Genomic DNA, 55,518 nt, shown 5'->3' with positions numbered 1-55,518 from the left:
AAGACGGCTCTGGCCTGAAGATGTGACGGGGGATAACTGGTTGTGCGGGCCACAGGGGGGGCTGCCAAGCTTCAGGTCGGCTTGAGCAAGCTATGGCCCGTCAGGGTGAGCTTCCATCAGGAAGCTTTCCGGATGCGTTAGGCTGACGGCAAAATCCGGGTCAGGTAACTGAAATCCAGTGATTCCGGTAGCCCTTCCGGTTTTGGAATGCGTACAAAGTGGCCGCTGCCTGGGGCGTATTCCATTGTCTCGCCTTTGCGGTTTTCCATGACGCTGGCAGAGAAGCGCAGGTTGCCATCCGGAGTAATCAGTTCGAGCTGATCTCCGGGGGCAAACTTGTTCTTCACATCAATGGTCAGCCATTGTTCATCGGTCTCGGCAATGGTGCCAACTACTTGCTGGGTGCCGAGGAAAGAGGAGCCTTGCTCGTAAGTTTGATATTCCTGAGGAACGTGACGGCGCAGGAAGCCTTCGGTGTACCCCCGGTTCGACAGGGCTTCGAGCTCATCCATCATTTTCATGTCAAAAGGTTTGCCTGCGACGGCGTCGTCAATGGCCCGGCGATAGGCCTGGGTTGTGCGGGCAACGTAATAGGTGCTCTTGGTTCGGCCTTCAATTTTCAGGGAGTGCACGCCCATTTTAACCAGCTCCGCTACATGCTGGATGGCTCTTAAGTCCTTTGAATTCATGATGTAGGTGCCGTGTTCGTCTTCGTAGGCAGGGATGTAGCCGCCAGGACGATTGGGTTCTTCCAACAGAATTTCCTTGGGCTCAAATGCCTGAACAGTTTGTTCTGGCATACTGGCTGAAGTGGCAATCAGGTCTCCGGTTTGATCGGTGGTATGGGCTACTTCTTTGTAGTTCCACCGGCAAGCGTTGGTGCAGGCGCCCTGATTGGCGTCCCGGTGGTTCATATAGCCTGACAGCAGGCACCGGCCAGAGTATGCCATGCACAAAGCACCGTGCACGAATACCTCCAGTTCCATGGAGGGCACTTTTTCACGAATTTCCCGGATTTCATTGAGGGCTAGTTCCCGGGACAGGATTACCCGGCTGATGCCCTGGCGGCGCCAGAATTCCACGGTAGCCCAGTTGACCGCATTGGCCTGCACCGAGAGGTGGATCGTTTGGTCTGGCCATGATTCCCGCACCAGCATGATCAGGCCGGGGTCAGACATGATGAGCGCGTCCGGCTTTTGCTCAAGTACCGGAGCGAGGTCTCTCAGGTAACTGCGAACTTTGTCGTTGTGGGGTGCGATGTTGGAAACCAGGTAGAATTGTTTGCCGAGTTCATGGGCTCTGGCAATGCCTGCACCCAGAGCTTCAACGTCTTTGAAACTGTTATTTCGTACCCGAAGAGAGTAACGGGGTTGGCCTGCGTAAACGGCATCGGCGCCGTAAGCGAAGGCGGTTTCCAGGTGGTCAGGGGTGCCGGCTGGCGCGAGCAGTTCCGGGGTGGTCATGGTGTCTCCGGGTTGTTCAGACGTCGATGGATGCAGGTAGGCTATCTTAGAGGAGGTGTATTCTGCAGGAAAGTACACGGCCGGCTATTGATCTTGCTCAAAGGACTTATTGATTGATTTCGGCTAACATGTGTACGCTGACAGACGGATCAATGAACATTGTAATGGAATTTGGCGTGGGAGGATTAAACATGGCATCAGAGAATCTGGCGCCTGAAGCTTCAATTCGGTCTTTGGGGGGGCGGGTCAGTTCCCTGATTAAGGCTCAGTTGGAGCGAGGTAAAGTTGGTGTGGAAACGGTAGCCGGGCAGTTGAATATGAGCCGTTACACGTTACATAAAAAACTTCGGCAGGAAGGGCTGACGTTTGCTTCGTTGCTGGAGCAGGTTCGTCGGGATCAGGCGATTGCTTATATGAAGGATAAATCCAAGCCACTGGTAGAAATTGCCGAGCAGCTTGGGTTCTCTGAGCTGAGTGCATTCAGCCGGGCGTTTAAGCGCTGGATGGGCACTCCGCCGGCTGAATACCGTTCTCTCAAGTTATCCTGATCAGACTTTTTTGAAGATCAGGGTGGCGTTAGTGCCGCCAAAGCCGAAGCTGTTGCTCATTACCAGGTCCAGGTTCTGGTTGTCCATGCGCTCACGGACAATCGGGAAACCTTCGGCGCCTTCGTCCAGGTTCTGGATGTTGGCAGATGGTGCAATAAAGCCCTCTCTTTGCATGATGATAGAGTAGATGGCTTCATGCACACCGGCGGCGCCCAAAGCGTGCCCACACAGAGGCTTAGTGGAGCTCAGTGGCGGAATCTTGTCGCCAAAGGTTTTCCTGAGCGCGTTCAGTTCTGTGATGTCGCCAGCCGGGGTGCTGGTGCCGTGAGTATTGATGTAGTTGATCTCGCCGTCGATATTGGCCATTGCCTGCTGCATGCAGCGAACGGCACCTTCACCGCTTGGTGCGACCATGTCGGCACCATCGGAAGTTGCGCCAAAACCAACCAGTTCGGCCAGAATGGTCGCGCCGCGTGCTTCTGCATGCTCCAGGGCTTCCAGTACCAGCGCGCCGCCGCCACCGGAAATCACAAAGCCATCGCGGTCTGCATCGTAGGTACGTGAGGCCAGTTCTGGCGTGTCGTTGTACTTGGTGGACAAGGCGCCCATGGCGTCGAACATCAGGCTAAGCGTCCAGTGGATGTCTTCGCCACCACCGGCGAGCATAACGTCCTGGCGACCCAGAGCAATCTGGTCAGCTGCGTGGCCGATACAGTGAGCACTGGTAGCGCAGGCCGATGTGATGCCGTAATTGATACCGGTAATACCAAAGGCTGTGGTAATCGATGCGTTGATCGCGCTACCCATAGTGCGGGGCACCCGGTATGGGCCCACCCGGCGAATGCCTTTGTTACGATGGGTATCGATGGCATCAAGCAGTTCAACCGTGGAAGCACCGCCGGTACCAAATACGGCGCCCGTGGTGTTGGCACGGATTTGCTCATCGGTCAGGCCAGCCTGCGCAATGGCTTCCTTGGTGGCCAGGTAGCTGTAGCCAGCCGCCGGGCACATAAAACGCCAGATTTTGCGATCAATCAGCTCTGACAGATTCAGGTCAATGCGGCCTGATACATGGCTGCGCAGCCCGCTGTCTCGTGCTTCTTCGCTAAGAGCGATACCTGAGCGGGACTCCCGCAGAGATTCGGTGACTTCTTTTTGATTGGTGCCAAGGCTGGAGACAATCCCCATGCCGGTAATTACAACACGACGCATCTTGCTAACTCCTAAAAGTCGTCAGTGGATGTGAACAGGCCAACCCGCAGGTCTTTGGCAGTGTAGATTTCACGACCGTCCACTTCCATACGGGCATCCGCGATCGCCATCGTCAGCTTGCGGCGAATCAGACGCTTGATATCGAGATAATAGGTGACTTTCTTGTTATCAGGCAGAACCTGGCCAAAGAATTTGACCTCGCCGGCACCCAGTGCCCGGCCTTTTCCTTCCCCGCCGCCCCAGGCCAGATAAAAGCCCACGAGCTGCCACATTGCATCAAGCCCCAGGCAGCCAGGCATAACCGGGTCGCCTTGAAAATGAACTTTGAAAAACCAGAGGTCCGGGTTGATATCCAGTTCGGCCACCAGACTACCTTTGCCGTACAGGCCATCATCAGCACCTACGTGGGTGATGCGGTCAATCATCAGCATTTCGTCGATGGGCAGACGCATGGCGCCGGGGAAAAGCTCGCCGTGTCCGCAGCGGATCAGGTCTTCTTTGTCAAAGTGATCAGGGTACATGTTGCCAATGTCTCTGTTGCATAGTTTTATCTTCTTACTTTAGCGCCTGATACGGAAACAGCTATTGACCTTTAGTGGATGATTGAACGTATATGACCGGTATTTTTGGTCTGTTGATGGTCATCAAGGCGCAGTCGCAGATGCTGTGGCATTTTCCCAAGTTGGTGTTTTTCGTGTCTGACGGAGGGTGCATGTCCGGAGAACAGGAAGTCATAGGCGGTGAGCTTTCGGCTGAGAATGGTCGGATCGTGGTAAAGCTGGAGAGGAACATAGGGCACTCCCCGGCAAAAGTGTGGGAAATGCTGACCGGCTCTGAAGAGCTTGCTCTCTGGTTAGCCCCCGGCAAGTTAGACGCTCGAATTGGAGGGCGAGTACAACTGGATTTTGGTAATAGTGGTACGCCGATTGATTGTCGTGTCACCCGGTGTGAACCGCACCGCATACTTGCTTATTCCTGGAGCTCCGGAGATGCACCGGAGCGACCGTTGGTCTGGGAACTCGAGCCAACGGACGAGGGCACTCGCCTGGTATTGACTCTGTCTCTTCCGGATAACGAATTGGTGCCTATCGCCTGCGCAGGGTGGGATTCGCATCTGGAGATGCTGATGGCGGCACTGGAAGGCATTAATATTCATTTCCCTGTGGAGCGTTTCCGGGTCGCGCGAAGCTGGTTTGAAACACAAGTGCGTTAGCAGCTGGTCGCTTGAGGAAAGTGTCCAGACTCACTGGTAAAAAGGCTGGCCCGGGAACGGGATTGCTTTTTTACCAGTGGCGGGTTCAGCCTTCGCGGCCATCAACTCTTGGGCTGGCCAAAACGCTGGTATAGCGAATGAGGAACATGCTGTAGGCAAACACCCAAAGCAGAGTGCTGGAGCCGATGCCCGGATGCCAGGGGATAACATTGAACGCAGTTAACACCCGGACCAGCGCCGCCAGTTGGATAGCTATGAACGCCAGCACCATGCCTTTGGGCAGCACCAGTGGCCGGCCAGTATGACCCAGCGAAACCCGTGCAATAACTCCCAGAATAAGGCAGCCCACAGCGCCCGTGCCTGCTGCGTGGCTCCATGCATTAGAGGGCCAGTTGGCCATCAGGGAGCCCGCCAGCAGAATCAGAGCAACCGGTACCCAAAGCATAGATAAATGCAGAATCCAGAGCAGTGGTTCTGAACGAGCAAGCCAGCCCTTCCAGTTGTAAAGACGAACAAGCATCAGAGTTGCAGCCACCACCGCAATAATTGCTGTTGTTGTTTGCCAGCCTGTCACCAAAGAAGCCAGCAGTAGAATCATGGAAAACAGGGCGGCCAGATCCAGCGCTGGATGCATTTTCACGCGAGAGGCATCTTCTCCATGCTGACGCAACCATCCAGCTGTAAAGGCTGGAGTAATTCGGCCGCCGATGATGCTGATAAGTGCCATTGCCATGATCAGTGCGCCGTGACTGAAGGACATGTTCAGCCGGGTGACAAAGCCGATCTGCATAAGCCAGAGCAAGCCCAGAACCACCAGGATCATTGCCTGGCGTTTCTGTCTGGCATGCCATACGCGCCAGCCAGCATCAATCATCACTAAAGGCAGGAACGCAAGATTGACGCCTTGTACCAGCATGTCGGGTAAGCCGCCGCCAAAAGCGAGTAACAGACGACCCAGAACCCATACTCCCCATAGCAACAGCAGGGAGGCTCCGTGGGTGCGTTCGGTTTTTGTCCATACGCAGACAGCGGTCAGAAGAAAACCGGCAATAGCCGCAGTCAAAAAGCCAAACAGCATTTCGTGCTGATGCCAGAACAGTGCAGGCATGGCCAGAGGAAGGTTAATAACACCTGACACTTCCAATACCCAGAGCGGAATACCGACAACCGTTAGGATGGTCATTGACAGGAAGAAAATCCTGAACGGGTAGGCAAACAATTGGTTGAAGCTCGCACCGCTGTCTTCAGCTGATCCTGGATGCGCCTGCATAGATATCTCCCGCATACATGTATTCTGGGTATATGTTAATGTCTGGGCCGTTTAATCACCATACCTGCTTGGGGGTATTTTGCGTACAATGGCGCCAATAATTTGATGGAAAAGGGAAGTTTGAATGACTACCTACATGATTCTGAAGCTTCTGCACATGACCGCAGCGTATCTGACGATTACCTTATTTGCGCTGAGGCTGTTACTGGATGCGGTTGGCCGGCCAGGCTGGAGGCAAACTCCGTTGCGCTGGATACCTCACGCTAACGACACCATTTTGCTGGTTGCAGCTATTTCGCTGTTGTTTGTGGCTGGCTACGCCTCAGACATGCCCGGCTGGCTGATGGCCAAAATTGTTCTGTTGATTGGCTACATTGTGGCTGGAGTCTTTGCCATGAAACCAGCCTTTTCAACCCCGGTTCGCACGGTGGCTGCGATTGTGGCTTTGGTGCAGGTGAGCGCTATTTTCCACCTGGCGATGGCTAAGCCTGTCCTTGGCTGATGTTGCTGCCCGTTATTCGGTTCATATCTGGAATCGGGCAATCAAGGCTCGTAGTGATTCTGACTGTTCACGTAATGCTTCGCTCACGGTCTTGGTATTACCAATATGTTGTTCCAGAGACTGCGAGCTTTCGCCCAGTGCACGCACGCGTTTCCCGACATGACCAACCTCATTGCGCTGAACACTGATGGCGTCGTCTACTTCATTGGTAAAATGACTGAGATCATCAAAGGTCCGTTTGAGTGCCACCAGGTGGGTTTTGAGGGTTTCCAGTGTCTCCCGGTTGGTATCACCGGCTGCCCGGGTTTCGTTGAGAAGCTCGTGGGTGCTATCAACTTTGGTGACCAATTCACCAACCCACTGACGAATTTGCTTGGTGGACTCGCCGGTGCGGCGGGATAGATTTCGCACTTCATCGGCGACGACGGCAAACCCTCGTCCCTGCTCACCCGCGCGGGCCGCTTCTATGGCGGCATTTAACGCCAGCAAGTTCGTTTGTTCAGCAATGTCGGCGATCACACTAATGACCTGTTCGATCTTTTCGCTGGAGCAACGAAGAGCTTCAATTGAACCTGCCACCCGGTTGATCACCATAACGGCATGTTCTGCAGCCTGCTCACTTTCGCGTAGCTGATTCTGAACGTCACTGTTACCTATTACGGCATCGGTAACCTGAATTCGGGAAGCCTTTGCCGACTGTTCAATCTGGCTGGCACTTATGGTGATAGCGTTCATTGATGAGGCGACATCGTGGATCTGCCGATTGTTATGCTGAGATGAGATCTGTGCCGTATCGGCCTGAGCGTCCAGGTTGGCTGCACGCTGTTGCAGAACTGTAGCCGAATCTGTGACATCTTCGATGAAGAGTCTGAACTTTGCGATCAGGCCGTTAATGGCTACGGCCACTGCGGCCACTTCGTCGCGCCCTGATATTGATAGTGGTGTGGATAGGTCTGAAGCGGCTTCCATTGAGCGGAGGCGTTCAGCAATCTGTTGTAGCCTTGTGGTTACGGTGCGCCGTAGCCAGTATGTGAGCAGCAAAATACCGAATAAAACGAAAAGAGAGCCCCCGAGTAAAAAATGCTGTTGCTGTTCGAGGAATTCTATCAGGGCGTCTGATCCAGCATTGGCTACTTGGCTGCGAACTGATCGTTGAGCATCGATCTCGTTAAGCATAGGGTCAAGTGCTTGATAAAGCTGAAAGTCTACAACTTTACCTGCTGCATAATAGCTTGCTTGATCGATAGGCTTTTTCAGTGCGGCAAGTAGGTCCAGAACGGCCTTGTGAGCCTCAATATTCTTCTCCGCCCAACCTTGCAGGCGCGGGTTGTCGTTTGCTGCCTGCCATAGTTCTTTTATTGCTGTGGTCGTGTCCAGGAACTGTGTATTGATCTCATCCCACAGTAATAGCTGGGCTTTAATCTTGTAGGAAAGGTCCTTGAGTTGACGATGACTGCGGTCAAGATCGGTGAGAAGCCAGACATCTGAAATCTGTTGTTGTACGAGCCGATCTGTCGCTTCTTCAGCCTCCTTCACCACGGACATGGAGAGCCATGCCAGCCCAACCAGAGCACTTATACATAAACCGGAAAACAGCATCAACCGTTGATGCACCGTTAGGCTCATAATGCGAACTTCCCCTTAAGATGTTCGCGATGAGGATAAGTCTCGGTTGTGACAGTTTTGTTACACCGTTACAGATGAGGTGGCTCAGCGCTCTAACTTCTCTGTCAGTTCGTCCAGCTTGCGCTGAACGGCCTGAAGCTGTTGAACAATTTGGTCTCGTTCATCATGAGCTTTCTGGGCTGCCTCGGCGTTCTGCTCTTCTCCCATAACTTCCAGAATCGCACCGATCATCATGTTCAGAAATACGAATGCGGTGAGGAATATAAACGTCAGGTAAAAGACCCAGCTTAGTGGGTACTGTTCCATGGTTGCATACATTACGTCGGTCCAGTCTTCGAACGTAGCGACCCTGAATAGTGTGAGCATGGAGATTGCCACATCTCCCCAGAGTACTTCGTCTACGCTGGCAAAGAACATCGAGCCGATGGCGGCATAGATATAAAAAATGATGAACATCAACAGGGCAATGTAGCCCATGCGGGGAATGGCCTTGAGCAGCGAGTTGATAAGGAACCGCAACTCGGGGACCACAGAGACCAGTCGCAGTACCCGGAATACCCGAAGTAGCCGACCGAGGAGCACGGCTTCCGAGTTGTCGAGCGGGATCAGGCTGCCGATGACAACTAAGGTATCGAACAGATTCCAGCCGTCCGCCAGGAAGCGTTTTTTTGTGGGACAGGCGGCAAAGCGGAAGAGTATTTCAACCATAAAGAACAGCGTGATGGCGTTATCGAGTACCGTCAAAGCGTGCTCTGCCAGCGGTGGCAAATCATAAGTTTTTGCGCCAATGGTCAGGGCCGAAAGAATGATGATGGCAATGACCGCACCCTGAAAGACCTTGCTGGATTCAATTTGTTTCAGTTTGTTCAAACTGTTGGTGGGGGACAGTTCAACAGACATTCACGTTACTCCGGAGAAGAAGAATCGGGGAATTCTAATGATCCGGCAGCCATTGGGCCAGAGCCTCTGGCTCAAAGAGTATGGCCCTGCGGCCAACATCCGGACATTCAGGGAGGGCATAGCCTGCCTTTGGGTTGGTTTTCTTGTATTCTGAAGTCAGTGAATAACGGAGGGCGTATGACTCTTCTTGAGCGTTGGTCAGGACTGCTGGGTGGCCTTGTTGCAGTATTGGTGCTGGTTGTGGTGTGGCAACTGGCAAAAGAGGGCGAGGACCTGGAGGCGCGCGATGCCCGGGGTAGAACGGCTTTGCTTGTTGCTGCTGAAGAGGGGCGGGCCGATCGCGTGCGTGATCTGGTGGAGAAAGGAGCGAGTATCGATGCCGGTGACGATTGTGACTGGACGGCGATGATGCGAGCGGCCTCCCGTGGGCATGTTGATATTCTTGTTTACCTGCTTGATCAGGGGGCGAATATCAACCATACAGAAAAAACCGGATATACCGCCTTGATGGGTGCCGTTATCGCCAACCGGCCGGAGGCGGTGCAAGTGTTGCTGGAAAGAGGCGCGGACCCGGATATTCAGGAGCAGGAGCAATATCAGACGGCTCTGATGATGGCCGTTCGGAACCGCAGCCCGAAGTTGGTGCGGTTGCTGAGAGATTTCGGTGCCGATACAGAATTGGTCAATAAAGATGGCAAGCGTGCAAAAGACCTGGCTCTTGAGGCAACAGCAGAAACCGGAAGCCCGGTAGAAAAGGTGCTCAAAGAGTTGGGTTGCGAGCCGGGAGGCGGGTGACCGAGCGGCGATATAGAAGGAGTACCTGTACCGCCACCCCGGTATAAGAAAGGCTCCAGCTCGCGGCCGAAATCCAGAGCATCTCGGGTTGTCCGTAGGGCGTTGCGCCTGCCATATACCGGCTAATGACTGCAACCGTCATGGCTATAGCGATAGTGAGTACTTGCCAGCGGGGAGGGAAGCTTCTGTGAGCTCTTTGCCAGGCTAATCTGAGCATCACGCTGGATGACAGCGTGCCCAAAGCCCCGATGGTAATGATGTGCAGCGCCGGCAGTGGAGGGCTGAACGTCAGCAGGTGTAACCCGGTGACACCAGCACCCGCAGCCAGCCAAAGATAACCGATGGCTAACACTAATAAATCTGGGCGATCCGGGCAGTGCCAGAGTTTCCAGCGGAGAGCTCGGATCAGTATCAGGACGGCGCACACCACCAGTAGCAGGCCGGAAATCCGGGCGGTTAATGGCGTGAACATGCATAGCAAGGCAACCGGCAACAGAATCAGCAAAGTCCCTTCAATTCTGGGCTGAACTCTGGCTTCCAGGGGAACTCCCTGTTTCTCAAGTGTTCCTGCGACGGCCGGGGCAATGATGCGGCCACCAATGAAGGTCATCAATAGTAGTAAGCCAAGAATCGCCGCCTGCATGATGCTACGGGTATCTGGTAGCGGAAAGCCGTAATGAGATAAGGCGTAGGCCAGTGCTGCCAGGCAAATAGTCAGGATTAACGGACCTGCAATTTTATTGCGCCACTTTTTCGCGGCCTGAAAGCGAGGCACAACATGGCGGGCTAGTAGCAGGGCAAAGGCTACGCTGAGCGCCTGGCTGATCAGTAGGCTTGGGGCCATTAACCAGAACAGTCTCGCGGTAATCCAGAGTAGGAAAAGAGGGGCAAGAACCCTCCAGGGTTGAAGGCCAAGGGTGTAGCCGGCAACGAGAGCCAAAGCAAACCCGAAGATAAGCTCATGGCCGTGGCCAGCTCCCAGAAGTCCGGGCGGCCAACCTGTTCCTGACGTTACTGCAAAGATGGACAAGGGGACAGCCAGAGCAGCCCAGAGCGAGGCAGCAGGGAAGAATAGCCAGAATGCATAAAAAGGCTTGCCTGCCACGTTGCGTTAACCTCGAGTATCCGGGTGGTTCAGGGGCGCGCACCCTGACATGAGTCCGGGCGATAACTGCAGTTTATACCGAGTGGGGCAGTACACCAACATAGATAGCACCGAAGTGGCAGGCGCTGCCAGCGATGACAAACAGGTGCCAGATGGCGTGCATATAGGGTATGCGGTCTGCCAGATAAAACGCGACACCTGCAGTGTACACAATGCCTCCGGCAATGGTCAGGTAGAGCGCGGTGTCACTCAAGCTGGCGGCTAAGTCAGGCGACACAATGGTAATCAGCCAGCCCATGGCTACGTAAATGGCTACCCGAACCAGTTTAAAGCGGTTTTTGAACATAACCTTCAGCACGACGCCGGTTAAGGCCAGCGACCAGATAACGGCAAACAGTATCCAGCCGGTTGTGCCCCTCATATTAACCAGTAGAAATGGAGTGTAGGTGCCGGCGATCAGCAGGAAGATGGCGCAGTGATCTAGGGTTTTGAAAACGGATTTAAGTTGAGGGCTGCGGGCACCATGATAAAGCGCAGAAGCCATATACAGCAGAATCAATGACAGACCAAATACGCTGAAGCTGACAATTTTCCAGACGTCACCCATCTGGCTGGCACCGGCAATCAGTGCGGTTGTGCCTATCACGCTGAGAATGGCTCCCAGGCCGTGCGTAGCGCTGTTGATCCATTCTTCTATACGGTTGTGAGCCGTTGCCCTTATCTCTTCCGGGTGATTTGTGGCAGATGTCATTCGTGATTGCCTGTATTAGCTGAAAGTCTAAAGCGTTCAGCGTACAGCTGTGCATAAAAATTTACTATGAACATCTCGTGATATTGTTCAAAAAAACGGCATGAGCCACAGCCAGCCAGATTCAGAGTCGCTTTGAGCGTTTGGCGTTGGCGGTTTTAAGGCGAGAGAAAGTGGCGGGTACTACGCCAAGCCAGGCAGCTAATTGGTTGTCTGGCACTCGCCTGACCAGTTCCGGGTACTCGTCTAGCAAGAGTTCAAAGCGTTCTTTAGCGGGCATAGTGTGTTTGCGGAATTCTTGCATACTGGTGAGTTCTGCCAATTCTTCAGTGAGTACCAGAGCAAATTTGTGCCAGAGTCCCTCGCCGTGGCTTTGAATGGCAGAACGAAAGACGGAGAAATCTGCTACCCAAACCGTGGTTGGCAAGACGCTGGTCAAGCACAGGGTGTTACGAACGGTTCTGGCCCGGCCAAAAACGGGCCAGATAAGGTCGCCTTCGGTGAAAAAGTGGTGAATGGCAACCTTGCCGAGTGACGATTCTCTGAATAAACGTACTATCCCGTACTGGATAAGATAAACATTCGCCCAAGGGCGATCGTGTTTTTCCAGTGGGGTTTCTGCATCTATGCGGCGCTGGTGAAACAGGCGGGCGATATCGCTGAGAAATAGTGCTTCGGGTGTATTTTGTTTTTCATTTAAACAAATACCGAAGGCTCGGCTAAGGCCGTTCAATAACGCGACTTCGACGGGCGCCACCTCGTGTTGAATAATCTCCGGATTACCTTCGCCCAACAGGCAGGGTGCGGATGCTGGTGGGGCCGTGAAACTGCTGTTCATAATCTAACCCTTGCTGCGTTAGCATAGGTCAATTATTTTACCACTAAACGAATATTTCAAATGAATTAAATGATTAAAGCTATTTCATTCAACCGATAAATGGGGTGATGAGGGGTGTCAGAGGTAGGGAGCCGTGGTGACAACAAGGGGCCAATGCTCCCGGTCTGTAGTTGGGAGCATTAGCCGAAAAGGCGTCAGTGACTGGTACCTTCTTCGTAATTAATCTTGTTCCAGACGTTGTACTTCCCAGAAGGCTTGTTCATTGGAATCCGTTTCTCTTCCTCCAGCGTATCGCCGTTATAAACAATGATGGCACCGTCGTTATCCCAAATGCTCAGCAGAAGCTTTTTCCCATAGCGGTCGAATTCCACATGGGCAGCAACTTTGCCAGGCTCTGGTTGTAGGGTCTTGACGATTTCCAGCGTTTGTTTATCGATGATGTGTACCTTGTCGGCGTTTGGGCCGAAGAATACATCTGCCCACGCATAGCGGGAGTTTTCATGGCTGCGCATGAAGAAACCGGGGCCTTCGGTTTTCAGGGTTTTGACCACCTCCCAGGTGTCCATGTCGATGACAGAAATGGCGCCGGTACGGAAGTGCGGGGTGGCCATTACGCGGCGCCCCTTGTACTCCCAGGTGATGCCAGAACCCAGGTGCGGCATGCCGGGCAGCGGAAGCTCAGCGGTGGTCTGGCCGGTGTCCAGGTTGATCACTACGCCGTGTTTACCATCCCGTGCTGCGCCGATCAGATGCTGGTACCCGGGATCAAAGAAGAAGTCATCCAGCAGGGTCTCGGTGGTCATGCGGCGTAATTTGGCTTTGTTGTCTTCCACGGTGACTTCCCAGGCTTCGGGGATGTCTTTCAGGGCGGCGATGAAGCTACCTCTGGGGGGGGCTGTGTAAACAGCACTGACTCGGGAGCTTTCGCCTTTGTCGTTCTCTACTGGAATGAAGTCCAGCAGTTCCAGATTGTCGGCATCGAACAGTACCAGAGTGTGGGGGAGGTAGTTGGCGGCCAGCACGTAGTTGCCATCGGCGGAGACGGCGATGTTACGCATGTTGATGCCTGCTCGAACTTCTGCCACAACTTTCAGGTTGTAAATGTCGTACTTGGTAATCCAGCCATCCCGGGAACCAAAATAAACATAGCGGCCATCCGGGCTGTATTTGGGCCCACCGTGCAGAGCGAAGCGGCTGGGAAAACGGTGGATAGGTTCCATTTTGTCACCGTCCAGCAGTGTGACGTGGTGGTCGCCAATTTCCACCACCAGGAACAGGTTCATCATGTCGGCTTCAAAAACCGGTTCATCCGGCAGCGTGCCGGCTGCGTGGACCACGTCCTGGCTGTTTCGGATTTCGGTTTCACCCCATTTGAGTTTATGACTGGGGGATTGATAGATGTATTGGGTCAGGTCAGCGATCTGCTGCTTGTTGAGAATGTTTTTATAGCCGGTCATCTGAGTCGCAGGACGGCCTTCGCGAATGACCTTTTCTGCTTCCGTTTGCTTCAGGCGCCCCAGGTTTTCCGGCAGTAAGGCCGGCCCCATTCCGCCTAAACGGTCGGTGCCATGACAGGCTGCGCACTGTTGTATGTAGAGCGCGTTTATGTCGTTTTTGTCAGCATCTGCGGCGTGCAGAGGGCTTGCAATGAAACTGCCTGCGAGCAGCAGAGTTTTAATCAGGTTTGCTCGGGCTTGGTAGTGGTTCACCAGCAACTGCTCCCGGTTGGTCTAAATGGTTTCGGTTTCAGGCTGGCCTGCGGCCTGCCGTCGCCGCAGCGGGCCCTGCCAGAGCACTGTTCCATCCGGCCTGAGCCGGCCGGGCAAGTTTTTCTGCCAGTTGCACTACTTCACCCACAATAATGAGGGTTGGCGGCTGGAAGTCTTCTCGATCGATGGTCTCCACCAGATCGTTCAGGGTGGTGACAGTCATGTGCTGAAGCGGTGTAGTGCCTCGCTCTACCAAAGCAACCGGGCAACGACCATCAAGACCATGAGCTGTCAGTTGGTGAACAATGGTGGGGGCATTGTGCAGGCCCATGTAGAACACGCGTGTTTGCCCTGGCGCTGCCAGTACCTGCCAGTTCAGTTCCAGTTCCTGATCCGCTTTACGGTGGCCGGTGACAAACGTAACACTTTGCGCATAATCCCGGTGAGTCAGCGGGATGCCGCAGTAAGAAGAGCAGCCTGCGGCTGAAGTGATTCCGGGTACAACCTGGAAGTCGACGTTGTTATCAACCAGGAATTCAGCTTCTTCGCCGCCCCGGCCAAAAATGTATGGGTCTCCACCTTTCAGGCGCACGACTCTGCGCTGCTGAATTGCAAGTTTGACCAGCAATTCATTGGTTTCTTCCTGCGGGACATAGTGGCAGCCGCTGGCTTTGCCTACGTGAATACGCTCGGCTCTGGGGTTGACCAGTTCCATTATTTGAGGGGACACCAATCGATCATAAACAATGGCGTCGGCTTGCTGAATCAGCATCAGAGCCCGGAGAGTGAGCAAACCCGGATCACCAGGTCCAGCACCGACAATGGCAACTTCGCCGGGCCGTAAGGGTTGTTCCGCCAGTTGGAACTCCACCAGGCACTTTTTGCGCGGAATTGTGGTCATGGTGTACTTCCTTACAGGTTATTGACCGGGATTTCGATAGCGGCAGCCGCAACGCGCCGAGGCATGGTCTCAATGACGCCAATTTCCTCATTGGTCAGGTAGCAGCCGGGGTCTTCTTCCCAGAAATCGCGAGAGATGTTGTAAGCCCGAACCCGGGTATTGCCGTTACAGATTTTCAGAAACTTGCACTCTGCACAGCGCCCTTTCACCGGGCGTGGATACTGTCGGAAACCCTGCATTAGTGGGTCCTGGGTTTCAGACCAGATCTTGGAAAATGGTGTTTCCCGTACATTGCCGAGGTTGTAATCCCACCAGAAGGTATCCGGATGAACGACACCAAGATTATCGATGTTGGAAATGTTCACGCCAGAGGAGTTGCCTCCCCAGTTGGTCAGGCGCTGGGTGAGGGCTTCGACCTGATCAGGGTAATGCTCTTTGGCCCATTCGATCAGGAAGGGGCCGTCGGCATCGTTGTTGCCGGTGACGTATTCCCGTTCAATGCCGCGCTGGAGCTCGTTGTGGCAGTGGTTGAACAGCAACGTCATAGCTTCGCGGGTCATGTCGTACCAGGCATCACGCTTGCGGTTACGACCGCCACGGCCGGAATAGTTCAGATGGGAGAGGTAGAACTTGTCAATGTCATGCTTGTCGAGCATCTCCAGCATCGCGGGTAGTTCCGGATAGTTATCCTGAGTGAGCGTAAAGCGAAGGCCAACTTTGATACCCGCTTGTTTACATAGGGCAACGGCGTGCATGGATTCCCGGAAAGCACCCTTCTTCTGGCGGAATTCATCGTGGGTTTTTTCCAGTCCGTCGATGCTGATGCCTACATAGTCGTAGCCCACGTCTTTGATCTTGCCGATGTTCTCTTCGGTGATCAGGGTTCCGTTGGTGGACAGGCCTACGTAAAAGCCCATTTTCTTGGCTCGGTGGGAAATTTCAAAAATGTCCGGGCGCATCAGAGGTTCGCCACCAGAGAGGATCAGAACCGGCACGCCATAGGCCTTGAGGTCGTCCATCACTGTGTAGACTTCCTGTGTACTCAGTTCGCCTTTGAAGTCGATGTCGGCAGAGATAGAGTAACAATGCTTGCAGGTCAGGTTGCAGCGGCGGATCAGATTCCAGATAACAACAGGGCCGCTGGGCTTAGGCACTGCGCGCACCGGAGTCGGGTTCATCAGGCTTTTGATGTAGCGGGTCATACGGAACATAAAATTCTCTCTCTCATCAGGAGTGGCGTTGCGGGCCCTCCGGGCTGGCCGTTAGAGGCTCTCTATACTGTTCACTATCCCCTCTGGTACGTGCGGTATCTATACCTTTGATGGAGTACTTCAGGGGGTAGGTTTCTGTTTTCTTAGCCGTAATCCGGTTTTTTTCAGAATGGCTGAGCTGTAGAGAATGGTGTTGTTGGCACAGGTATCGCCCAGTAAGGCCTGTATCTGTTGCGCCTTGTACTCCACTTCTGACCGGCTGGTGCCATGTACCATGGCAAACAGGTTGAAACTCCAGTAGGGCAAATGCCTTGGGCGGCGATAGCAATGGCTGACGAAAGGCAGATCGCCCACCCGCTGGCCCATCTCGTCGATGGCGTCATCTTTCACATCCCAAACCGTCATGCCGTTGTAGCGGTACCCCAGCTTGTAGTGGTCGGGTACGGCGGCTACGCGACGGATAACGCCGGTATCCTGCATGTGCCGGAAGCGTGAAAGCACCTCTTCCGCTGGCATGTTGAGCTGGCGGCCGAGCTCACCCCAAGGGTCGGAAACCAGTGGCAGGCCTTCCTGAGTGGCCATGATCAGGTCTCTGTCTTGTTGTGTGAGTTTTGTCTGCTCAGACTTCAAAGTGGAGGTTGACATGGAATTCCTGCTCCTTGGGCATGTTGTAGACCGGATGGCCCGTGAGCGCTTCTATTCGGTGGATGGTGTCAGCAATGTCTTCCGGGGTTTCTGTGGCCAGTACAAACCACATGTTCAGGTCGTGCTCTCGTCGATAGTTGTGGGCCACTTCGGGAAAGCTGTTCACTTGTTCGGTGACTCGTTCAAACTCCTCTGCGGGGATGCGCATGGCGGCCAAGGTCAGGCCACCACCCATTTCGCCGGCATGAAACATCGGGCCGAAACGGGTCAGGGTGCCATTGGCCAGCAGAGATTTCAGGGTGTCCAGAAGCGTCTGTTCTGTTATGCCCAGTTCGTCAGCCGCGTCTTTGTATGGTGTGGCTGTTAGTGGCAGGCCATATTGCAAGCGGTTGATGATGGCTCTTTCGATGTCGGTGAACACGGGCTTGTCGGCAGATGATTGTCGGCAGTTTGCAGGTTCAGCTATTGCTGACATAGCGCCCTCCACGTTGCAGGTAAGCTTTATTGCTGAACAGCACGGAGTGAGGGATGCCACCCAGATTGTGGTCGGCAATCATTTGGTCGAGCTGGTTAAGTACGCGTTCACGGTTGACGCCATGGATCATGCAGAAAAGATTGTACGGCCAGTCGGGCAGTCTCCTCGGGCGTTGGTAGCAAAGGGTAACGAAGGATACTGCGGCCAGAGTTCTGCCTAGCTGGCTGACCTGGATGTCCGGCACGTCCCAAACCACCATGGCATTAGCGTTGTAGCCCAGAGTACGATGTTTCACGATCAGGCCTGAGCGTTTGATCAGCCCCTGATGTTGCCAGTGCTGTATCGCACCCATGACCTGTTGCTCAGTCAGACCGGTACGTTCGGCCAGCTCAAGGTAGGGACGGGGGGTGAGAGGGAGGCCTCCTTCAAGATGCTGGCGGAGTCGTAAAAGTCCCCAGGCGCTGAAGGCTTCCGTATCAAACAGAAAGTTGCTGGTTTGTGGAGTTGTCTGTGCTGCTTGGTTGTTCATGGCAGGGCTTCCCAGTCGATGTCGAAGCCCAGGTCGATGTGGTAACCCTCAACCATGGGAAGTCTGAGTATGGGCAGATTTAAACGCTGCTCGAGTTCGTCCAGCCGCTCAGTCAGAGCGTGCTCATCTGGGGCCGTCATCACGAACCAGAGGTTAAACTGGTGCTCCCGCGCGTAATTATGATTTACACCGGGAGCCTCGTTAATCCGGGCGGCTACCGAATCTATGTGTTCGGGTGGGGCTGCCACGGCAGCCAGCAGGCTTGCGCCTGCCCGGCTGTGTTCAAACACCGGGCCAACCCGGCTGAGTACCTGATGCTCCTGGAGCGCAGTTAACCGGCTGATCACTTCATCCTCGGAAATGCCCAGGTTGTTGGCCATTTCCAGGTAAGGACGTTCACATACTGGCAAGTCGCGCTGGTAGTGATTGATCAGCTGTTTATCTACGGTGTCCAGTCTCATCAGGCTGTCTCCTCCGGGTCAGGGGCCGGATCAGTACACGTCGTGCTGAGTGTTGTAGGTGTTGAACTTACCGGTCGGGGTGACCATGAAGTCGCCTTTGATCACCTTCTTCAGCTTACGTGTCTTGTCGTCGACCACAACAATGGCGGAGTTCTTGTCCTGAGTGTTCCAGACAGAGAACCAGACTTCGTCGCCCGCTTTGTTGTATTCCGGCTGAACCACACGCTTGGGACCTTCGCCCAGTTCGGCCCACTCAGCGATTGGCAGCACTTCGTAACCTGCGTCGAAATTATTGATATCGAACACAGCCACGCTTTGGCTTACGGCTTCAGCCGGGTTCAGGGCGGTGTCTACCCACAGGTTGGTGGACTTCGGATGGGTTTTCACAAACAGTGAGCCACCACCTTGACCGTTAACGGTGCGCACGACTTTCCATGCTTTGTCAGGATGGCCCTCAGGGTCGGTACCGATCATCTGGATAGTTTGGTCGCCCAGGTGAGAGGTTGCCCAGACAGGGCCATGCTCTGGGTCAATAAAGTTGGCGCCACGACCCGGGTGCGGGATTTTGCCAACTTCAACCAGGGCTTCCAGGTTTCGGTCTTTGGCGTCAACAACCGCAATCTTGTTGGAGTTGTTGGCTGCAGACATGAAGTAACGCATGCTGCCATCCCAGCCACCATCGTGCAGGAACTCTGCGGCATCAATGGATGCGATATTCATGTTGCTCAGATCTTCGTAGTTAGCCAGCAGAATTTTACCGGTTTCTTTTACGTTGATGATGAATTCGGGATGCTCGTGGGAAGATACGATAGCGGCAACACGAGGCTCAGGATGATATTCCTGATTGCTCACGGTCATGCCCCGGGTGCTTACGATCTTCAGCGGCTCCAAAGTATCTCCGTCCATGATCACAAACTGTGGTGGCCAGTAGGTACCGGCAATGGCGTACTTGTCTTCCCAGCCTTTAAACTTGGAGGTTTCAACAGAACGCGCTTCCATTCCCACTTTGATCTTGGCGACTGTTTGTGGTTCTTCCATCCACAGGTCGATCATGTTGATCAGAGCGTCTCGGCCGATAACCATTACGTAACGGCCTGAAGCAGACATCCGGGAGATGTGCACCGCGTAGCCAGTTTCGATAATTTTCACGACTTCTTTGGAATCGCCATCAATCAGGGCAATCTTGCCAGCGTCACGCAGGGTGACACTGAAGATGTTTTCCAGATCCAGATCGTTCATCTGTTTGGTCGGGCGGTCTTCCGGCGCAACGATCACCTCCCAGGTGTTCTTCATGTCAGTCAGACCGAACTCGGGAGGCTGTGGCGGCTCGTGCATAACGTACTTGGCCATCAATTCCACGGTTGCTTCATCGAAGTCGCCGGATGTCAGCCAGTTTGGCATGCCGCCGGGGGAGCCGTAGCTGATAAAGGCTTTCAGGTAATCGATACCACGTTGTTGAGTAATATCCGGGGTCAGCGGCTTGCCGGTGGCACCTTTACGCAGTACACCGTGACAACCGGCGCAGCGCTGGAAATAAATCTCTTTGGCTTGTTCGAACTCGGCGTCGGTCAGATCGGGTGCGCCCGGACTGCGGACAATTTTGGCCGATGCTGCGTCGACGGCACTTGCAGTACCTTCGTAAGCCATGGAGGAACCATCAGCATGCTGTTGCTGGGCGTGGGCAGTCATTACGCCCAGAGACGTAAAGGCCACTGCCAGGGCCAGGGGTTTCATAATCATTTTAGTCACTCTCATGAGGTGCTCTCCTTGGGATTCAAGAGTACTGCTAGGGTTCTCTTCTTAAGGCCTATAGGCATTGATTAATGTCACAAATTGCGCGTAATACAAGAGAGTACCTCCCCATGGGTATACCCAAAGATCTCTGGCTACCCATGGTGAATTTAAGCAATATCAAGGTTCTGGTTTCTCAGGCGTTTCAGCATGCCGGTACAGGTTCGGGAGAGTTGGAAATGAATCGCTTTTGTTTTAACGCGCTCAGGTATTGGTGGTTACTGGCAGTGCTGGTGATGTCGCCGGGGAGTGCATTCTCGGGTGAGGCAAAAACGGAAGCAGAGCTGAAAAACTTTGTCGTGCAGGATTGTGGTTCTTGCCACGGGTTGACATTCAAGGGCGGTCTGGGGCCACCCCTTCGGCCGTCGGATATAGAGTTGCTCTCCGAAGCCGCGATTGAGGCTGTTATTCGTGAAGGTGTTCCGGGTACGGCTATGCCTCCGTGGAAGGCTTTGCTGACCAATGAGGAAATGGCCTGGATCAGCAGGCAACTGAAGTCTGGTGCATTGCTGGATGATGCTGGAAATTCTCCCTGATTTTTTGATGACCAAGGATTTACCATGAAAAAGCTGACTTCCCTGTTTGTTGCGATGATCGCTGCGGCCCTGTTGTCCGGTTGTCAGGCGTTACTGTCACAAGGGCCGGAGCTACGGGGTACCGGTGATCTTGGGCTGATTATCGAACGGGCCACTGGTTCTGTACTGGTGATTGATCATTCCGGGCGCGAAGTCCTGGGTCGGGTGGAAGGCCTTGGTGACTTGTCCCATGCCTCTGTGGTTTATTCCCGGGATGCCCGTTATGGCTACGTGTTCGGACGAGATGGTGGCCTGACCAAGGTGGACTTACTGACCCGGAGTATTGTGAACCGGGTGATTCAGTCTGGTAATAGCATTGGCGGAGCTATCTCTCAGGACGGCCGTTATGTCGCAGTGTCTAACTATGAGCCCGGTGGCGTGAACGTATTCGACAGTGACACTCTTGAACCTGTACTGACGTTGCCGGCAACTTATGTGAATGATATCGGTGAGCCTGACCAGTCAAAAACCGTTGGCCTTGTGGATGCTCCTGGTAACCAGTTTGTGTTCAGCCTGTTTGATGCCGGCGAAATCTGGACGGTGGACATGATAACTACTCCGCCTGAAGTGGCGCGTTTTGATGCTGGCAAAGAGCCATATGATGCACTGATTACTCCGGATGGCCGCTACTACATTGCGGGCCTGTTTGGTGAAGATGGCCTTTCAATGATGGACCTGTGGCATCCGGGAAAGGGCGTCAGGACGATTCTTCCAGACTACGGTAAAGGCGAACAACGTCTGCCGGTATATAAAATGCCGCACCTGGAAGGCTGGGCGATTGCTGATGGCTACGCCTTTGTACCTGCCGTTGGCCGTCATGAAGTATTGGTCGCGAATATGGACGATTGGACCATGGAGCAGCGGATTCCGGTTCAGGGGCAGCCTGTTTTTGTTATGGCGAGCCCGGACAATCGCCAGATATGGGTCAGCTTTGCCCATCCAAAGAATAATGTTGTTCAGGTGATTGACTCCCAGACCCGTGAAATTATTCGAACTCTGGAGCCTGGTAAATCCGTGTTGCACATGGAATTTACGCCTCGCGGAGAGGAGGTTTGGGTGTCGTCTCGGGACAGCAACAGGATTACCGTATACAGCACTCGTACTCTGGAAGAGGTTGCTACGCTGTCAGCCCAGAAGCCTTCCGGCATATTCTTTACCAGCCGGGCCCATGAGTTGGGGCTTTAACCGATCACTTGCACCTGAATCCAGTCAACAGAAGGAAGCAAATCAATGACGTTTTACCAGCCAGCAGGCAACGAAGTAGAGCTGTTCCGTGCTGCGTCCGATAACGGTCTTCCCGTTCTGATCAAAGGCCCGACAGGATGCGGTAAAACCCGTTTTGTGCGGTACATGGCTGAACAGCTGGGGCGCCCGGTTTATACCGTTGCCTGCCATGATGATCTTACGGCTTCCGACCTTGTAGGGCGCCACCTGATCGGCCCGGAAGGCACGTACTGGCAAGACGGACCTCTGACCCGGGCCGTCAGAGAGGGCGCAATCTGCTATCTTGATGAGGTGGTAGAAGCCCGAAAAGATACCACCGTTGTATTGCACCCATTGGCGGACGACCGCCGTGAGTTGCCGGTCGAACGCACGGGCGAACTGCTGAAGGCCGCCCCCGGTTTTATGTTGGTGGTGTCTTATAACCCGGGTTATCAGAGCTTGCTGAAAGGCATGAAACCCAGCACCCGGCAGCGGTTTGTTTCCATGAGCTTTGACTATCCGGAGCCTGAAGTGGAGCAAGTGATTGTTCAGAAAGAATCCGGTTGCGATGAATCCTTGGCTAGGCAACTAGTCGACCTGGCTACATCCTTGCGGAAACTCAAGGATCACGATTTAGAAGAAGCTGCATCAACGCGGTTGCTGATTCATGCGGCCTACCTGATGCAATCGGGTATGTCGCCTGTCGAGGCCTGCAGAGCCGGAATGATCGAGCCGCTGTCCGATGATGCGGTGACTATTGATGCGTTAATGGAGGTGGTGTATGCCTTATTCGGGCAGCCGGAAGCGTGAGGCCCCGGGGCCGATAACCCCGGTTATCTGGTATCTGCTCAATTTACTGGCATTACCTGTTATCGGTTTTGTGGTACTTCTCACCCTTGCCATGAAATCTGGCGATGCCAGTCCGTTAAGGCGAGCCCATAGCAAGGCCGCGGTTTATATGTCCATTCTCGGAGCTCTTTTGATTGGTTCGGGCGTGGGAATTTCGTGGTTTATGTTCGGCAATACCGGTAACTTCTGGACGTTCGCGATTGTGTGGGCCATCGTTCTGCACACATCGTTCGTGCTGTGGGGCATGATCGCCCTTGCTCAGGCTATTGGCAATAAACCGCCGTATTTCCCTCGGCGGCTATTGTGATTTTGCTGATCCCAACTTAAAGGCCCAGAGGGCGGGAGTGGGGTAGTCGATCCAAAAATGTGCGCAGCCATGGATGGCGGAGCAGAAGCGTCACAAGGACGTGCCGAAGGAGCGGTTTTTGGATCGACTACCCCGCTCCTGCCTAACTCCAAAAGATCAACTCGCTAGATGAATCCCAGCCAGCACCGCAACCATAACAATAGCCCACCCCTGAGAAGCCAGCCTCCAGCCCCAAGGAGAATGCTTCATCTCCATAAAGTGATCCACCAACAGCACCGCCTTCACCAACACTAAACCAAACACCATCCAAACCAAAATCCCGGGATCAACACCCGCCTGCATAGCCACAACCGGCCCCATAGTGCAAAGCATTAACGTGATATAAACCGCTAACATCAACCTGCCTCCTTAAGCCAGAACGTAGAGCATCGGGAACAACACCAGCCACACCAGATCAACCATATGCCAGTACGAGGCTCCGGATTCCATGCCGTTCATGTCTTTTCCGGTGTATTCGCCTTTCTTCACTTTCACTGCCAACACGGCGAGAACAACCTGACCGAGTACCACGTGCATAAAGTGGAAGAACGTTAGAAAGAAATAGAACATGAAGAACGTGTCGGTACCGAGGTTGTAGCCTTCGGAATATAACTGAGCGTATTCCCAGATCTTACCGAAGGTGTAGATGGACGAGGCTGCTATGGCACCCCACAAAAGCCCGGAGGTGCCTGCCCTGTAATCACGAAGGCGGTGTACTGCCAGCGCGACCAGATAGCTGGCGGTAATCAAGCCGATGGTGTTAATCAGACCGGTCCAGGGGTGAAGTGCTGCGCGCCCGGCAGTGAAGGTAGCTGGGTCCATGCTTCGGGCAACGCCGAAACCGATGAACATTATGCCGAACACGGCCAGTTCCGCGAAAATAAAGAACCAGACGGCGATATCGCCCGGTAAGTGCCGCATACGTCCGGTCAGAACATCTGCCATGGTTATATACTCCGTTAACGTGTCAGATTCAGATAAAGCTTGGGTAGCTGGGCAGGTAGTTGCGTGGGGTCTTTGATTACCACGAAGCTGGAACTGCCGAAGACATACGGCAGGTATTCATTGGCTTCTTCGTCGATGGTCACGCAAAACGGCGTCAGGCCGGCTTTGTGAGCTTCCAGTACGGCCATGCGGGTGTCTTCCACCCCGTACCTGCCTTCATACAGGTCCAGATCATTGGGCTTGCCATCGGTCAGCAACAGCAGGATTTTCTGGTGCTCGGGCCGGCCTTGGAGCAGCTTGATTGACTGCCGGATGGCGGCTCCCATGCGGGTGTAGTAGCCCGGCTCCAGCGCCTGGATACGACCTCTGGTCGTGTCGTTGTATGGTTCGTCGAAAGCCTTGATGTGATGAAAGCGTATATGGTCCCGGCGCCGGGATGAAAAGGCAAAGATGGCAAAGGGGTCCCGGCTGGCAGTCAGAGCTTCGCTCAGAAGTTGCAGGCCATCTCTGGCAACGTCGATGACCCGCAGGTTGTTGTTGATATAGGTGTCGGTAGACAGCGAAATGTCGGTTAACACCAGGCAGGCCAGATCTCGTTGGTTCTTCTTGCATTGGCGGAATAGCTTCTGATCCACCTCGCCAATACCTCGACGGTACTGAACCGTGCGTTCCAGGCAGGCATCAAGATCCAGCTCTTCGCCCTCCAGCTGCCGGCGCTCCCATTGTCGTAATGGCTTGAGGGCACTGAATTGTCGGCGCAGGGTATGGGCCGAGCGTTGTAAGTGTTCTGGCAGCGGTGATGGTATGGCTTCTTTGCTGAGCATAGGCTGCAGGCAACAGAACTTTTCCCGAAAAGCCTGGCGTCGCCAGTCCCATTCCGGGAGATGAATGCCCGGGCCAAGATACAGGTCGTCGTTTTCCTCTGAGGGTAAATCCAGGTCAAATTTGATCGCAGACGAAGCTTCACGGCGATCTTTGGACACAGAGATCATATCCATATCTTCAGCCACGGCATCGGCGTCATCTTCGTCGCTGTCGTCACCAGCCCTGTCGACAGGGATAAATTCCGACCAGGTAAACAGGTTTTCCAGCCGGAACAGCATGATTCCCTGATCTTTGTCGAAGGCATCCACTCTCTCAGCGCGGCGGCGTTTGCGCTTTTTGGCCAGACCGCCAGATTTGGACTGAGTGTTGTCGTCGCCCAGAATTTCCCCGGCTACTTTGCCCCGGCCCAGAACAGGGTAGAGCCAAAGCACCACGGGCCAGGGGTCGGTGAGTGCTTCGGGAAGGTCATCAACACTCCCCGGGTGAATCAGGGCCTGGCGAATGGCGGCTTCACGCTTGCCTTCCTTGCCGGGCAGGCTTTCAGGTGTCGGGCGCCACTGCAGGGTATGTTTGACCAATCGCTGGTACATGGGCTCAAGACCGGGCCAGCGGGCCAGTAGCTTTTGCACCATAGCCTGATTGCCTTTGAGCCAACTGTAGTTGCTGATTTCGCCCAGAGACGCCAGAGCCGCGAGCCAAAGATAAAGCTCACGGTTTAATTTTTTTGATGGGAAAAGGGCCAGCTGGTCCGGTAATCGAAGGCTTTCGTCATCACGCCATGCCAGTTCGAACTTGCGGTGTGTGCCCGCGAGTTTTTGCAGGAATTTGCGGCGAATCTGAAAGTGCCTGGGTTCGGCTGTTACCAGGCTCAAGGCCGGGTCACCGCCCATGGCTCGAAACAGCACGCCCAGAGTGCGGGCTTCGTCCTTCAGGTGTACGGCGTATTCCGGGAATTCGCCCATGGCCTGGCGGGTGACGTAGTCGTGCCACTTTAATCCGACCCACTCTTCCATATCGACTCCTTAATTCAGGTGCGGTGTTGGCGGGATTTGGCCTTAACCTGTCGCACCGGGATCAATACCGTTTGTTTTCCGGGTATTCCGGGCTCCCAGGTTAAGAGGGAGCCTTCCGGGTTGTCTTTTTGCACTTCTCGACAAGCGCTGATGCACTGCAGGCATTGAGTGCAGGAGAATTTGGCTCGTTTGTGGCTGCGGGTGGGCAGCCGCATGGGGCAGGCTTCGTCACAGGCTTTGGTGCAGTCACGGCATGCAGCTGCGCGACGGGTATCGAATGTCACTACACGGCCTTTGCCATTGGCCATCCAGGCAATACTCTGAACCAGCCCAACGGCGCAGCCATACTTGCAGAACAAGTGCCGGGCGAATAGAAAATCAAGCGTGAAGGCGGCGGTGGCCACGGTAAGAAAAATCGCGGGGTACAGGCTGATCTGGCCTCTGATCAGGTCGGTATACAGAGGAATGGGGGGTAACAGATAAGACAGCAGTGCCAGTGCCCATGAAAAACCGATAAGTACACAAATCAGTGCCAGGCCTGCCCAGTGAATGGCTCTGCCAGTGTTGCCTTTATTCAGGGCTTCCCACAGGGTAGGACGGCCGGTGACTCTGGTCATCAGGCTGTTGATGGTTTCCACAACAGAAAAATGCGGGCACAGCCAACCGCAGTACAGCCGGCCCCATTTAAATGCGATCCATAGGACTAAAGGCACCAGAACCATAATCGGCAGAATGAACCAGAAGAGAACCTGTCCGGCGACTTCGGTTGGTGTACTTTGGGCCACCCAGTCCAGGTGCAGATTGAAGGAAAGCGGGAACCCAAACAGTACAAAGTGGGTTTCAGTCAGGTCGTAACGGAAAATATTGAGTACAGGCGCAAGCAGAAAGAGCAGAAAAAAGGCGGCCCGGGTAATCAGACGCTTCTGCTGGAGTGTGTCTTTCGGGTTGACGGTCTGCGCATGCACGGAGGTTGTCCAGGGTTGAAGTAAGTGCCGGGGCCCAAAAGCCCCGGCGGTTATGTCTTATCAGGACTCGGCGTTAGCGGGACCACGGACTTCTTCGGCAGGGCCTGCCTGGCCCTTGATGAAGAAGCTGCCGAAGTACACCGCCAGGCCCGCCATGAAGAAGCAGCCAGCGACGAGCCGCATCCAGTAGAAGATGGCGATCTGATCCTGGCCAGCCATGAACGACATCGCACTACCGCTTTCCGGTATACGTTGCAGCCAAACCTGCAGTACGCCTGCACCGGTCAGGAACAGTGTGATGAACACCATGGAAATGGTCATCAGCCAGAAACCCCACATTTCTACAATTTGCGCAGTATTGCTGTTGCCGTAAGGACGGCCACGCATGATCGGCATAGCGTAGGAAATGATGGTCAGCACGATCATTACATAGGCTCCGTAGAACGCCATGTGTCCGTGAGCTGCTGTGATCTGGCTACCGTGGGTGTAGTAGTTCACCGGAGCCAGAGTATGCAGGAAACCCCACACGCCAGCACCCAGGAACGCCATTACGGTAGTGCCCATGGCCCACAGAGTGGCAGCCTTATTCGGGTGGTTTCGACGCCGACGGTTGATCATGTTGAAGGCGAATACCACCATCATGAAGAACGGCAGAGGCTCGATTGCAGAGAACACCGAACCCAGCCACAGCCAGTACTCAGGCGGCCCAATGAAGAAAAAGTGGTGACCGGTACCGATGATGCCGGAGATCAGCGCCATGGCGATGATCAGGTACAGCCATTTCTCGATCACTTCGCGGTCTACACCGGTGAGTTTAATCAGAACATAGGCCAGGATGGCCCCCATAATCAGTTCCCAGACGCCTTCAACCCACAGATGTACGACAAACCACCAGAAGTACTTGTCAGTCGTCAGGTTGCTGGGGTTGTAGAAGGAGAACAGCCACAGTACTGCCAGGCCAACAAGACCGGTGATCAGCACAATATTGACCACGGTCTTGCGGCCTTTCAGGGCTGTCATGGCAATGTTGTACAGGAACGCGACGACCACAACGGCTATGCCGATCTTGGTAATTGTGGGTTGTTCAAGGAACTCCCGCCCCATGGTGGGTAATAGTCTGTTCAGCGTGACGTCCGCCAGGGTCGCGTAGTCAACGAACAGGTAACCCAGAATGGTCAGGGTGCCTGCAGCAGCGAAGACCCAGAAAAGAATCCAGGCCAGCAAGGGGCTGTGAAGTTCAGTTTGAGACTCCTCAGGAACCATGTAGTAGGTTGCGCCCATAAAACCGAACAGCAGCCAGACAATCAGCAGATTGGTGTGAACCATCCGCGCAACGTTGAAAGGAATTTCCGGAAACAGGAAATCACCCACCACGTATTGGAGGCCCAGAATCAGGCCGAACAGAATCTGGCCGGCAAACAGGATCAGGGCAAAGATGAAGTAGGGCATTGCTACCCGTTGAGATTCGTATTTCATATCTGCTCCCTCAGCCTTCGATGTTGGGCGGCCAGTTGTTGTCGTCTATCTTAGACGTCCATTCCAGGAACGCAGATAGTGCCTCTATGTCTTCATCGCTAAGGTTGAAGTCTGGCATTTGACGACGGCCGGGAATGTTTGTTGGCATAGCGTTCATCCAGGCTTTCATATAGGCCTTGAAGACTTCTGTGTCACTCGCGCCTCGGCGGTTAAACACGTTGGCCAGTTCCGGAGCGAAGTAGGCTCCCTCACCCATCAGGGAGTGGCAACCTACACAGTTGTTGGTCTCCCAGATGTGTTTGCCATGAATCACCTGTTCGGTGATCTGGTCGCGGTTATCCCGTTCGGGCATAGCCCGAAGCTGTGTGTCAAAAGTCAGGGCCAGGAACAGCAGGATGAAGAATGCACTTCCTCCCAGATATATGTTCCTGGCCATGCTTTTGGTAAAGCGCTCGGCCATTGGTCTCTCTCCTTGGTTATTTCAAATACCTGACTGCGGCACTAGGATATAAAGATGTATTCATAATGCTATTGATCATTATCAAAGAAGCCCCGGGGTTTCTCTATTGCGCCGGGGAGTTACCTCTTGATAGGTAGGTGGTAGACTGCCTCGCCTGTAGTATTCGCCTGTATTGACCTACGGAGACACCATGGCCGCTGCGTTGGCTCTGTTTATAAAGCTTCTACCCCTTTATGTGACGGTCGTTCTTGGATGGCTCGCAGGGCGTTACCTGGAGGTTAGCGGAAAGCATATTGCGGGCATGATGTTGTACATCGTGACGCCGTCTGTGGTGTTTTCGGGGGTGATGTCGGCACCTCTGTCTACGGAGGTGATTCTCCTGCCATTTCTGGTATTGGGTTTTTGCTCCCTCATTGCCTTACTGCATATGCTCTTGGCGCGAAAGCTATTGTCCGATGGCAGTGAGGCGGTCATCCCTTTGACGGTGGGTACAGGGAATACCGGATATTTTGGTATTCCTGTGGCGTTGCTGCTGTTCGGAGAGCAGGGACTGGCGATCTACATTGTTTGTATGTTGGGCACCACTTTGTTTGAAAACTCGGTTGGTTTTTATCTGGCGGCGCGAGGGAAATACAGCGTTCGGGATGCGCTGATTCGGGTAGCCAGACTGCCCTCGGTGTACGCCTTCCTGCTGGCGGTGGTGCTGAACCTGTCTGATGTTGGCATTCCTGAGCCGTTCTTACCTCTGTTTGAAAACCTGCGAGGTGCATACAGCATTCTGGGCATGATGATTATCGGGATGAGTATTCTGAGTTTCAGGGGCCTCGCCGGAAACCCGGTGTTCACCGGGCTGGCATTTTTCGGAAAGTTTGTGTCCTGGCCCCTGTTGGCTCTGGGGGTCTGGTGGCTCGACGCCAACGTACTGGGGATCTATGATCTGGCGGTTCACCAGGCTATTTTCCTGATTTCGATCACCCCGATTGCAGCCAATACCGTGGTGATCGCCACCCTGCTGGATGCGTCACCCCGGCAGGCTGCGGGCACAACCTTACTGAGTACACTGTTTGCGCTTGGCTTCATTCCGGTAATGGTTTCGCTGGTTCTTTAGTGGCCGCGTGACATCGTGATTTCAGGTTTCAACGCGCAGGCGTGAGCCTCTGCAATGTCTTTACGGGCATGACGCACAATGCTGATACCTGCGGTAATGGCGAGCGTTCCCATAATGGCTGCAACGATCAGATCCGGCCAGGCCGTCCCAGTGCCAAATACCCCTAAGGCCGCCACCATAACGGCCATGTTGCTGATGGCATCGTTACGGCTACATAACCACACGGAGCGCATGTCGGAGTCCCCTTCGCGAAATCTGAACAGAGTCATGGCAACGCCGACATTGGCTACCAGCGCCAACAGCCCGACGGAGCCCATGGTCAGAGGTTCCGGGGTGATACCGGCCTCCAGTACCCAGACAGCCCGCGCCCATACCACCAAGCCAAAAATGGCCATGGTGATACCTTTGACCAGAGCAGCACGGCCGCGCCAGAGCATCCCCATGGATAGAACGGTGAGGGACAGAATATAGTTGGCACTGTCGCCAAAGAAGTCGATGGCATCAGCCATCAGCGACACAGAGCCAGATTGCAGACTGGCGATGCCCTCCACGAAAAACATGGCCAGGTTTACCCACAATGCTATCCAGAGTGCGCGACGAAAACCCGGAGCCGGGGATTGCGGCTCGGGGCCAGAGCAACTGCATGCCATAAACACCTCCAATACGAGTCTGTCTGTATTAGAAACCCTCTAGTTACTACAGGGTCAACACTCGATGAGAGGTTTTAGTGGTACCTCAGGTTTTACCTGGCCGGTGGGTGCCCGGAACGTGATTTTCCTGGCTGCTGTTCCTGGATTTCAGATCCTTTATTTCTGTGTTGAGTCCGTCAAGAATGCCGCACTCCTGTACCGTGCCGGCATCTGAACAGGCTTTTTGCAGTTGTTGCAGGTTCTCCTCGAGAACAGTCAGCTCTTTCAGGCGCTCACGCACGTGGTTCAGGTGGCGGGCCAGAAGGACATTTACTTCCTGACAATCAGCTTCCGGAGTTTCTGAAAGCCGGATCAGTTCGCGTATTTCATCCTGAGCCATATCAAGGCTGCGGCAGCGTTTGATGAACAAAAGGCGGTTCAGGTGCGAGTTACGATAAGTCCGGTAACCGTTGGTGCTACGATCCGGGGCAGTGAGTAAGCCGATTTTTTCGTAGTACCGAATGGTTTCCACGGGAATGTCCGTGATGTTTGCCAGTTCTCCGATTTTCACGTTCAGTTGCCTCTGTAGCTGCCCGGGTAATGTTCTGGTTCGTCTCACAACGGATCGGTGCATGTGGTAGCGTAAGGCCTTTCGGAGATTTTTTCACAAGAAACGGAGGTTCATGTGCTGGAGCGGCTGCAACGTCGGTTGGGATTGCAGACCATACCGGGAGTGTTTTTCACGTCGGCCGGGGTCGCAGCCTTGTTTGTTGCCCTGGCGGTTCCGTTTGATGAAGCTGTTGCAAACAGCTTTGGGCTGCTGACTGGCTGGGTAGCCAGCAACCTTGGGTGGTTCTATATACTTGCGGTCAGCGCCCTGCTGGTCTTCCTGCTTGGGCTGGCTGTGAGCCGCTATGGCAATATTCGTCTGGGGGCTGACGATAGCCGGCCCGATTATTCCAACCTTACCTGGTTTACTATGCTGTTCGCTGCAGGCATCGGCACCATTCTGATGTTCTGGGGGGTGGCGGAACCCATATCGCATTTTTCCAACCCGCCCTTTGACGGTGTTCAGGCTGGCTCTGAACAGGCCGCCAGCGATGCTATGACCATCGCGCTCTATCATTTTGGCCTGCACACCTGGACCATTTTTGCCTTACCGGGCCTGGCCATTGGTTACTTCGCCTATCGGCATAACTTGCCCATGCGCATCAGTAGCCTGTTCTATCCGATCCTTGGGGACCGCGTGTTCGGGCCCTGGGGCTGGGCGGTGGATGTTATTGCCGTGCTTGGTACTCTGTTCGGTGTGGCGACCTCCCTTGGACTGGGGACGCTGCAGCTGAACAGTGGTCTGAATTATCTGTTTGGCACGCCGTCCTCTGGTCTGGTTCAGGTGGTGTTGATTGCAATCATTACCAGCATCGCCGCGACATCGGTGGCCCTGGGGCTGGACAAGGGTGTGCGCCGGCTGTCTCAGCTCAATATCCTGTTAGCCATGGCTCTGCTTGTATTCGTACTCATTGCGGGCCCCACGGTGTTTATTGCTGAGGGGATGGTGCAGAGCGTGGGGGACTATCTCGATGCCTTGCCGTGGCTGGCATTCTGGACTGAAACCTACAAGGATACGGACTGGCAGCGCCAGTGGACCCTGTTCTATTGGGCGTGGACAATTTCCTGGGCACCATACGTGGGGATCTTCATCGCCCGGATTTCCCGGGGGCGAACCATTCGTGAATTTGTTGCCGGTGTTCTGTTTGCCCCTACGGCCTTCACTCTGGTGTGGTTCGGAGTCTTCGGCTTATCCGCTATTAATGTCGAGATGAGTGGTGAAATCGCGCTGGCGGAGCAGGTGCGACAGGATCCTTCGGTGGCTATTTTCGCCTTTCTGGAGGCTTTGCCTTTTTCCGGCGTGGCATCCGCGTTGAGTGTGGCCATTATCGTGGTTTTTTTTACCACTTCCTCTGATTCAGCCTCCCTGGTAATCGATATGCTGACCCGGCGGGACGATCAACCGTCTCTGGTACGTCAGCGTATCTTCTGGGCAGTAGCGCAAGGTGTTATAGCAGCTACCCTTCTGTTAGCGGGCGGGCTGGATGCTCTGCAGAACGTCATTACATCCCTGGGTCTGCCGTTTTGCATTCTGCTGATTTTCATGGCCGTGGCGCTGTTCAGGGCTTTAAGAGCCGACCGTCAGGGGTATACCGTTAATGAACTTGTTCAGGGGCGCGCCTTCCCACAGGTAGAAGCCGTTACCGTACAGAAGCCGGAGGGACAGAATGTTCAATAAAATATTGTTAGCCATAGATTGCGAAGACGATGGCGAAGGCAAACGGGCCCTGGAAGAGGGGGTCCGGTTGTTAAGCGACGGCGGTGAACTGCACCTGGCTACCGTCTACAATCCAGGTGATGCAGGATTCTTCCCTCATGTAACTGCAGAAGCTCCTGATGACCGGGAAAGTGAAGTGCGAGACCGGCTGAGCTTGCTGGTGCGTAAATATCTACCCATGCAGTATAGCGCCAGTCTGCATGTGGTGGCGGGAACGCCGGGTGAAAGATTGGTGGCATTAGCGGCCAATCTTGGTGCGGATCTGATTATTCTGGTCTCTAAAGGCTCGGGTAGCCACTGGCCGATGCGTCGGGCTACGGTTGAATATGTGGCTGTTAACGCATGTTGCGCTGTTCTGATCTTACCGGGGCTTGAACAGGTGACGGAAGACGAGGATAAAAATTTATCCCTAAGAGGTATTCAGGCTACACCATGAGCACAAGGGTGGCCGGGAGATTGAGGTGATACACTCTGATGATCCGTATCAATAGATGCGCGGGGCTGGTGGGGCATAATAACCACCTTCCAGTTTTTTCCTGACGTTAGAGTTTCAACTATGGCTTCAAATACCTCCGCAGAAAGTAACCTCCCCGCTTTTATCTGGGATGAGGCTCTTATTCGCCGCTATGACCTGAGTGGCCCACGGTACACGTCTTATCCGACAGCGGTGGAGTTTACTCCGGACTATTCCACTGAAGACATGGTGAAAGCCGCTGGCCGCAGCAAAGCTGCCGGTGGGCCGGTTTCTCTCTATACGCACCTGCCGTTCTGCGCGCACCTTTGTTATTACTGCGCCTGTAACAAGGTGATTACCAAAAAGCGTGACAAGGCTATGCCCTATGTGGAGAGGCTATTAAAGGAAGCGGCCATGCAGTCGAATCTGTTTGGTGCGGACCGGCCGGTAAAACAGTTGCACTGGGGTGGAGGCACTCCAACCTTCCTGCCGAAAGATGTGATGAAGCATCTGATGGATGGCTATGGTGATCTGTTCAACCTGCAGACTGGAGAAGACCGGGACTACAGTGTAGAGATCGATCCCCGGGAAGTGGACGAGGATACTCTGTCTACTCTCTGGGACCTCGGTTTTAACCGAATCAGTCTGGGCGTTCAGGACGTCAATCCAGAAGTGCAGAAAGCGGTAAACCGTATACAACCCCGCGAGATGACCGAAAGCGTGTTAAATGAGGCTCGTCACCTTGGCTTCCGCTCCATCAACCTGGATTTGATTTACGGCTTGCCGCACCAGACTCCGGAAAGCTTTGCGGAGACTTTGGAATCGGTTATCGAACTGTCTCCAGACAGGCTGTCGGTGTTTAGTTATGCACACCTTCCTGATCGCTTCTATCCGCAAACCCGGATTCTGGCTGAGACTTTACCGACGCCCCAGCAGAAGCTGACAATCCTGCACAATACCATCAATCGCCTGCTGGAAGCCGGTTACGAGTATATCGGCATGGATCATTTCGCCAAGCCGGATGACAGTTTGGCAGTAGCGCAGCGCGAGGGCCGCCTGCACCGGAACTTCCAGGGCTATACCACTCACGCTGATTGTGACCTGGTGTCGCTGGGCGTGTCGGCGATTGGTCAGACCGATGATGCCTACTTCCAGAACAACCATGACCTACCGTCCTGGGAAGCCTCGATTGATGCTGGCCAGCTGGCGATTATTCGTGGTGTGGGATTGAGTCAGGACGACCGCATCCGCCGCTGGGTGATTGGTCAGTTGATCTGCCAGTTTCGGCTTGATCGTAAGCAGTTTGCAGATCTGTGGAATGAAGACTTTGATCGTTATTTTGCTGACGAGCTGGGGCGCCTCAAGCCGATGATAAAAGATGAGCTGATCGCTGATTCGAACGCTGTTCTGCAGGTGCAGCCCGCCGGGCGGTTGTTGATTCGCGCTATTTGCCAGATCTTCGACTTGTATCGCAAAGAAGGCGCTAGTCAGCGGTTTTCCCGGATCATCTGACGTTGCCGGCTAATGGGGCCTTCCCGGGCCCCGTTGGCTGTTACGCCAGCTTTCCGGCGGCTGCCAGCTCGCCAACCATTCTCCAACCTGCTCTGCCGGCATGGGACGGCCAATACCAAAGCCCTGAGCGTTGACGCAGCCCAGGTTGATCAGCTCTCGCCCTTGCTCTTCTGTTTCCACGCCTTCAGCAATTACGCCGAAATCGAATGCACTCGCAAGCCCGATGATGCCCTTTACAATAGCTTTATCGCCGGAGTCATCAAGCATGTCTCGAACAAAGGACTGGTCAATTTTCAGGGTTTCAGCCGGGAGGCGTTTCAGATAATCCAGTGATGCGTAACCAGTTCCGAAATCATCCAGTGATGAACGAATACCCAGCGTTCTGCATTTACAAAGGATATCGCCAGCAAGTTGGATGTCGTTAATGGCTGCACTTTCGAGAATCTCGAAATCCAGATGTTGAGGGTTGAAGCCTGGGTGGCGCTGAATCTGTTTCTCCAGTTGGTCTGTGAAGCTGTTGGCCAGCAATTGGAGGGAGCTGATGTTGATGCTCACGGTGGTGTGGATGCCTTGCTCTTTCCAGCGCTCAATCTGAGAGATGGCAGACTCAATCACCCAGTTGCCAACACTGATTGAGATTGGGTGCTGCTCAATACTGGGCAGAAATTCTCCGGGTGGAATCAGCCCTCGTACGGGGTCTTGCCAGCGTAGCAACGCCTCAAAGCCCAGCACTTCACCTGTTACCATATTTACTTTGGGTTGGAAATACAGAACTAGTTCGTTCTTGGAGATGGCATTCTCAATTTGTTTCAGCAAAAGCGAAAGGGCGCTTTGGCTGCGGTTGTTTTCCGGATCAAACCAGGTCAGGCGGCCACGCCCGCTTAACTTGGCTTCATGCAACGCCTGTGTGGCGTGGCGGATGAGTGCATCCGCATCGCAATTGTCTTCTGGAAAGTGAGTGGCTCCGATACTGCTGCCAGTAGAAATGGCTTGTCCGGCGAGAACTATGGGTTTGGACAGTTCCTGCTGCAGCCGTTCAAAAATCGGTTTTACCTGTGCCAGGTCGTTAATCGATTCGAGCACCATGAGGAATTCATCGCCACCCGTGCGGGCGAGAGAATCGCCATCACGCAAGACACTGTGTAAGCGCTTTGAAATGAGTGCCAGCACTTGGTCGCCAACAGTATGGCCATGTTTGTCGTTTATTTTCTTGAAATTATCAATATCCAGCGCGGCTACTACGACACCTCGTCCTCTTTTCGATGATTGGCTCAGAGTGTGTTCCAGGCGGTCACGGAGCAGGGTCTGGTTAGGCAATCCTGTAAGGAGGTCGTGATAAGCCCTGAATTCAAGTTGCTCTTGATGCTCTAGGGCTCTGTCCGTGATGTCGGAGGCAACTGCAATATAGTACTTGGTTGTTCCTTTACGGTTTTTTACGGCGCTGATGGTGGACAGTTCCGCGTATAACTCGCCGTTTTTTCTCCGGTTCCAGATTTCACCCTGCCAGGAGCCCTTGGTTTTCAGTTGATGCCATAGCTTCTCGTAAAAAGCGGCATCTTGTTTGCCAGAGTGCAATATCCGAGAGTTCTGGCCCAGCGCTTCACGCCGGGAGTAGCCCGTGATATCGGTGAATGCCTGATTGACTTCGATAATCTGCGCTTTGCTGTTAGTAACGGTTACCCGGTCATGGGTATGCTCAAAAACAGCTTCGGTTAACTGGAGTCGTGTTCTGATGTGCCTGAAAATCATGTGTGCAAAGAGCAGGCTGCCGAGCAATACCAGCGGTGTAATAATGAGATAGCGTAAAAGCTGGGTGTTAGCCTTAGCTCGTAAGGTCGATGTGGCGTGGATAATGTCTCTTGCCAACTGGGCTTCAATGGCCCGTACGGAGTTGATCCTCTCCGACTGAAGCGCGACCCAGTTTTCCAGTGACATGCTTTGAAGTAATGGCTCTTTGTTTTTTGCCTGAATCAGTTGATTGCGAAAATTGGTGGCCTTGGACTCAACTGGGAGCGAGTGGAAGTCTGCGCTCAGATTGGTCTGGGTTTTGAGTATGATCTGGGCGCTGAGCTGGCGGCCAGAACTGAGCATGAGTTCATACTCCTGCACTTCTGTCAGCTGCTGTTTGATTAATGCGTTTGAAACGATGACCCGTTCACGCCCGATCAGTTCTTTCAGGCGGTTGAGGAGGAAGTAGATGCTCAGTTGCCGACCGATCTGGTTCAGATCTGTATGCTCAGCCAGGTGGCTGATCTGAGCATTAAAAGCATTGACATGTCGGGTGAAGTAAATCCGTGTCTGAGCCCCCGAAATATTCTGCGAGTCTATGCGCTGGCGAATGGCGGGCAGGTCGGCCAGGGCTTCTGCCCTGCGATTAAGGTTCCGGCCAAAATCAGATAGTTGTGCGGAGCTTGATAGTTGCGAGAGCTCTGTTTTCAGTGTGGCTAGCGTTTGGTCAGTGGTTTTTCTGGCCTCTTTAAGTTCTGGCTCATATAAAGTGCCATGACTTTCAAGATAAATACTGCTGAACCCCCGTTCGTCCTGAATCGCGCCGACCAGGAGCCCGGAATCAACTGCCAGATGGGTGTGTTTTTCCAGTTGCTCAAGATTCTGGGCTGTCTGGTAGAGCTCTAACCCATTGAGCACAGACATCCATACCACCGCAAGAACAGGTAGCGAGAAAGCCAGCAGGAAGCGGACACCCAGAGGAAGACTGTCAAATCTCTTGAGTGTTTTGTCGAAGTGTCGTTTTAATTGTTTCAAGCTTGGCACATCAGCATCGAGTTAGGTCGCTTTGAGTTTTTGGCCAGAAAGCAGGCCGTTGGAAACGTGCAAAATATGTGAGCTGTGGCCAGCACAATAGTAACGGTTTCGTTGTCGCTGGTCACTGGAATTCGGGGATTACCTCATCATAAATACATGAGGTACGTATCTTTACTGACGCCTGTTTACCCGCTGATATAGGTCAAGGTGATCATGTTGGGGCGGCGGTATCGTGCTGGCAAGTTTTTCAGTGGAGATAACCATGGAACTTGTCTGCCCTGCCGGTAGCCTGCCTGCTCTCAAAACCGCTGTGGATAACGGTGCGGATGCAGTGTATTTCGGCTTTCGGGATAGCACCAACGCCCGGCAGTTCGCCGGTTTGAACTTCAACGACAAGCGTGCCGGCGAAGGTATTGAATACGCTCACTCAAAAAATAGCAGGGTGTTTTGCGCCATCAATACTTACCCGCAACCTGACGGCTGGGAACAGTGGAAGACGGCGGTTGACCGCGCTGCAGGCCTGGGTGTCGACGCCATTATCCTCGCTGATATGGGATTGCTGGATTACGCTGCTAACAAGTATCCGGATATCCCTCGGCATCTCTCTGTTCAGGGCTCTGCCACCAGTTATGAAGCGCTTTCTTTTTATAAGGACAATTTTGATATCCGTCGTGCCGTTCTTCCTCGTGTGTTGTCGTTGGATCAGGTGCGTGGCGTAGCCAGGCACAGTCCTGTGGAGCTGGAAGTATTTGCATTTGGCAGTCTGTGTATCATGGCCGAAGGCCGGTGCTATTTGTCGTCTTACCTGACTGATGAGTCCCCTAACACTCGCGGTGCCTGTTCCCCGGCGAAAGCGGTGCGCTGGCAGGAAACACCGCAAGGACTCGAGTCTCGATTGAACGATGTGTTAATTGACAGGTATGGCCCCGGCGAGTCTGCAGGTTACCCTACGTTGTGTAAGGGGCGCTTCGAGGTAGGCGGCAGTGTGTACCACGCCATCGAAGAACCCGTTAGCCTCAATACCATGGATTTGTTGCCGGAACTGCAGGAGTTGGGTATCAGTGCGGTGAAAATAGAAGGTCGCCAGCGCAGCCCGGCTTATATTGCTGATGTTGCCCGTACCTGGCGTCAGGCGCTGGATGGTCTGAAGGCCCGCCCAGGACTGTTCACGGTTGAACCTGAGTGGCGCAACACGCTGTCAGGCCTGTCCGAAGGCGGCTTGACCACGATCGGCGCCTACCATCGCAAGTGGAAATAAGAGGCTTCAGCCATGATGAAATTATCTCTGGGGCCCATCCTGTGGTTCTGGTCTAAACAAAGCGTTTTTGATTTTTACGCCAAGGCCGCGGAATGGCCGGTGGACACGATTTATCTGGGGGAGGTAGTGTGTTCCCGCCGGCGTGAGTTGAAACCGGATGACTGGCTGGAGCTGGCCCGGGATTTGAAAGCTTGTGGCAAGAATGTCGTTCTTTCCACTCTCACGTTGATTGAATCTGAAGCAGACTTACGGCGCCTGCGCAGATTCTGTGAGCAGGATGAATTTCTGGTTGAAGCCAACGACCAGAGCGCTCTGCAGGTTGCCATCCGCAACAATATCCCGTTTATCACGGGGCCATCCATGAATATCTACAACGTGGCTACCCTGAAAATCCTGGCAAAGCAGGGGTTACAGGGGTGGAATCTGCCGGTGGAACTGGGTAAGGCAACTCTGGAGCAGCTGATCGGGGAGTTGAACGCTGAAGGGCTGGATTTGCCTGCAGAGGTGTTTTCCTGGGGATTTCTGCCACTGGCGTGGTCCTCACGCTGTTTTACTGCCCGTCATTACAACCTGCCCAAGGACAACTGCGAATTTCGCTGTCTCGAACACCCCGATGGTATGGAGCTACGTTCCCGGGAAAGCCAGGAACTCTTCCGTATCAATGGTATTTCTACTCTGTCTGGCTCCCGTTATGACCTGATGCGTGAATTGCCTGATATGGAACGAATGGGGGTGAATACCGTGCGCCTGAGTCCGGAACATCAGGGTATGGATGAAATCGTCAAACGCTTTGATCAGGTGCGGCGGGGTGAACTACCAGCCACAGACCCGCTGCGATTGGTGGAAGCACCTCCTTGCAATGGGTATTGGTATGGGCGTCCGGGTATGGATCTCGTGGGGCCTGAATAAATAGGTTTGACAGTGTCTTCGGGGGGCACCTGAATATCGTGATTGCACCTTATTTAATCGATAATATCGATTAAATAAACTTTAAATATCTGTTCATCAAATATCTTCGCAAGCTATAGAATATCTATATATTCAAAAGTTAGGGGATGGGGATGTTCAGGGGATTGGTGCTTTGCGCGTTTCTGACGCTGTCTGGTTACGGCCTGGCGGCTTTACCTCCAGTCCATAAGACCGGACTTGGACCTCTGGTTTTCACTCTTTTGTTAGGCCTGGCATTTGGCAATCTGAGTGCTGGCAAGCGCCTGAAGGGGGTAGCTGCCGGCCTCGGGTTTTCTTCCCGCTGGTTGCTGAGGACGGGGATTGTTCTCTTCGGTTTTTCCTTGACGGTACAACAACTGCTGGCTTTGGGGCTGCAAGTGGTGATGCTGGATGCTTTGGTCGTACTCACCATCACCACCGCCGGTTACTGGTTGGGCACGCGCTGGCTGAAACTGGATCGTGACACCGCCATCCTCACCAGTGCCGGCAGTGCTATTTGTGGTGCGGCGGCGGTACTGGCGACAGAAGGTGCCATTCGGTCACGGCCGGCGGCAACCTCTATGGCGGTCGCAACGGTTGTGCTTTTTGGCACATTGGCAATGTTTATATACCCGATTATGTATCCGATGATGGGCTGGGAACAGGGATTATACGGTGCCTATATCGGGTCTACAGTGCATGAAGTGGCACAAGTTGTCGCCGCTGGGGGCGCTGTCGGTCAGGATGCCCTGGCCAATGCCGTCGTTGTAAAGCTGGTGCGGGTGATGCTGCTTGTTCCATTCCTGCTGGTGATTGGTCAGATCTGGTCCCGCCGTCGGGCGGCAGAGGGTCATGCGATGGAGGGCGAGGGGGTAACGGATAAGCATAAACTGGTGATTCCCTGGTTTGCCTTTGGCTTTCTGGCGGTGGTTGGCTTAAACAGCATGCTTCAGTTGCCCGCAGGGGTTCAGAATGGGTTCGTGGTGATCGCTCAGGTTGCCATGACTATGGCAATGGCCGCCCTGGGTTTTCAGACCCGGATTGAGAGCTTGCGTAGCCTTGGTGTGAGGCCCTTTGTGCTGGCGCTGTGCCTGTTTGTTACCTTGCTGATAGGAGGCGCAATAGTGACTCCGTTGATTCTCAATTTGGAGTGAGATATAAACATTCAGATAAAATGAATAATATCTTGAGTTGCGTTGTTTTACCTTATATAGTGGTTTTGTTCTGGTAATCCACAACATGTTGTGGTGCGGAATCCGGTGAGACTCCGGAACTGACGCGCAGCGGTATTGGGGAACGAGCGAGGAATGAAGACACTGGCACAAGCTGGGAAGTCACCTCGCAAGGCCGAACCGTAAGGTTTATTGCCCCTGAGTCCGAAGACCTGCCAGATATGATTCACTGCACCTTCGCGGCTCAGGGTGGTCAGCTGGTTAGGCAAAGCCGTGCTGTGCCCAATCTCCTGATACCGCGATGGTGTTGAAGCCGACGCGATTTCAGGAGCAACCATGCCTGCCAATTCTATGCCCCTACCTGCGGCTGACGCCGCGTTACTGGACATCTCCGGTACTGTCCGGGAATACCTGCACCGTCATGACTGGCGGGTGAACGCCAATGCCAATCAGGGCTATTCCCTGGGTGGGCTGATTCTGAATACCGCAGGTAAAGTGATTGCCAATTACTGGCTGAATGATGTTTATCCCCCGGATATCGGTCAGGCGCACCGCAATGCCGATTTTCATATCCATGACCTGGATATGCTCAGTGGCTATTGTGCTGGCTGGTCGTTACGTACGCTTTTGCATGAAGGGCTCAATGGTGTGCCGGGTAAGGTGGAGTCCGCGCCGCCAAGACACTTGTCCAGCGCCATTGGACAGATGGTGAACTTCTTGGGCACTCTGCAGAATGAATGGGCCGGTGCTCAGGCCTTCAGCTCTTTTGACACCTATCTGGCACCGTTTATCCGCAAAGACAGGCTGGATTACGAGGCTGTCCTTCAGTGTATTCAGGAATTTGTCTATAACCTGAATGCACCCTCCCGCTGGGGTACTCAGACTCCCTTTACCAACATTACTTTTGACTGGGTCTGTCCGGAAGATCTGCGTGATCAGATACCGGTGATTGCCGGGGAAGAAATGCCTTTCAGCTATGGAGAGCTGCAGGCAGAGATGGACATGATTAACCAGGCTTACATTGACGTGATGACGGTTGGTGACAGCATGGGGCGGGTGTTTACCTTTCCTATCCCCACTTACAACATTACCCGGGATTTTGACTGGACATCGAATAACGCGCTGCGTCTGTTCGAGATGACTGCCCGTTATGGCTTACCGTATTTCCAGAACTTCCTCAATTCGGACCTTGAGCCAAACATGGTGCGGTCTATGTGTTGCCGGTTACAGCTGGATTTGCGAGAGCTTCTTAAACGTGGCAATGGCCTGTTTGGCTCAGCGGAGCAGACTGGCTCCCTGGGGGTGGTGACCGTCAATTGCGCCCGGCTGGGCTATTTGTATGCGGGAAACAAAGCGGCACTGATGGCCAGGCTGGATGAGTTGATGGATTTAGCCAGGGATAGCCTGGAAATAAAACGGCAACTGATTGAACAATTGATGCTCGATGGTCTGTTTCCCTATACCAAGCGATATCTGGGCACCTTGAGAAACCATTTTTCAACCATCGGGGTGAACGGGCTGAACGAAATGATCCGCAATTTCACCGGTGACCGGGAAAATATCAGTACAGGCTGGGGCAGGGACTTTGCTTTGGAATTGCTGGACCATGTACGGGAACGGATGAAACTGTATCAGGAAGAAACCGGTCACCTGTATAACCTGGAGGCAACGCCGGCGGAGGGCACCACATACCGCTTTGCCAAAGAAGACCGTAAACGATTTGACGGCATACTTCAGGCTGGTACCACTGAGGCACCTTACTATACCAATTCCAGCCAGCTCCCCGTGGGCTTCACAGACGACCCTTTTGAAGCGCTGGATCTTCAGGATGACCTGCAGACTCGTTACACCGGAGGTACGGTACTGCACCTGTATATGCGCGAGCGCATCAGTGATGCTCCCACCTGTGCACGGTTTGTGAAAACGGTGCTGGAGAATTATCGATTGCCCTACATTACTGTTACCCCAACCTTTTCTATATGCCCGGTGCACGGCTACCTGAACGGGGAGCACGAGTTCTGTCCGAAATGCGATGAGCTGTTGCTGGCAGGGCAGTCACTGCCCGATAGAGCTGCAGTGGTCTGAATGAATGTGCCGGGCGTGATGTCCGGTTTCAAAAGAACCGGTTGCCGGCAGCAGCAACAGTCGGCAACCGGTATTTCCTGCACAGCAAAAGGAGAAGAACATGGAAAATCAAAAATTAGTTGAGAACAGTCAGCGTCAACGCTGTGAAGTGTGGACCCGGGTGATGGGCTACCACCGCCCGGTCTCGGCCTTCAATAAAGGCAAACAGTCTGAACATCGTGAACGCACCCACTTCCGGGAACGTTGATATGAATGCGGATAACCTGGTGATTGGCGGCATGGCCGCTTTCTCCACCGTTGATTATCCGCAACACCTGGCGGCAACCCTGTTTCTTCAGGGCTGCCCCTGGCGTTGCCACTATTGCCACAATCCCCACCTTATTCCGTTGCGGGATCAGGGTGAAAACATTACCTGGGGCCAGGTCTGGCAACATATTCTGAAGCGTCGAGGGTTACTTCAGGCCGTCGTGTTCAGTGGTGGTGAACCGACCATTCAGAAGGCATTGCTACCGGCCTTGCAGCAAACCCGGGCTCTGGGCTTTCGCACTGGCTTGCATACGGGCGCACCTCACATGGCCCTTCTTCAGCCTCTGCTGCCGCACCTGGATTGGGTCGGTCTGGACATCAAAGCGTTGCCCTCAGATTATGAACTCATTACCACCAGCCGCTACTCCGGGCCGGAAAGTTGGGCTGCCATTAAAGCCCTGCAAGAAGCCGAAGTGGATTTTGAGTGTCGGATAACCTGGCATGGAGCGCTGCAGTCGGCCGAACAGGTGATTGCTGTAGGGCGGAGGCTGGTGTACTGCGGCGTGCGCCACTTTGCCGTGCAGCTGGCTCGTAGTGATCAGATGCTTAACGGTACCCTGGGTCCCGGATATGTGAATACAGAAGATAAACAGCGGGTACAGACAACACTCATGCCGTTGTTTGAAACGCTTCATATACGGGAGTAGGTTAGGTCTCTCTTGCCGGCTTTCTTGAGCCACAACTTTTATCAGGAGTGGCTCTTCAAGGTCATTCTGACGCTCAGAATCGGCCAGAGACTTTCGCCACCAACCCACGTCCAGCGGACAGAATCTCGCCTTCGGTCAGGTGTTCCCGGTAGCGTTTGTCCAGTAGGTTGTTGCCTTCAATCGCGACTTCCAATGCACTCAGGCTGCCGATAGCACCAAAATCCCAGCCCAGTTCGATATCCACAGTCGTATAACCGGGAGTGGCATTTTCAGTGCCATTGGAAAAGATATCGGCGGTGCGATCCTGCTTTGCTACGGCACGTACCTGTCCGTGCCAGTTGAAGCCGGGGCGGCCTTGTTGTCCAAGGCCCAGAGTAAGTTCGGATGCAGGCACCTGATACAGGGGTTCGTCATCTTGTTTGTTCTCTCCCCTCAGCCAAGTCACGCTGCCATCCAGGTCAATGGCCGGGGCCAGGTTACTCAAAGCCTCCAGAGGCATTGCGAAGCCGGCCTCGGTACCATAGATGGTGACCTCATCCAGGTTTTCGGTCTGTTTGATGGGCAAGTTGTTCTGGGCATGTCTCTGTCCGGTCACACGCCCAGCAATAAAGTCATCAATCCGGGTATAGAAGACGGCAACCTGATACTGGCCCAGACGGCCACGACCTTTCAGGCCAACTTCGGCACTGGTGGACTTTTCCGGATCCAGTTGCGGGTTTCCCTGGTGAAAGTAGCCATCGCCCCGTGAAGCGTCTTCAAAGCGCTCCCTCATATCCGGTGCCCGGTAGGCGGTGCCTATATTGAGGTAGGGGTTGAGCATGTCATTGAATGCATAAATAGCTCCGGCGGACCAGGACAGGGTTTCGGTAGTGTTCTTCAGTCCTTCGGTTATAGCCGCCAGGCCGTTACCCACCACCTGAGCGTCGCCGGTGACTTTGTCGTAACGGGCACCGAGCTGGATGTTCCAGTTGCCGGCCATGATGTCATCCTGAATGAACAAGCCCCGGCTTTCGATCTCTCCTTCCCGAAACGGTGAGTTGGCAACTGCGTTGTCGGACATTGCTGGATTATAGGTGAAACGCTCGGGATCGCCGGTCATTTCCCAGCCTTCAGCGCCAACGGTCACCAGGTGATTATTGCCTACAGGCAGGAGGTATTGAGTTTTAAAGCCGTCGGTGCGAAAGCTCACGTCATTCCATACCTGATTTCGCTCTTTGAAGTCCCACCAGGCCCGGATTTCACGATCTACTTCCTGCCGGTAGATGCTGACTTTCAGGGTGCCGCTGGCAATGCCTGCTTCGTAGCCCAGCTCGGCAAGAGTACGTGTCTGTCTGGGTGAGTGGATTGTCAGTGTGCCGTTACCGCCCGGGCCGGATTTGGCAGAGCCCGGATACCAGACATCCAGGTCTTCATGATGTTGCAGGTTCAGTGATATTTTCTGCATATCCGTCACGCGGAATGCATATTTAGCCAGGAAGGACTCGGAGCGGAAACCGCTGTTTTCAATGTCACCATCTGGTGTTTCATAGTTATCTACATCTTTGGCAGCCCCACCCAATACCAGAGCGTGGTTTTTACTGGAAAGTTCCAGAAGCGCCCCGCCGGCCAGGCTACTGTCAACAGTACCCATACTGCCGGAAAAGCGGCCGTGGGTTTCAGCCTGTTCAGAGAAGGTTGCCTCTGGAGTGCGCAGGTTGATGGCACCACCCATGGCTCCGGTTCCGTGTAATACCGAGGCTGGGCCTTTTACAACTTCCACTGTGTCTAACAGGCTCATGTCCGCAAGGGAAGCAATAGCCCCTTGGGGCTGGGCGGAGTTCAGGCGAACGCCATCTACCAGCATAACCACGCTTTCTTTTTTCAGACCGCGAATGACTGGGTTACCGCCCCAGGCACCACCGTCACCCTGAACTGCCAGTCCGGGTTTGCCGCGAAACAGGTCGCCTGAGGTTTTTGAGGCGGCGGTAGTGTCAGTGACTAATTGCTCTGTTGCACTTGCGGTTTCCAGTGTGTCGGATTCATAGCCCTTGGCGGTTACGACCAGTTCTTTGAGTTCTGGTTGATTGGAGGTGGCGGCTTGTGCTGCGGGTAGGGCTGATAAGGCAAGAATAGCCAGGGTGAGCGGGTGGGGGTGGTGATTCATAGGCTTCTCCAGTAGTAACGGGTGACGATCAGGAATGGGCTTATATTAATATAAATGATATTGATTCGCGTTTGATTTTAATCAACCGGTTTTATCGTCCTGACCGGTATAGTTGGTTCAGGTACTGAAGGGTGTGGATGTATGGGCCGTTTGATTCGGAGTAGTCTCAGCTGGGGTGGTAGCCTCACCGGAGTTCTGTTGTTTGTTGCACTCTGGGAGTGGGGGAGCTTGTCATATGGTAGCTTTTTACTGCCGGGCCCGCGGGATACGCTATCGTCCCTTGTTTTATTGGCTGACAATGGCGAACTCTGGTCTGCTGTGTGGTCCACCACCTGGCGCGCTATGACCGGGTTTGCCATTGCGGCATTGGCCGGAGTGATTCTAGGGCTGATCGCCGGTCTGTCCCATACGGTGGGCCGGGCCCTGGAACCGTTATCGACCGTACTTCTGGGAATTCCTCCCATCGCCTGGATTGTGTTGGCGCTCCTTTGGTTCGGAAGTGGCTCTCTGGCCGCTATATACACCGTCGTGGCAACCACGGTTCCGGTTACATTTGCCGGAGCCCAGATTGGTGCCCGTACTTTGGACGGTCGCCTGCAGGAAATGGGTGATGTATTCCAGGTGCCGTTTTTCATGCGTCTATGGGACTTCTATCTACCTCACATTGTTTCCTACATTTTTCCCGCACTGATTACGGCTTTAGGTGTGGCCTGGAAAGTCACCGTTATGGCCGAGCTTTTTGCGACCGACGATGGCGTGGGAGCGGGCATGGCAATGGCAAGGGTGAGCCTGGATACTGCCGGCGCCATGGCCTGGATTGTGGTGGTTGTGGTTTTGTTGTTAGTAGCCGAACACGGGGTGTTGCGCCCACTGCAGAAAAAAATGGAACCATGGCGGCAAGCTAAAGGTGTCGTTATACCGGGGGGAGGCGGCAGATATGCTGACATTGGATAAGGTTTCACTGAATTTCGGGCCTAATACTATTCTGTCGGGAGTTGACCTGAAGGTTCTGCCGGGAGAATCGGTCTGCTTGGTTGGGCCGTCTGGTTGCGGCAAAACGAGCCTGTTGCGCCTGGCGTCCAGAGTGCTTAATGCAACGTCGGGGGAGGTGAACAACCGCTTCACCACAACGGCAGCGGTGTTTCAGGAACCTCGCCTGCTGCCTTGGCGAAAGCTGCTGGATAATATTGCTCTGGGCCTGAAAGCTCTGGGGGTGCCGCGACGGGAACGTCTGATGCAGGCAAAGCAGTTGGCGGGGAAGGTAGGGCTGGCGGACTATTATGAGCATTACCCGCATGAGTTGTCAGGAGGCATGCAACAGCGAGTGGCTCTGGCAAGGGCATTGGCGGTGGGAGCTGACTTCCTGTTACTGGATGAGCCTTTCAGTGCATTGGATGTTGGGTTGCGCAGTGAAGCTCAGGATCTGGTGGAACGGTTGGTGGTTGACCAGGGTATAGCAACATTGATGGTCACTCACGATTTGACAGAAGCTTTGCGGCTGGCCCACCGGATTATTGTTGTCTCTGGTTCCCCCGGTACAGTGGTTTTTGAACACACGGTCAACACTCCGTTTCGTGAGCGTAGCCACGCCTGGTTGTATGAGGAGGCGGGCCATCTGCTACGGCAGCCAGTAGTCCGTGAGAGTTTTCTGTTTCATACAGCTTCGGAGGTGGCATGAATCGTCGAGAATTGCTCAAGCTGGCAGCCTGTACGGCGTTTACCTCGGTGGCGCCCCTTCAGCGGGTATTTGCCGGAGTGCCAGATAAGTTGATGGCGGCCAGCCCACTGGGATTACCCCTGGTAATTTTAGCGCGAGCCCTGCAGGACCCCGAGTTGAAAAAATTGATTCCGGAACGGGAACTCCTGCACTGGAAAGATCCCGACCAACTCCGGGCCTGGCTGGCGCGCGCCGAAGTTATGGTGACGGCTACGCCCACCAATGTCGCTGCCAGCCTCTATAACCGTGGCGTGCCCGTGGTTCTGATGAACGTGAATGTCTGGGGCACATTGGGAATGTTGGGGCTGGACACTCAGGGCCCGCTGTCGAAGGTGGAAGACCTGGCAGGCCGACATGTCGGCGTTCCCTGGCGTGGGGATATGCCCGACCTTGTGTTTCGTTATTTATTAGATAAGGCCGGGCTGAAAGTCGGGCGTGACGTTAAGGTGAGCTACCAGTCCAGCCCGTTTGAGACCGTGCAGATGTATGTGGCACAGCGCCTTGATGCCGCAGTCTTGCCGGAGCCCATGCGTACGGCAACCCGGCTACAGAGTTTGCAGTTTGGGCAGGTGCCCAATGAGCTGGATCTCCAGCAGGAGTGGGCACGGTTGGCTGGTGGCGACCCTATGCTGCCCCAGGCTGGCGTGTTGTGCCGTCGGGAGCTTTTGGAGCAAATGCCGGAACAGGTGGAAGTACTACAGCAGGCTATCGGTCGGGCAGTGCACTGGGTGCTCGGCGAGCCAGAGGCCGCTGCTCGGTTGGGGGCCAGAAGCTCGCCTCTGAGCCAACAGGTGTATGAAGGCGCAATTGCCCGGACAACGCTGAAGGTGGTTAATGCCAGGCAGGCCCGGCCGGCGCTGGAAGACTTTTTCTCCGCACTGGCAGAATTGTCTTCGGGTTTTATCGGGGGGAAATTACCAGATACGGATTTCTACCATGTTTAATCATCCTTGGCTGGCATACGGTTTTCGGCCTTTCTTTCTGTTGGGGGCGTTGTATGCTCCGGCCGCGCTTCTGCCTTGGGTGGGGGCGCTGATGCAGCAGTTCACTATGCCAATGGCGCTGCCTCCGCTGGCCTGGCATGGCCATGAAATGCTGTTCGGGTTTGTGAGTGCCGCACTGGTGGGGTTCCTGCTCACTTCAGTACCATCCTGGGCCAATGTTGCACATCTGTCAGGCAAGCCTCTGGCGGCCCTGGTTTTGCTCTGGCTGACAGGCAGGTTGTTGTTCTGGTTGTCCGCAATGGTGCCGGGCTGGCTGGTGGCAATCGTGAATCTGGCCTTTCCACTGGCCCTGTTAATCTGGGCAACACCGGCATTGTTTTCCAGGGCTGGTCGCCGGCACCTGAGTATCGGTATTACGCTGACTATTTATGTATTTGCTCAGGGGCTGTTCTACGTTACGTGGTTGTGGCCTGGGCTCACCGGTGCTATCACCCCTGTAACGGTGCTTAACTCTACCGTGAATCTGATGTTGGTGCTGATTGCCCTTACCGTGACCCGGATTGCTCGTGTCGTGGTTATGGCTGCTCGAGAGGAAACCGGCCTCTCTGGTCCGGTCCGGTTAACGCCTGCGCGGGAGCACCTGGCAGTGGCTGCCTTGGCATTGTTTGTGGTTGCCGATTTCTGGGCCCCCGGGCATGTAGTCACCGGGTGGGTTGCCCTGGCTGCAGCTGCAGCCCAGGCTGATCGCCTGAGTGAATGGCCCTGGGGCAAGGCTATGACCAGGCTGTACCTGTTGTTGCTGACGGTGGCATATATCTGGATGGTCGTGGGGCTGATTTTGCTGGGCATTACCGCGCTCACCGACAGCCTGCCCGGATATTCGGGCCGCCATGCGTTATCTGCGGGTGCTGCAGGTACAGCGATTCTTGCGGTGTTCTGTATTGCAGGGCTCCGCCATACAGGCCGACCACTGGTGCTGCCAGCAATACTCTGGCTGGCACTGCTTACCCTGTTGATGACTGTTTTTCTGCGTACGTTTGTGCCGGTGTTGTGGCCAGAGTATTACTTGTTAGCCGGAGTCATGCTGCCGTTTGTTCTCTGGCTATTAACCTACGTCGTTTATGTGTATTCATATGGGCGATTTTTGCTTACCGCGCGGGCTGATGGAAAGCCGGGATAAGCGCGCTGGTGGGAGGGCCGGTATTACTTCCAGCCCCCTAGCAGCGCACCTGAGCCCAGCACGAAAGACCCGCCAACTTCTGCAACAATCAACGCAACCATGAAACCGTGCACCAGCCAATTCGGCAGGGTAGATTGGCCCAGCTTATGAGGCTTGCGTAATTGATTACTGGTGTCCTGTAAAATTCCATGAACGATGTAGGTGCCAATGGCCAGAGCGAAAAAACTCAGGGCGCCAATGGCTGCCAAAGTGTTTACCCAATCTGCATACACGCTATAACCGGCAAACCAACCCAGCAGCATGGCGGCAAAGCCATACATCAGTGAGCTTCGGTGTGCGATATCTACATATCGGGGGGCGGCAGCTTTCGGGCTGGTGGCCATGCACCAGTATTTCCAGATGCCGGTAAACAGGCCGGTCATAAAAAATACAAAGGCGGAGGTCAGGCAGAGCTTTTCGGCCAGAGTCATTGTGTTCAATCCTTGCGAGCCGGGTACGACAGGCATTATGAGCGATTATTAGTGGTTTGTTGTGCTGACTACACTCAGGGAATCTATCAGAAACCCGTATGCTGACCATAGTCTGGTCGGGCCTATCGGTGGTTCTGAGTAAATCATGTGTAAAGACCAAATTTACTGATGATAATCAAGAGACAATAGCGGAGAGGGCGTAACGTTCTGGTAGATAATGATTCTTTTTGGGGGTGGGCATGGCTCGCATTTCACTGTTTTTCTGGGGGTTGGTTGGATTGGTGACAGGCTTTTGGCTGATGTCGGATAGTCTGTGGGTTAGTCCGTTTGAGTATTTTTCATTCCGCCACGTGTTTGTGCAGTACTCAGGACTGCTGGCGATATTCATGATGTCTGCTGCTTTAATTCTGGCGTTGCGGTTGCGGATGCTGGAGCGCTGGCTGGGTGGTCTGGACAAGGCTTATCGACTGCACAAGTGGCTGGGTATCGGATCACTGGTGCTGGCAACGCTGCACTGGTGGTGGGCGCAGGGCACCAAATGGATGGTGGGCTGGGGCTGGTTGGACAAGCCCGTCCGTAAGGGTGGCGGACAAGAACTTGCAGGCTTGGAAGCCTGGTTCCGGGGCCAGCGCGGATTGGCGGAAACCATGGGCGAGTGGGCGTTCTACATTGCGGCAGCGCTGATTATTCTGGCGTTGGTGAAGGCCATCCCATATCACTTGTTTCGTAAAACTCACAAATGGCTGGCTGTTGTCTTCTTACCTTTGGCCTGGCATAGCTTCATCTTGATGGAATTCGATTACTGGAATGCCCCGATTGGCTGGCTGAACCTGACCGTCACTGTAGCGGGTACGGTGGCAGCCATATTGTTACTGATCGGCTGGCCAGCCAGGGCGCGCCGGGTGCCGGGGGAGGTTGTCTCGATTACCCGTTACCCCGCATTGAAAGTATTTGAGTGCCGTGTTCGGGTTGATGAGGCTTGGCGGGGTCATAAACCCGGACAATTTGCTTTCGTCACGTCTGATGAAAAGGAAGGCAGCCACCCCTATACCATTGCCTCGGCCTGGGACCCGGAGACACGGTGCCTGAAGTTTGTGGTCAAGGAACTGGGGGATCATACCCGCCGGGTGAGCCAGTCATTGCATGAAGGCAAGGCCGTTACGGTGGAGGGGCCTTACGGTGGTTTTGATTTTGAGGATGACTGTCGTACACAGATCTGGCTCGGGGCCGGTATTGGTATCACACCATTCATTGCGCGCATGAATTATCTGGCCCGCAATCCGGATGGGCGCACAGTGTACCTGTTTCATAGCACTGCTGAGATTGATGAAACAGTACTGGACAAGTTAAAAACCGATGCGGAAGCGGCAGGGGTCAATCTGGTGATTCGCTGCAGTAAACGGGACGGCAGGCTGACTCCCCGGGATATCCGGGAAGCCGTGCCTGGTTGGCAAAACGCGAGCTTGTGGTTTTGCGGGCCAGTGGCTTTGGCCAACACGTTATTCTCTCAGTTCCGGGCCTGGGGTATGTCGGGCAGACGGATGCACCGTGAATTTTTTGAGATGCGTTAGCCGTAAGTCAGGTGATAGCTGCGCCTGGATTTAGCCGTAACTGGAGACTGTGGCTATGGAACACGACTTTAGGCTTCTGGTTCTCAATGTCCAGGGACCTTAGCCGGGTTGCCATGGGGTGCTGACTATTACCTGTCTGGGCGCGAATGCTACCCGGCAGACAGGCTTTGCCACCGCCACGAGTGATCACCTGGGTACGTAACAACTGGTTGTTGTGCCATGAATACAGTAGCGGGTCGAGTTGCGGCCCCGGTATTCCCAGCCCCGGTTTGCCACTGAGGCTGAGGATGGTGCCGTTGCCGTCAGGATCCTGGACAAGGCCGGTGAAACTCTCGGTTGTAAGACTGAACTCAATGGGTGTGACGAACTTTGGAAAACCCCAGATCTCCCGGCCAGCGGCACAGGCCAGTTTGGTTGTCACCGGCAGGTCAATGACGGTCAGCCCCTGGATTCGGGAGTCCATAGGTTGATATAGCGAAAGCCAGGGGTGGTTTGGCATTGTGACGTTTTCGGGCACAGTGATCAGCGCGATACCGGTTTCGTTATAGCTGCTAACAGCAGTTTCCCGGTATTCATAAAACGCGATGGTTAATACCGCTTTGTTGCCGGGAAAGCGGACGGGCTTGAGTGGTTGTCCCGCCAGCAATGCTTCAGCTTTGTTGTAATCGACTTCCCACATAGCGATAAAGTTGGAGTTGTCGTAGTAGAGAATAGGCAGGTCCACGTTACCTTCGCTGGTTTTGAAGGGTGTCAGGGGGTACTGGAAGAAAGGATCTTGTTGCCACTTGCTCATGGTTATACTCCTGCAGGTTGCCAGTTCGGGTTATTGAGAGGGAGCAGAGAGGGCTGCCAGTCTTCGATGACGGCCTGCCTGTTAATTTGGTTCGTACCTTCAAAAATCCGGGTCAGACGTACATCCCGGAAGATTTTTTCAATGCCGGTTGCATGCGCGGGGCCATGGTCTGCCATTAGGTCCATAGCCATTTCCACTACGTTCTGTGCGTGGTCTGTGGCGTGAAATTTACAGATAGACGCTGTCAGTTGCCGTGGCCGCCAGGCCCGGCTTGCTTCGGTGTGAATCAGGCTTCGGAGAGCCCGGGTTTCGGCTGTCATACTGGCCAGTGTTTGCTGAACATCCTGATAATGAATGAGTGCCTTGCCCCCCACCTGATAGTCCCGCGCGAAGGCTATGGCCTTTTCGGTGGCTGCCCGGGCAAAGCCGACAGCCATGGCGCCCACGGGAATCCGGGATGCGTTCAGAGTGGCACGGTTAATGGCCCAGCCTTTTCGCAGGCCGCCAACGACATTCTGGTCGGGTATGAAAACGTCATTGAACTCCAGTTCGGCTGCCCCCGATGCTCGCATGCCCATTTTGAGTTCGGTGCGGGTCACCTTGAAACCTGGCGAATCGGTGTTTACGTAAAAGCAGGTCCAGGATTCCATGCCTTCGCCGTCCAATGCGGCGAATACGGTCAGGCTGCGGGCCAGATCACCGCCACTGATGTAACATTTGCGCCCGTTCAGGACCCAGCCACCTTCCTGTCGACGGGCGACAACACCCGGCTTGTAGCACTCGGCGCCGTGGCCTTCTTCCGCGTCTGAGCCTGCCCCCGGTTCGGTAATGGCAAAAGCCATAAGATGTGGGTCACCTCGCTGACATTGGCGGTAGACCGGTAGCATGAGCCGGCGGATCAGGCTGGCGTCTCCAGACAACAGCAGTGGCATGCAGCCAAGGTGGTGCGCCGAAAGCAGCAACATCAGGCCGCCACAAGCACGACTGAATTCTTCCACAACCAGCGCACATTGCCAGATGGCTGGATAGCGTGCTGCCCGCCAGTCCATACTGCCCAATGGGGCTGGCAGAAAATAACTCATCCAGCCTTCGCGGCCAGCCAGGCTTAAAAGCTTCTGAACTTTGGGTGAGCATTGTCCGGGTGGCAGGTGTGCGGCCAGGTCCAGTTCATGAGCGAGGGGCGCGATATGGTTTTCAGCAAACGCCCGCGCTCGTCGACGCAGATTGGCGAGCGGTGCCGGTAAACTGCGGGTGTCGGCCTCCCACAAATCGTCCTGACGGTACTCCGTGAGCGCCCGGGTTATGGCTGGCATGCCACTGAACTGCCAGTGTGGTGAAAGCGCATGACCGGGAGGCAAATGGCCAAGAAGGTGGTCGTTGCTCACAGTAAAATCTCCTGCCAGGCATTAATGAATAAAGGGATATCCCGGGTACCCCCGGCAATCATGCGAAGGGTATTTTGGTCTCTCAGTAATTTTTCCGGGCCGCAATCCTGCATGTAGCCAATACCACCATGCACTTGCATTACCTGATTGGCGCTATGGCACAAAAGGGTGTGGATGTGTTGCCGGGTCATTAGCGCTTCAGCGAGTTGCAACTGATTGACTGGAGCGATTTGTGACTGCAGCAGCGTATCGGCCTGCCATTGCGCCTGGGCAATGTCTGACAGCATGTGCTGAACGGCCGGATGTTGGCGAATAATGGCGCTGCCCTGGCGGCGAATACTTGCGTATTCCTGGGCCAGAATGGAACCTTGCTGGTTGATCCCGCTGGCAATATTGGCCAGAGCAAGGGCATCAGCCGCCAGAATGCAGGCAAAATTGTCAGCCGGGAACGTATTAGCTGAGATGCTTGCTTCGTGATGAGTTGTCTTGAACAGAGCCAGCTCATTCAGGCCGTGCTGTGGTGAGGTGGGCTGGCAGTTCAGTTCTGCCCGGCTACACAGTTGCCACTGCAGGGTGCCTTCTGCCCAGACAGGCCAGATCACTTGAGTCCATGAGCCCGGAGCCAGCAGTGAACAGGCCTGGTGCTGATGATCAAGCCAGTCAGCCAGCAGGCTAAGGTCATCCTCGTTGGGGTGGCTGGCTATCCAGCGGGCCAGCGCACCCCGGGCCAGGCCATAATGGCCAGTGGGATGGAGGGTGAGGTCCAAAGGTACGTGGCTGATATTCAGCTTAGCTTGCCTGGCAATAGCGACGGCGAGCGCATAGCGATGCCAGATTACGGCAATACCGGCATTGGCTTGGGCAGTCAGTTTCAGAAAGCCTAGACTGAATGCGGTGTTGCCGGCTTGGCTGGGTAGCTCCCAGAGGCCGTAACCGGTCTCATCCCCAGGGTGAGGCAAAAGCCCAAGACGGATGGCTTCGTCAGTGATGTCCCTCAGCAAGCTTTGAGCGATCACGGTTTCATAGCGTGAGACGGCTGGCTCAAGACGATTGTGAATGAACCGTCTGGCTTCGCTCAGAAAAAGGCCTAAATCTGCGTTGTCTTCAGCAGCTTGATTCATTTTGACGCACCTGAAATTCTTGTTTTTATGCTTTGATTCAGACTACGGTTACTCTTGGCTGAAACAAATGATGCAGTGGGTCAATTGTTTTAGTTTTCAGGCCAAATTGCGGGGAGTGAATAGCTGACGATGAGCTATTTCAATGATTATCGGCGAGGAATAACGAGTGCGAGACTGATGGTAGATTACTTTCAGGCACTCGGCGTCAGTGTGCCCCGGTTGTTAGCGGGAACCGGGCTTACCCAGAGTAATCTTAACGACCCCGATACCGATATTCTGGCCCGTCAGGAATTGCGCCTTGTGGCTAATATTCTGGCTCAGGTATCAGATGCGCAGGCTCATGCAACCGCTCTGGGGAATCGCTATCACTATTCGGCCTATGGTTTGTGGGGTTACGGTCTGGTGTGC

The 55,518-nt window shown here is 54.3% G+C and carries 55 protein-coding genes, 1 pseudogene and 1 riboswitch (2 of these 57 running past the window's edge); of the genes and pseudogenes, 25 read left to right on the top strand and 31 right to left on the bottom strand.

The window, feature by feature from the left end; all coding sequences use genetic code 11:
- A protein-coding gene (locus tag ABYA77_RS03225) for a PepSY domain-containing protein (RefSeq protein WP_372964505.1) crosses the window boundary here: on the top strand, position 1 shows a 1-nt sliver of it. 302 nt of this gene lie to the left of the window's left edge; only 1 of the gene's 303 nt is visible here; the start codon falls outside the window, past its left edge; only part of the stop codon is in view: it crosses the left edge, with 1 base visible at position 1.
- Positions 2–137: 136 nt separating this feature from the next.
- Here ABYA77_RS03225 and yegQ read toward each other — a convergent pair whose 3' ends face one another.
- Positions 138–1,463, bottom strand: coding sequence for a tRNA 5-hydroxyuridine modification protein YegQ (gene yegQ / locus ABYA77_RS03220; RefSeq protein ID WP_372964504.1), 1,326 nt, complete (start codon positions 1,461–1,463; stop codon positions 138–140).
- A gap of 191 nt (positions 1,464–1,654) precedes the next feature.
- Between yegQ and ABYA77_RS03215 the strand changes: the two genes are divergently transcribed.
- Positions 1,655–2,011 (top strand): helix-turn-helix transcriptional regulator, encoded by a 357-nt coding sequence (locus ABYA77_RS03215; protein ID WP_372964503.1) that lies wholly within the window; start codon positions 1,655–1,657, stop codon positions 2,009–2,011.
- Here ABYA77_RS03215 and fabB read toward each other — a convergent pair whose 3' ends face one another.
- Complete coding sequence (gene fabB, locus ABYA77_RS03210) at positions 2,012–3,223, bottom strand: beta-ketoacyl-ACP synthase I (RefSeq protein ID WP_372964502.1); 1,212 nt, start codon at positions 3,221–3,223, stop codon at positions 2,012–2,014.
- Between the two features lie 11 nt (positions 3,224–3,234).
- Positions 3,235–3,744: a bifunctional 3-hydroxydecanoyl-ACP dehydratase/trans-2-decenoyl-ACP isomerase gene (gene fabA, locus ABYA77_RS03205; protein WP_372964501.1), complete on the bottom strand. Its 510-nt coding sequence runs from the start codon at positions 3,742–3,744 to the stop codon at positions 3,235–3,237.
- Between the two features lie 92 nt (positions 3,745–3,836).
- Between fabA and ABYA77_RS03200 the strand changes: the two genes are divergently transcribed.
- Entirely contained in the window at positions 3,837–4,436 is a 600-nt protein-coding gene (locus ABYA77_RS03200; RefSeq protein WP_372964500.1) for an SRPBCC family protein, read from the top strand.
- A gap of 85 nt (positions 4,437–4,521) precedes the next feature.
- Here ABYA77_RS03200 and ABYA77_RS03195 read toward each other — a convergent pair whose 3' ends face one another.
- A complete protein-coding gene (locus ABYA77_RS03195; RefSeq protein ID WP_372964499.1) occupies positions 4,522–5,706 on the bottom strand; it encodes an NnrS family protein in 1,185 nt (394 codons plus the stop codon).
- Positions 5,707–5,830: 124 nt separating this feature from the next.
- Here ABYA77_RS03195 and ABYA77_RS03190 point away from each other — a divergent pair, with 124 nt between their 5' ends.
- A complete protein-coding gene (locus ABYA77_RS03190; RefSeq protein ID WP_372964498.1) occupies positions 5,831–6,208 on the top strand; it encodes a SirB2 family protein in 378 nt (125 codons plus the stop codon).
- Positions 6,209–6,229: 21 nt separating this feature from the next.
- Here ABYA77_RS03190 and ABYA77_RS03185 read toward each other — a convergent pair whose 3' ends face one another.
- Together ABYA77_RS03185 and ABYA77_RS03180 are read right to left on the bottom strand one after the other, a co-directional pair.
- On the bottom strand, positions 6,230–7,834 hold the full coding sequence (locus ABYA77_RS03185; RefSeq protein WP_372964497.1) for a methyl-accepting chemotaxis protein: 1,605 nt from the start codon (positions 7,832–7,834) through the stop codon (positions 6,230–6,232).
- Positions 7,835–7,918: 84 nt separating this feature from the next.
- Positions 7,919–8,734, bottom strand: a complete 816-nt coding sequence (locus ABYA77_RS03180) for an ion transporter (protein WP_372964496.1) — start codon at positions 8,732–8,734, stop codon at positions 7,919–7,921.
- 177 nt (positions 8,735–8,911) lie between these two features.
- Between ABYA77_RS03180 and ABYA77_RS03175 the strand changes: the two genes are divergently transcribed.
- Positions 8,912–9,529, top strand: coding sequence for an ankyrin repeat domain-containing protein (locus tag ABYA77_RS03175; RefSeq protein WP_372964495.1), 618 nt, complete (start codon positions 8,912–8,914; stop codon positions 9,527–9,529).
- Here the strand turns inward: ABYA77_RS03175 and ABYA77_RS03170 are convergent.
- The 11 genes from ABYA77_RS03170 to ABYA77_RS03120 all read right to left on the bottom strand — a co-directional run bounded on the left by ABYA77_RS03170 (position 9,495) and on the right by ABYA77_RS03120 (position 19,906).
- Positions 9,495–10,634 carry an NnrS family protein gene (locus tag ABYA77_RS03170; protein WP_372964494.1) on the bottom strand — a complete coding sequence of 380 codons (1,140 nt, stop codon included), beginning with the start codon at positions 10,632–10,634 and terminating at the stop codon, positions 9,495–9,497. The genes ABYA77_RS03175 and ABYA77_RS03170 overlap by 35 nt on opposite strands.
- Before the next feature lie 73 nt (positions 10,635–10,707).
- Positions 10,708–11,385 carry a hemolysin III family protein gene (locus tag ABYA77_RS03165; RefSeq protein WP_372964493.1) on the bottom strand — a complete coding sequence of 226 codons (678 nt, stop codon included), beginning with the start codon at positions 11,383–11,385 and terminating at the stop codon, positions 10,708–10,710.
- Between the two features lie 121 nt (positions 11,386–11,506).
- Positions 11,507–12,220, bottom strand: coding sequence for a Crp/Fnr family transcriptional regulator (locus ABYA77_RS03160; RefSeq protein WP_372964492.1), 714 nt, complete (start codon positions 12,218–12,220; stop codon positions 11,507–11,509).
- Positions 12,221–12,414: 194 nt separating this feature from the next.
- A complete protein-coding gene (locus ABYA77_RS03155; RefSeq protein WP_372964534.1) occupies positions 12,415–13,899 on the bottom strand; it encodes a cytochrome D1 domain-containing protein in 1,485 nt (494 codons plus the stop codon).
- Positions 13,900–13,966: 67 nt separating this feature from the next.
- Positions 13,967–14,830 carry a uroporphyrinogen-III C-methyltransferase gene (gene cobA, locus ABYA77_RS03150; RefSeq protein ID WP_372964491.1) on the bottom strand — a complete coding sequence of 288 codons (864 nt, stop codon included), beginning with the start codon at positions 14,828–14,830 and terminating at the stop codon, positions 13,967–13,969.
- Between the two features lie 11 nt (positions 14,831–14,841).
- Positions 14,842–16,041, bottom strand: a complete 1,200-nt coding sequence (nirJ, locus tag ABYA77_RS03145; RefSeq protein ID WP_372964490.1) for a heme d1 biosynthesis radical SAM protein NirJ — start codon at positions 16,039–16,041, stop codon at positions 14,842–14,844.
- A gap of 120 nt (positions 16,042–16,161) precedes the next feature.
- Positions 16,162–16,686: an Lrp/AsnC family transcriptional regulator gene (locus ABYA77_RS03140; protein ID WP_372964489.1), complete on the bottom strand. Its 525-nt coding sequence runs from the start codon at positions 16,684–16,686 to the stop codon at positions 16,162–16,164.
- The gene (locus ABYA77_RS03135; RefSeq protein ID WP_372964488.1) at positions 16,661–17,161 is read right to left on the bottom strand and encodes an Lrp/AsnC family transcriptional regulator; all 501 of its coding nucleotides are present in this window, start codon (positions 17,159–17,161) and stop codon (positions 16,661–16,663) included. The genes ABYA77_RS03140 and ABYA77_RS03135 overlap by 26 nt, the downstream gene beginning before the upstream one ends.
- Positions 17,145–17,690 (bottom strand): AsnC family protein, encoded by a 546-nt coding sequence (locus ABYA77_RS03130; protein WP_372964487.1) that lies wholly within the window; start codon positions 17,688–17,690, stop codon positions 17,145–17,147. Before ABYA77_RS03130 ends, ABYA77_RS03135 begins: the two co-directional genes overlap by 17 nt.
- Entirely contained in the window at positions 17,687–18,151 is a 465-nt protein-coding gene (locus ABYA77_RS03125; RefSeq protein ID WP_372964486.1) for an AsnC family transcriptional regulator, read from the bottom strand. The genes ABYA77_RS03130 and ABYA77_RS03125 overlap by 4 nt, the downstream gene beginning before the upstream one ends.
- Positions 18,152–18,181: 30 nt before the next feature.
- Positions 18,182–19,906 (bottom strand): cytochrome D1 domain-containing protein, encoded by a 1,725-nt coding sequence (locus tag ABYA77_RS03120; RefSeq protein WP_372964485.1) that lies wholly within the window; start codon positions 19,904–19,906, stop codon positions 18,182–18,184.
- Between the two features lie 107 nt (positions 19,907–20,013).
- Between ABYA77_RS03120 and ABYA77_RS03115 the strand changes: the two genes are divergently transcribed.
- Genes ABYA77_RS03115 through ABYA77_RS03100 form a run of 4 tightly spaced genes read left to right on the top strand, consistent with a single transcriptional unit; the run spans position 20,014 to position 22,876 of the window.
- A complete protein-coding gene (locus ABYA77_RS03115; protein ID WP_372964484.1) occupies positions 20,014–20,478 on the top strand; it encodes a cytochrome c in 465 nt (154 codons plus the stop codon).
- Positions 20,479–20,502: 24 nt separating this feature from the next.
- The gene (locus tag ABYA77_RS03110; protein ID WP_372964483.1) at positions 20,503–21,702 is read left to right on the top strand and encodes a cytochrome D1 domain-containing protein; all 1,200 of its coding nucleotides are present in this window, start codon (positions 20,503–20,505) and stop codon (positions 21,700–21,702) included.
- 45 nt (positions 21,703–21,747) lie between these two features.
- Positions 21,748–22,530, top strand: a complete 783-nt coding sequence (locus ABYA77_RS03105; RefSeq protein ID WP_372964482.1) for a CbbQ/NirQ/NorQ/GpvN family protein — start codon at positions 21,748–21,750, stop codon at positions 22,528–22,530.
- Positions 22,502–22,876, top strand: a complete 375-nt coding sequence (locus ABYA77_RS03100; RefSeq protein WP_372964481.1) for a hypothetical protein — start codon at positions 22,502–22,504, stop codon at positions 22,874–22,876. Before ABYA77_RS03105 ends, ABYA77_RS03100 begins: the two co-directional genes overlap by 29 nt.
- A 156-nt stretch (positions 22,877–23,032) precedes the next feature.
- Here the strand turns inward: ABYA77_RS03100 and ABYA77_RS03095 are convergent, their stop codons facing one another.
- From ABYA77_RS03095 to ABYA77_RS03070, 6 genes are read right to left on the bottom strand one after another with little or no spacing between them, the layout of a single operon-like run.
- On the bottom strand, positions 23,033–23,272 hold the full coding sequence (locus tag ABYA77_RS03095) for a cytochrome C oxidase subunit IV family protein (RefSeq protein WP_372964480.1): 240 nt from the start codon (positions 23,270–23,272) through the stop codon (positions 23,033–23,035).
- 12 nt (positions 23,273–23,284) lie between these two features.
- Positions 23,285–23,860 (bottom strand): cytochrome c oxidase subunit 3, encoded by a 576-nt coding sequence (locus ABYA77_RS03090; RefSeq protein ID WP_372964479.1) that lies wholly within the window; start codon positions 23,858–23,860, stop codon positions 23,285–23,287.
- A 14-nt stretch (positions 23,861–23,874) separates the two neighbouring features.
- Positions 23,875–25,698 carry a nitric oxide reductase activation protein NorD gene (locus ABYA77_RS03085; RefSeq protein WP_372964478.1) on the bottom strand — a complete coding sequence of 608 codons (1,824 nt, stop codon included), beginning with the start codon at positions 25,696–25,698 and terminating at the stop codon, positions 23,875–23,877.
- A 14-nt stretch (positions 25,699–25,712) separates the two neighbouring features.
- A complete protein-coding gene (locus ABYA77_RS03080; RefSeq protein WP_372964477.1) occupies positions 25,713–26,663 on the bottom strand; it encodes a 4Fe-4S binding protein in 951 nt (316 codons plus the stop codon).
- Positions 26,664–26,723: 60 nt separating this feature from the next.
- Positions 26,724–28,139: a cbb3-type cytochrome c oxidase subunit I gene (locus tag ABYA77_RS03075; protein WP_372964476.1), complete on the bottom strand. Its 1,416-nt coding sequence runs from the start codon at positions 28,137–28,139 to the stop codon at positions 26,724–26,726.
- Between the two features lie 10 nt (positions 28,140–28,149).
- The gene (locus ABYA77_RS03070; protein ID WP_372964475.1) at positions 28,150–28,599 is read right to left on the bottom strand and encodes a cytochrome c; all 450 of its coding nucleotides are present in this window, start codon (positions 28,597–28,599) and stop codon (positions 28,150–28,152) included.
- Between the two features lie 190 nt (positions 28,600–28,789).
- Between ABYA77_RS03070 and ABYA77_RS03065 the strand changes: the two genes are divergently transcribed.
- Positions 28,790–29,707: an AEC family transporter gene (locus ABYA77_RS03065; RefSeq protein WP_372964474.1), complete on the top strand. Its 918-nt coding sequence runs from the start codon at positions 28,790–28,792 to the stop codon at positions 29,705–29,707.
- On the opposite strand, the gene ABYA77_RS03060 is transcribed toward ABYA77_RS03065, so the two are convergent.
- Together ABYA77_RS03060 and cadR are read right to left on the bottom strand one after the other, a co-directional pair.
- Positions 29,704–30,357, bottom strand: coding sequence for a cation transporter (locus ABYA77_RS03060; protein ID WP_372964473.1), 654 nt, complete (start codon positions 30,355–30,357; stop codon positions 29,704–29,706). The genes ABYA77_RS03065 and ABYA77_RS03060 overlap by 4 nt on opposite strands.
- 85 nt (positions 30,358–30,442) lie before the next feature.
- Positions 30,443–30,907 (bottom strand): Cd(II)/Pb(II)-responsive transcriptional regulator, encoded by a 465-nt coding sequence (cadR, locus tag ABYA77_RS03055; RefSeq protein ID WP_372964472.1) that lies wholly within the window; start codon positions 30,905–30,907, stop codon positions 30,443–30,445.
- A gap of 114 nt (positions 30,908–31,021) precedes the next feature.
- On the opposite strand from cadR, the gene ABYA77_RS03050 reads away from it, so the two are divergent.
- The 3 genes from ABYA77_RS03050 (at position 31,022) to hemN (ending at position 34,628) form a co-directional block, all read left to right on the top strand.
- Complete coding sequence (locus ABYA77_RS03050; protein WP_372964471.1) at positions 31,022–32,623, top strand: BCCT family transporter; 1,602 nt, start codon at positions 31,022–31,024, stop codon at positions 32,621–32,623.
- Positions 32,613–33,098 carry a universal stress protein gene (locus tag ABYA77_RS03045; RefSeq protein ID WP_372964470.1) on the top strand — a complete coding sequence of 162 codons (486 nt, stop codon included), beginning with the start codon at positions 32,613–32,615 and terminating at the stop codon, positions 33,096–33,098. Before ABYA77_RS03050 ends, ABYA77_RS03045 begins: the two co-directional genes overlap by 11 nt.
- Positions 33,099–33,218: 120 nt before the next feature.
- Positions 33,219–34,628 carry an oxygen-independent coproporphyrinogen III oxidase gene (gene hemN, locus ABYA77_RS03040; protein ID WP_372964469.1) on the top strand — a complete coding sequence of 470 codons (1,410 nt, stop codon included), beginning with the start codon at positions 33,219–33,221 and terminating at the stop codon, positions 34,626–34,628.
- Positions 34,629–34,637: 9 nt separating this feature from the next.
- On the opposite strand, the gene ABYA77_RS03035 is transcribed toward hemN, so the two are convergent.
- Positions 34,638–37,391, bottom strand: a complete 2,754-nt coding sequence (locus ABYA77_RS03035) for an EAL domain-containing protein (protein ID WP_372964468.1) — start codon at positions 37,389–37,391, stop codon at positions 34,638–34,640.
- Positions 37,392–37,653: 262 nt separating this feature from the next.
- Between ABYA77_RS03035 and ABYA77_RS03030 the strand changes: the two genes are divergently transcribed.
- The 6 genes and pseudogenes from ABYA77_RS03030 to ABYA77_RS03005 all read left to right on the top strand — a co-directional run bounded on the left by ABYA77_RS03030 (position 37,654) and on the right by ABYA77_RS03005 (position 43,786).
- Complete coding sequence (locus ABYA77_RS03030) at positions 37,654–38,649, top strand: peptidase U32 family protein (protein WP_372964467.1); 996 nt, start codon at positions 37,654–37,656, stop codon at positions 38,647–38,649.
- Positions 38,650–38,661: 12 nt separating this feature from the next.
- Positions 38,662–39,558, top strand: coding sequence for a U32 family peptidase (locus ABYA77_RS03025; protein ID WP_372964466.1), 897 nt, complete (start codon positions 38,662–38,664; stop codon positions 39,556–39,558).
- Positions 39,559–39,710: 152 nt separating this feature from the next.
- Complete coding sequence (locus ABYA77_RS03020; RefSeq protein WP_372964465.1) at positions 39,711–40,730, top strand: YeiH family protein; 1,020 nt, start codon at positions 39,711–39,713, stop codon at positions 40,728–40,730.
- Positions 40,731–40,784: 54 nt separating this feature from the next.
- Positions 40,785–40,983, top strand: a riboswitch (cobalamin riboswitch).
- 143 nt (positions 40,984–41,126) lie between these two features.
- Positions 41,127–42,833, top strand: a pseudogene (locus ABYA77_RS03015) (ribonucleoside triphosphate reductase); the annotation flags it as partial.
- 100 nt (positions 42,834–42,933) lie between these two features.
- A complete protein-coding gene (gene nrdD, locus ABYA77_RS03010) occupies positions 42,934–43,080 on the top strand; it encodes an anaerobic ribonucleoside-triphosphate reductase (RefSeq protein WP_372964464.1) in 147 nt (48 codons plus the stop codon).
- Position 43,081: 1 nt separating this feature from the next.
- Positions 43,082–43,786: an anaerobic ribonucleoside-triphosphate reductase activating protein gene (locus ABYA77_RS03005; protein WP_372964463.1), complete on the top strand. Its 705-nt coding sequence runs from the start codon at positions 43,082–43,084 to the stop codon at positions 43,784–43,786.
- A gap of 73 nt (positions 43,787–43,859) precedes the next feature.
- Here the strand turns inward: ABYA77_RS03005 and ABYA77_RS03000 are convergent, their stop codons facing one another.
- Positions 43,860–45,929 carry a TonB-dependent receptor plug domain-containing protein gene (locus tag ABYA77_RS03000; protein ID WP_372964462.1) on the bottom strand — a complete coding sequence of 690 codons (2,070 nt, stop codon included), beginning with the start codon at positions 45,927–45,929 and terminating at the stop codon, positions 43,860–43,862.
- 141 nt (positions 45,930–46,070) lie between these two features.
- Between ABYA77_RS03000 and ABYA77_RS02995 the strand changes: the two genes are divergently transcribed.
- The 4 genes from ABYA77_RS02995 to ABYA77_RS02980 are packed head-to-tail and all read left to right on the top strand — an operon-like array spanning position 46,071 to position 49,770.
- Positions 46,071–46,883 (top strand): ABC transporter permease, encoded by an 813-nt coding sequence (locus ABYA77_RS02995; RefSeq protein WP_372964461.1) that lies wholly within the window; start codon positions 46,071–46,073, stop codon positions 46,881–46,883.
- Positions 46,867–47,607 (top strand): ABC transporter ATP-binding protein, encoded by a 741-nt coding sequence (locus ABYA77_RS02990; protein WP_372964460.1) that lies wholly within the window; start codon positions 46,867–46,869, stop codon positions 47,605–47,607. The genes ABYA77_RS02995 and ABYA77_RS02990 overlap by 17 nt, the downstream gene beginning before the upstream one ends.
- Entirely contained in the window at positions 47,604–48,590 is a 987-nt protein-coding gene (locus ABYA77_RS02985; protein ID WP_372964459.1) for an ABC transporter substrate-binding protein, read from the top strand. Before ABYA77_RS02990 ends, ABYA77_RS02985 begins: the two co-directional genes overlap by 4 nt.
- Positions 48,583–49,770: an NnrS family protein gene (locus tag ABYA77_RS02980; protein WP_372964458.1), complete on the top strand. Its 1,188-nt coding sequence runs from the start codon at positions 48,583–48,585 to the stop codon at positions 49,768–49,770. The genes ABYA77_RS02985 and ABYA77_RS02980 overlap by 8 nt, the downstream gene beginning before the upstream one ends.
- Before the next feature lie 23 nt (positions 49,771–49,793).
- Here ABYA77_RS02980 and ABYA77_RS02975 read toward each other — a convergent pair whose 3' ends face one another.
- Positions 49,794–50,240: a hypothetical protein gene (locus ABYA77_RS02975; protein ID WP_372964457.1), complete on the bottom strand. Its 447-nt coding sequence runs from the start codon at positions 50,238–50,240 to the stop codon at positions 49,794–49,796.
- A gap of 239 nt (positions 50,241–50,479) precedes the next feature.
- On the opposite strand from ABYA77_RS02975, the gene ABYA77_RS02970 reads away from it, so the two are divergent.
- Complete coding sequence (locus tag ABYA77_RS02970; protein ID WP_372964456.1) at positions 50,480–51,811, top strand: ferric reductase-like transmembrane domain-containing protein; 1,332 nt, start codon at positions 50,480–50,482, stop codon at positions 51,809–51,811.
- Positions 51,812–51,818: 7 nt separating this feature from the next.
- Here ABYA77_RS02970 and ABYA77_RS02965 read toward each other — a convergent pair whose 3' ends face one another.
- Genes ABYA77_RS02965 through ABYA77_RS02955 form a run of 3 tightly spaced genes read right to left on the bottom strand, consistent with a single transcriptional unit; the run spans position 51,819 to position 55,110 of the window.
- Positions 51,819–52,604: an acetoacetate decarboxylase family protein gene (locus ABYA77_RS02965; protein WP_372964455.1), complete on the bottom strand. Its 786-nt coding sequence runs from the start codon at positions 52,602–52,604 to the stop codon at positions 51,819–51,821.
- A gap of 2 nt (positions 52,605–52,606) precedes the next feature.
- Positions 52,607–53,989 carry an acyl-CoA dehydrogenase family protein gene (locus ABYA77_RS02960; RefSeq protein ID WP_372964454.1) on the bottom strand — a complete coding sequence of 461 codons (1,383 nt, stop codon included), beginning with the start codon at positions 53,987–53,989 and terminating at the stop codon, positions 52,607–52,609.
- The gene (locus ABYA77_RS02955) at positions 53,986–55,110 is read right to left on the bottom strand and encodes an acyl-CoA dehydrogenase family protein (protein ID WP_372964453.1); all 1,125 of its coding nucleotides are present in this window, start codon (positions 55,108–55,110) and stop codon (positions 53,986–53,988) included. Before ABYA77_RS02955 ends, ABYA77_RS02960 begins: the two co-directional genes overlap by 4 nt.
- Positions 55,111–55,287: 177 nt before the next feature.
- Here ABYA77_RS02955 and ABYA77_RS02950 point away from each other — a divergent pair, with 177 nt between their 5' ends.
- On the top strand, positions 55,288–55,518 hold the 5' end (the start) of the coding sequence (locus ABYA77_RS02950; protein WP_372964452.1) for an AraC family transcriptional regulator ligand-binding domain-containing protein. Its footprint extends 690 nt past the window's final position; 231 of the gene's 921 nt are visible here — the first part of the coding sequence; it begins with the start codon at positions 55,288–55,290; the stop codon falls past the right edge of the window.

It is taken from the genome of Marinobacter sp. (assembly GCF_041595835.1).
Classification (GTDB): Bacteria; Pseudomonadota; Gammaproteobacteria; order Pseudomonadales; family Oleiphilaceae; genus Marinobacter.
This window is presented reverse-complemented; position numbering and strand designations above follow the sequence as displayed.

Excerpts from the sequence above, each read along its gene's own strand:
- ABYA77_RS03115 (WP_372964484.1), top strand. The coding sequence starts at position 20,014 with ATGGGTATACCCAAAGATCTCTGGCTACCCATGGTGAATTTAAGCAAT.
- ABYA77_RS03140 (WP_372964489.1), bottom strand. The coding sequence starts at position 16,686 with ATGTCAACCTCCACTTTGAAGTCTGAGCAGACAAAACTCACACAACAA.
- ABYA77_RS03090 (WP_372964479.1), bottom strand. The coding sequence starts at position 23,860 with ATGGCAGATGTTCTGACCGGACGTATGCGGCACTTACCGGGCGATATC.
- yegQ (WP_372964504.1), bottom strand. The coding sequence starts at position 1,463 with ATGACCACCCCGGAACTGCTCGCGCCAGCCGGCACCCCTGACCACCTG.
- ABYA77_RS03125 (WP_372964486.1), bottom strand. The coding sequence starts at position 18,151 with ATGAGACTGGACACCGTAGATAAACAGCTGATCAATCACTACCAGCGC.
- ABYA77_RS03045 (WP_372964470.1), top strand. The coding sequence starts at position 32,613 with ATGTTCAATAAAATATTGTTAGCCATAGATTGCGAAGACGATGGCGAA.
- ABYA77_RS03005 (WP_372964463.1), top strand. The coding sequence starts at position 43,082 with ATGAATGCGGATAACCTGGTGATTGGCGGCATGGCCGCTTTCTCCACC.
- ABYA77_RS03200 (WP_372964500.1), top strand. The coding sequence starts at position 3,837 with ATGACCGGTATTTTTGGTCTGTTGATGGTCATCAAGGCGCAGTCGCAG.
- ABYA77_RS02985 (WP_372964459.1), top strand. The coding sequence starts at position 47,604 with ATGAATCGTCGAGAATTGCTCAAGCTGGCAGCCTGTACGGCGTTTACC.
- ABYA77_RS03130 (WP_372964487.1), bottom strand. The coding sequence starts at position 17,690 with ATGAACAACCAAGCAGCACAGACAACTCCACAAACCAGCAACTTTCTG.
- ABYA77_RS03135 (WP_372964488.1), bottom strand. The coding sequence starts at position 17,161 with ATGTCAGCAATAGCTGAACCTGCAAACTGCCGACAATCATCTGCCGAC.
- ABYA77_RS03025 (WP_372964466.1), top strand. The coding sequence starts at position 38,662 with ATGATGAAATTATCTCTGGGGCCCATCCTGTGGTTCTGGTCTAAACAA.
- ABYA77_RS02980 (WP_372964458.1), top strand. The coding sequence starts at position 48,583 with ATGTTTAATCATCCTTGGCTGGCATACGGTTTTCGGCCTTTCTTTCTG.
- ABYA77_RS03120 (WP_372964485.1), bottom strand. The coding sequence starts at position 19,906 with ATGAGAGTGACTAAAATGATTATGAAACCCCTGGCCCTGGCAGTGGCC.
- ABYA77_RS03065 (WP_372964474.1), top strand. The coding sequence starts at position 28,790 with ATGGCCGCTGCGTTGGCTCTGTTTATAAAGCTTCTACCCCTTTATGTG.
- ABYA77_RS03180 (WP_372964496.1), bottom strand. The coding sequence starts at position 8,734 with ATGTCTGTTGAACTGTCCCCCACCAACAGTTTGAACAAACTGAAACAA.
- ABYA77_RS03190 (WP_372964498.1), top strand. The coding sequence starts at position 5,831 with ATGACTACCTACATGATTCTGAAGCTTCTGCACATGACCGCAGCGTAT.
- ABYA77_RS02975 (WP_372964457.1), bottom strand. The coding sequence starts at position 50,240 with ATGACTCTGGCCGAAAAGCTCTGCCTGACCTCCGCCTTTGTATTTTTT.
- fabB (WP_372964502.1), bottom strand. The coding sequence starts at position 3,223 with ATGCGTCGTGTTGTAATTACCGGCATGGGGATTGTCTCCAGCCTTGGC.
- ABYA77_RS03070 (WP_372964475.1), bottom strand. The coding sequence starts at position 28,599 with ATGGCCGAGCGCTTTACCAAAAGCATGGCCAGGAACATATATCTGGGA.
- ABYA77_RS03100 (WP_372964481.1), top strand. The coding sequence starts at position 22,502 with ATGCCTTATTCGGGCAGCCGGAAGCGTGAGGCCCCGGGGCCGATAACC.
- ABYA77_RS03030 (WP_372964467.1), top strand. The coding sequence starts at position 37,654 with ATGGAACTTGTCTGCCCTGCCGGTAGCCTGCCTGCTCTCAAAACCGCT.
- ABYA77_RS03085 (WP_372964478.1), bottom strand. The coding sequence starts at position 25,698 with ATGGAAGAGTGGGTCGGATTAAAGTGGCACGACTACGTCACCCGCCAG.
- ABYA77_RS02995 (WP_372964461.1), top strand. The coding sequence starts at position 46,071 with ATGGGCCGTTTGATTCGGAGTAGTCTCAGCTGGGGTGGTAGCCTCACC.
- ABYA77_RS03165 (WP_372964493.1), bottom strand. The coding sequence starts at position 11,385 with ATGACATCTGCCACAAATCACCCGGAAGAGATAAGGGCAACGGCTCAC.
- ABYA77_RS02965 (WP_372964455.1), bottom strand. The coding sequence starts at position 52,604 with ATGAGCAAGTGGCAACAAGATCCTTTCTTCCAGTACCCCCTGACACCC.
- ABYA77_RS03110 (WP_372964483.1), top strand. The coding sequence starts at position 20,503 with ATGAAAAAGCTGACTTCCCTGTTTGTTGCGATGATCGCTGCGGCCCTG.
- cobA (WP_372964491.1), bottom strand. The coding sequence starts at position 14,830 with ATGACCACAATTCCGCGCAAAAAGTGCCTGGTGGAGTTCCAACTGGCG.
- ABYA77_RS02955 (WP_372964453.1), bottom strand. The coding sequence starts at position 55,110 with ATGAATCAAGCTGCTGAAGACAACGCAGATTTAGGCCTTTTTCTGAGC.
- ABYA77_RS03105 (WP_372964482.1), top strand. The coding sequence starts at position 21,748 with ATGACGTTTTACCAGCCAGCAGGCAACGAAGTAGAGCTGTTCCGTGCT.
- ABYA77_RS03175 (WP_372964495.1), top strand. The coding sequence starts at position 8,912 with ATGACTCTTCTTGAGCGTTGGTCAGGACTGCTGGGTGGCCTTGTTGCA.
- hemN (WP_372964469.1), top strand. The coding sequence starts at position 33,219 with ATGGCTTCAAATACCTCCGCAGAAAGTAACCTCCCCGCTTTTATCTGG.
- ABYA77_RS03020 (WP_372964465.1), top strand. The coding sequence starts at position 39,711 with ATGTTCAGGGGATTGGTGCTTTGCGCGTTTCTGACGCTGTCTGGTTAC.
- ABYA77_RS03060 (WP_372964473.1), bottom strand. The coding sequence starts at position 30,357 with ATGGCATGCAGTTGCTCTGGCCCCGAGCCGCAATCCCCGGCTCCGGGT.
- ABYA77_RS03095 (WP_372964480.1), bottom strand. The coding sequence starts at position 23,272 with ATGTTAGCGGTTTATATCACGTTAATGCTTTGCACTATGGGGCCGGTT.
- ABYA77_RS03195 (WP_372964499.1), bottom strand. The coding sequence starts at position 5,706 with ATGCAGGCGCATCCAGGATCAGCTGAAGACAGCGGTGCGAGCTTCAAC.
- ABYA77_RS03000 (WP_372964462.1), bottom strand. The coding sequence starts at position 45,929 with ATGAATCACCACCCCCACCCGCTCACCCTGGCTATTCTTGCCTTATCA.
- ABYA77_RS03215 (WP_372964503.1), top strand. The coding sequence starts at position 1,655 with ATGGCATCAGAGAATCTGGCGCCTGAAGCTTCAATTCGGTCTTTGGGG.
- ABYA77_RS03160 (WP_372964492.1), bottom strand. The coding sequence starts at position 12,220 with ATGAACAGCAGTTTCACGGCCCCACCAGCATCCGCACCCTGCCTGTTG.
- nrdD (WP_372964464.1), top strand. The coding sequence starts at position 42,934 with ATGGAAAATCAAAAATTAGTTGAGAACAGTCAGCGTCAACGCTGTGAA.
- ABYA77_RS03185 (WP_372964497.1), bottom strand. The coding sequence starts at position 7,834 with ATGAGCCTAACGGTGCATCAACGGTTGATGCTGTTTTCCGGTTTATGT.
- fabA (WP_372964501.1), bottom strand. The coding sequence starts at position 3,744 with ATGTACCCTGATCACTTTGACAAAGAAGACCTGATCCGCTGCGGACAC.
- ABYA77_RS02990 (WP_372964460.1), top strand. The coding sequence starts at position 46,867 with ATGCTGACATTGGATAAGGTTTCACTGAATTTCGGGCCTAATACTATT.
- ABYA77_RS02970 (WP_372964456.1), top strand. The coding sequence starts at position 50,480 with ATGGCTCGCATTTCACTGTTTTTCTGGGGGTTGGTTGGATTGGTGACA.
- nirJ (WP_372964490.1), bottom strand. The coding sequence starts at position 16,041 with ATGTTCCGTATGACCCGCTACATCAAAAGCCTGATGAACCCGACTCCG.
- ABYA77_RS03075 (WP_372964476.1), bottom strand. The coding sequence starts at position 28,139 with ATGAAATACGAATCTCAACGGGTAGCAATGCCCTACTTCATCTTTGCC.